The 56030-nt window shown below is 57.4% G+C and carries 65 protein-coding genes (1 of these 65 running past the window's edge); 15 read left to right on the top strand and 50 right to left on the bottom strand.

The window, feature by feature from the left end; translation table 11 throughout:
• The 3 genes in view from F6V25_RS11505 to F6V25_RS11495 are tightly spaced (at most 44 nt apart) and all read left to right on the top strand, a layout consistent with a single transcriptional unit that may run on beyond the window.
• Positions 1 to 562: the final stretch of a CTP synthase gene (locus tag F6V25_RS11505; RefSeq protein ID WP_151128711.1), read on the top strand. It extends 1043 nt beyond the left edge of the window; only the last 562 of its 1605 coding nucleotides appear in the window; the start codon falls outside the window, past its left edge; the stop codon is at positions 560 to 562.
• Between the two features lie 3 nt (positions 563 to 565).
• Positions 566 to 1384 carry a 3-deoxy-8-phosphooctulonate synthase gene (kdsA, locus tag F6V25_RS11500; protein WP_151128710.1) on the top strand — a complete coding sequence of 273 codons (819 nt, stop codon included), beginning with the start codon at positions 566 to 568 and terminating at the stop codon, positions 1382 to 1384.
• Positions 1385 to 1428: 44 nt separating this feature from the next.
• Positions 1429 to 2829, top strand: a complete 1401-nt coding sequence (locus tag F6V25_RS11495; protein WP_151128709.1) for a ParA family protein — start codon at positions 1429 to 1431, stop codon at positions 2827 to 2829.
• 188 nt (positions 2830 to 3017) lie between these two features.
• On the opposite strand, the gene recN is transcribed toward F6V25_RS11495, so the two are convergent.
• The 9 genes from recN to F6V25_RS11450 all read right to left on the bottom strand — a co-directional run bounded on the left by recN (position 3018) and on the right by F6V25_RS11450 (position 15002).
• Complete coding sequence (gene recN, locus F6V25_RS11490) at positions 3018 to 4679, bottom strand: DNA repair protein RecN (protein WP_151128708.1); 1662 nt, start codon at positions 4677 to 4679, stop codon at positions 3018 to 3020.
• A gap of 254 nt (positions 4680 to 4933) precedes the next feature.
• Positions 4934 to 5791 carry an NAD(+)/NADH kinase gene (locus tag F6V25_RS11485; protein ID WP_151128894.1) on the bottom strand — a complete coding sequence of 286 codons (858 nt, stop codon included), beginning with the start codon at positions 5789 to 5791 and terminating at the stop codon, positions 4934 to 4936.
• 9 nt (positions 5792 to 5800) lie between these two features.
• Entirely contained in the window at positions 5801 to 8461 is a 2661-nt protein-coding gene (locus F6V25_RS11480) for a valine--tRNA ligase (RefSeq protein ID WP_151128707.1), read from the bottom strand.
• Between the two features lie 784 nt (positions 8462 to 9245).
• The gene (locus tag F6V25_RS11475) at positions 9246 to 11966 is read right to left on the bottom strand and encodes a type IV pilus secretin PilQ (RefSeq protein ID WP_191966168.1); all 2721 of its coding nucleotides are present in this window, start codon (positions 11964 to 11966) and stop codon (positions 9246 to 9248) included.
• 10 nt (positions 11967 to 11976) lie between these two features.
• Positions 11977 to 12510, bottom strand: a complete 534-nt coding sequence (locus F6V25_RS11470; protein WP_246167032.1) for a pilus assembly protein PilP — start codon at positions 12508 to 12510, stop codon at positions 11977 to 11979.
• A 7-nt stretch (positions 12511 to 12517) separates the two neighbouring features.
• Positions 12518 to 13126, bottom strand: coding sequence for a type IV pilus inner membrane component PilO (locus F6V25_RS11465; protein ID WP_151128704.1), 609 nt, complete (start codon positions 13124 to 13126; stop codon positions 12518 to 12520).
• Positions 13127 to 13155: 29 nt separating this feature from the next.
• Complete coding sequence (locus tag F6V25_RS11460) at positions 13156 to 13731, bottom strand: PilN domain-containing protein (RefSeq protein WP_151128703.1); 576 nt, start codon at positions 13729 to 13731, stop codon at positions 13156 to 13158.
• On the bottom strand, positions 13728 to 14783 hold the full coding sequence (gene pilM, locus F6V25_RS11455) for a type IV pilus biogenesis protein PilM (RefSeq protein ID WP_151128702.1): 1056 nt from the start codon (positions 14781 to 14783) through the stop codon (positions 13728 to 13730). Before pilM ends, F6V25_RS11460 begins: the two co-directional genes overlap by 4 nt.
• 18 nt (positions 14784 to 14801) lie before the next feature.
• Entirely contained in the window at positions 14802 to 15002 is a 201-nt protein-coding gene (locus F6V25_RS11450; protein WP_151128701.1) for a helix-turn-helix transcriptional regulator, read from the bottom strand.
• 250 nt (positions 15003 to 15252) lie between these two features.
• Between F6V25_RS11450 and F6V25_RS11445 the strand changes: the two genes are divergently transcribed.
• Positions 15253 to 16083, top strand: coding sequence for a cytochrome C (locus F6V25_RS11445; protein WP_151128700.1), 831 nt, complete (start codon positions 15253 to 15255; stop codon positions 16081 to 16083).
• A gap of 156 nt (positions 16084 to 16239) precedes the next feature.
• On the opposite strand, the gene F6V25_RS11440 is transcribed toward F6V25_RS11445, so the two are convergent.
• The 4 genes from F6V25_RS11440 to F6V25_RS11425 form a co-directional block, all read right to left on the bottom strand.
• Positions 16240 to 17505 (bottom strand): putative nucleotidyltransferase substrate binding domain-containing protein, encoded by a 1266-nt coding sequence (locus tag F6V25_RS11440; RefSeq protein ID WP_246167031.1) that lies wholly within the window; start codon positions 17503 to 17505, stop codon positions 16240 to 16242.
• 77 nt (positions 17506 to 17582) lie between these two features.
• Positions 17583 to 19568, bottom strand: a complete 1986-nt coding sequence (locus F6V25_RS11435) for a solute symporter family protein (protein ID WP_151128699.1) — start codon at positions 19566 to 19568, stop codon at positions 17583 to 17585.
• Between the two features lie 13 nt (positions 19569 to 19581).
• Positions 19582 to 19890, bottom strand: a complete 309-nt coding sequence (locus F6V25_RS11430) for a DUF485 domain-containing protein (protein WP_151128698.1) — start codon at positions 19888 to 19890, stop codon at positions 19582 to 19584.
• A gap of 96 nt (positions 19891 to 19986) precedes the next feature.
• Positions 19987 to 20763, bottom strand: a complete 777-nt coding sequence (locus F6V25_RS11425; RefSeq protein ID WP_151128697.1) for an IclR family transcriptional regulator — start codon at positions 20761 to 20763, stop codon at positions 19987 to 19989.
• A gap of 464 nt (positions 20764 to 21227) precedes the next feature.
• Between F6V25_RS11425 and secA the strand changes: the two genes are divergently transcribed.
• From secA to F6V25_RS11390, 7 genes are all read left to right on the top strand, one after another.
• Entirely contained in the window at positions 21228 to 23918 is a 2691-nt protein-coding gene (secA, locus tag F6V25_RS11420) for a preprotein translocase subunit SecA (protein ID WP_151128696.1), read from the top strand.
• A gap of 86 nt (positions 23919 to 24004) precedes the next feature.
• Positions 24005 to 25186, top strand: coding sequence for a bifunctional glutamate N-acetyltransferase/amino-acid acetyltransferase ArgJ (argJ, locus tag F6V25_RS11415; protein ID WP_151128695.1), 1182 nt, complete (start codon positions 24005 to 24007; stop codon positions 25184 to 25186).
• 64 nt (positions 25187 to 25250) lie between these two features.
• Positions 25251 to 26456 (top strand): serine hydrolase domain-containing protein, encoded by a 1206-nt coding sequence (locus F6V25_RS11410; RefSeq protein WP_151128694.1) that lies wholly within the window; start codon positions 25251 to 25253, stop codon positions 26454 to 26456.
• 72 nt (positions 26457 to 26528) lie between these two features.
• Positions 26529 to 27671, top strand: coding sequence for a response regulator (locus tag F6V25_RS11405; RefSeq protein WP_151128693.1), 1143 nt, complete (start codon positions 26529 to 26531; stop codon positions 27669 to 27671).
• A gap of 114 nt (positions 27672 to 27785) precedes the next feature.
• Positions 27786 to 28844 (top strand): anthranilate phosphoribosyltransferase, encoded by a 1059-nt coding sequence (trpD, locus tag F6V25_RS11400; protein WP_151128692.1) that lies wholly within the window; start codon positions 27786 to 27788, stop codon positions 28842 to 28844.
• A 63-nt stretch (positions 28845 to 28907) separates the two neighbouring features.
• Entirely contained in the window at positions 28908 to 29714 is an 807-nt protein-coding gene (trpC, locus tag F6V25_RS11395) for an indole-3-glycerol phosphate synthase TrpC (RefSeq protein ID WP_151128691.1), read from the top strand.
• 45 nt (positions 29715 to 29759) lie between these two features.
• Complete coding sequence (locus tag F6V25_RS11390) at positions 29760 to 29990, top strand: hypothetical protein (RefSeq protein ID WP_151128690.1); 231 nt, start codon at positions 29760 to 29762, stop codon at positions 29988 to 29990.
• A 21-nt stretch (positions 29991 to 30011) separates the two neighbouring features.
• Here the strand turns inward: F6V25_RS11390 and F6V25_RS11385 are convergent, their stop codons facing one another.
• Positions 30012 to 31355 (bottom strand): S41 family peptidase, encoded by a 1344-nt coding sequence (locus tag F6V25_RS11385; RefSeq protein WP_151128689.1) that lies wholly within the window; start codon positions 31353 to 31355, stop codon positions 30012 to 30014.
• A gap of 146 nt (positions 31356 to 31501) precedes the next feature.
• Between F6V25_RS11385 and F6V25_RS11380 the strand changes: the two genes are divergently transcribed.
• Positions 31502 to 31936 carry a DUF4149 domain-containing protein gene (locus tag F6V25_RS11380; RefSeq protein WP_151128688.1) on the top strand — a complete coding sequence of 145 codons (435 nt, stop codon included), beginning with the start codon at positions 31502 to 31504 and terminating at the stop codon, positions 31934 to 31936.
• 33 nt (positions 31937 to 31969) lie between these two features.
• The gene (locus tag F6V25_RS11375) at positions 31970 to 32257 is read left to right on the top strand and encodes a hypothetical protein (RefSeq protein ID WP_151128687.1); all 288 of its coding nucleotides are present in this window, start codon (positions 31970 to 31972) and stop codon (positions 32255 to 32257) included.
• Positions 32258 to 32270: 13 nt separating this feature from the next.
• Here F6V25_RS11375 and F6V25_RS11370 read toward each other — a convergent pair whose 3' ends face one another.
• Positions 32271 to 32522 carry a hypothetical protein gene (locus F6V25_RS11370; protein WP_151128686.1) on the bottom strand — a complete coding sequence of 84 codons (252 nt, stop codon included), beginning with the start codon at positions 32520 to 32522 and terminating at the stop codon, positions 32271 to 32273.
• Positions 32523 to 32858: 336 nt separating this feature from the next.
• Between F6V25_RS11370 and F6V25_RS11365 the strand changes: the two genes are divergently transcribed.
• Positions 32859 to 34043, top strand: a complete 1185-nt coding sequence (locus F6V25_RS11365; protein WP_151128685.1) for an MFS transporter — start codon at positions 32859 to 32861, stop codon at positions 34041 to 34043.
• Between the two features lie 38 nt (positions 34044 to 34081).
• On the opposite strand, the gene F6V25_RS11360 is transcribed toward F6V25_RS11365, so the two are convergent.
• From F6V25_RS11360 to F6V25_RS11345, 4 genes are all read right to left on the bottom strand, one after another.
• Positions 34082 to 35455 (bottom strand): sigma-54-dependent transcriptional regulator, encoded by a 1374-nt coding sequence (locus tag F6V25_RS11360; RefSeq protein WP_151128684.1) that lies wholly within the window; start codon positions 35453 to 35455, stop codon positions 34082 to 34084.
• Between the two features lie 54 nt (positions 35456 to 35509).
• Positions 35510 to 37729 carry a sensor histidine kinase gene (locus tag F6V25_RS11355; RefSeq protein WP_151128683.1) on the bottom strand — a complete coding sequence of 740 codons (2220 nt, stop codon included), beginning with the start codon at positions 37727 to 37729 and terminating at the stop codon, positions 35510 to 35512.
• Positions 37730 to 37792: 63 nt separating this feature from the next.
• On the bottom strand, positions 37793 to 39478 hold the full coding sequence (locus F6V25_RS11350) for an ABC1 kinase family protein (RefSeq protein WP_151128682.1): 1686 nt from the start codon (positions 39476 to 39478) through the stop codon (positions 37793 to 37795).
• A 106-nt stretch (positions 39479 to 39584) separates the two neighbouring features.
• Positions 39585 to 39881, bottom strand: coding sequence for a phasin family protein (locus F6V25_RS11345; protein WP_151128681.1), 297 nt, complete (start codon positions 39879 to 39881; stop codon positions 39585 to 39587).
• Positions 39882 to 40167: 286 nt separating this feature from the next.
• On the opposite strand from F6V25_RS11345, the gene F6V25_RS11340 reads away from it, so the two are divergent.
• Positions 40168 to 40620: a YaaR family protein gene (locus tag F6V25_RS11340; RefSeq protein WP_151128680.1), complete on the top strand. Its 453-nt coding sequence runs from the start codon at positions 40168 to 40170 to the stop codon at positions 40618 to 40620.
• Positions 40621 to 40721: 101 nt separating this feature from the next.
• On the opposite strand, the gene rplQ is transcribed toward F6V25_RS11340, so the two are convergent.
• The 31 genes from rplQ to F6V25_RS11185 form a co-directional block, all read right to left on the bottom strand.
• Positions 40722 to 41252, bottom strand: a complete 531-nt coding sequence (rplQ, locus tag F6V25_RS11335) for a 50S ribosomal protein L17 (protein WP_151128679.1) — start codon at positions 41250 to 41252, stop codon at positions 40722 to 40724.
• Between the two features lie 39 nt (positions 41253 to 41291).
• Positions 41292 to 42314: a DNA-directed RNA polymerase subunit alpha gene (locus F6V25_RS11330; protein ID WP_151128678.1), complete on the bottom strand. Its 1023-nt coding sequence runs from the start codon at positions 42312 to 42314 to the stop codon at positions 41292 to 41294.
• A 75-nt stretch (positions 42315 to 42389) separates the two neighbouring features.
• Positions 42390 to 43016 carry a 30S ribosomal protein S4 gene (rpsD, locus tag F6V25_RS11325; RefSeq protein ID WP_151128677.1) on the bottom strand — a complete coding sequence of 209 codons (627 nt, stop codon included), beginning with the start codon at positions 43014 to 43016 and terminating at the stop codon, positions 42390 to 42392.
• Positions 43017 to 43046: 30 nt separating this feature from the next.
• Positions 43047 to 43442 (bottom strand): 30S ribosomal protein S11, encoded by a 396-nt coding sequence (gene rpsK / locus F6V25_RS11320; protein ID WP_149309284.1) that lies wholly within the window; start codon positions 43440 to 43442, stop codon positions 43047 to 43049.
• A gap of 25 nt (positions 43443 to 43467) precedes the next feature.
• Positions 43468 to 43836 (bottom strand): 30S ribosomal protein S13, encoded by a 369-nt coding sequence (gene rpsM / locus F6V25_RS11315; protein WP_149309286.1) that lies wholly within the window; start codon positions 43834 to 43836, stop codon positions 43468 to 43470.
• Positions 43837 to 43858: 22 nt separating this feature from the next.
• The gene (gene rpmJ / locus F6V25_RS11310; protein ID WP_149209915.1) at positions 43859 to 43972 is read right to left on the bottom strand and encodes a 50S ribosomal protein L36; all 114 of its coding nucleotides are present in this window, start codon (positions 43970 to 43972) and stop codon (positions 43859 to 43861) included.
• A 22-nt stretch (positions 43973 to 43994) separates the two neighbouring features.
• Positions 43995 to 44741 (bottom strand): type I methionyl aminopeptidase, encoded by a 747-nt coding sequence (gene map, locus F6V25_RS11305; RefSeq protein ID WP_151128676.1) that lies wholly within the window; start codon positions 44739 to 44741, stop codon positions 43995 to 43997.
• Positions 44728 to 45390, bottom strand: a complete 663-nt coding sequence (locus F6V25_RS11300; RefSeq protein WP_151128675.1) for an adenylate kinase — start codon at positions 45388 to 45390, stop codon at positions 44728 to 44730. The genes map and F6V25_RS11300 overlap by 14 nt, the downstream gene beginning before the upstream one ends.
• A 1-nt stretch (position 45391) precedes the next feature.
• On the bottom strand, positions 45392 to 46699 hold the full coding sequence (gene secY / locus F6V25_RS11295; RefSeq protein WP_151128674.1) for a preprotein translocase subunit SecY: 1308 nt from the start codon (positions 46697 to 46699) through the stop codon (positions 45392 to 45394).
• Positions 46699 to 47142: a 50S ribosomal protein L15 gene (rplO, locus tag F6V25_RS11290; RefSeq protein WP_151128673.1), complete on the bottom strand. Its 444-nt coding sequence runs from the start codon at positions 47140 to 47142 to the stop codon at positions 46699 to 46701. The genes secY and rplO overlap by 1 nt, the downstream gene beginning before the upstream one ends.
• Before the next feature lie 14 nt (positions 47143 to 47156).
• The gene (gene rpmD, locus F6V25_RS11285) at positions 47157 to 47336 is read right to left on the bottom strand and encodes a 50S ribosomal protein L30 (RefSeq protein WP_149209910.1); all 180 of its coding nucleotides are present in this window, start codon (positions 47334 to 47336) and stop codon (positions 47157 to 47159) included.
• Between the two features lie 20 nt (positions 47337 to 47356).
• On the bottom strand, positions 47357 to 47845 hold the full coding sequence (rpsE, locus tag F6V25_RS11280; protein ID WP_151128672.1) for a 30S ribosomal protein S5: 489 nt from the start codon (positions 47843 to 47845) through the stop codon (positions 47357 to 47359).
• 20 nt (positions 47846 to 47865) lie between these two features.
• Entirely contained in the window at positions 47866 to 48231 is a 366-nt protein-coding gene (gene rplR, locus F6V25_RS11275; protein ID WP_149309296.1) for a 50S ribosomal protein L18, read from the bottom strand.
• Positions 48232 to 48250: 19 nt separating this feature from the next.
• The gene (gene rplF / locus F6V25_RS11270) at positions 48251 to 48790 is read right to left on the bottom strand and encodes a 50S ribosomal protein L6 (protein WP_151128671.1); all 540 of its coding nucleotides are present in this window, start codon (positions 48788 to 48790) and stop codon (positions 48251 to 48253) included.
• A gap of 26 nt (positions 48791 to 48816) precedes the next feature.
• Positions 48817 to 49215 carry a 30S ribosomal protein S8 gene (gene rpsH, locus F6V25_RS11265; RefSeq protein WP_151128670.1) on the bottom strand — a complete coding sequence of 133 codons (399 nt, stop codon included), beginning with the start codon at positions 49213 to 49215 and terminating at the stop codon, positions 48817 to 48819.
• A 41-nt stretch (positions 49216 to 49256) separates the two neighbouring features.
• Complete coding sequence (locus tag F6V25_RS11260; protein ID WP_149309302.1) at positions 49257 to 49442, bottom strand: type Z 30S ribosomal protein S14; 186 nt, start codon at positions 49440 to 49442, stop codon at positions 49257 to 49259.
• 17 nt (positions 49443 to 49459) lie between these two features.
• A complete protein-coding gene (rplE, locus tag F6V25_RS11255; protein WP_149309304.1) occupies positions 49460 to 49999 on the bottom strand; it encodes a 50S ribosomal protein L5 in 540 nt (179 codons plus the stop codon).
• Between the two features lie 21 nt (positions 50000 to 50020).
• Positions 50021 to 50347, bottom strand: coding sequence for a 50S ribosomal protein L24 (rplX, locus tag F6V25_RS11250; RefSeq protein WP_149309306.1), 327 nt, complete (start codon positions 50345 to 50347; stop codon positions 50021 to 50023).
• Positions 50348 to 50366: 19 nt separating this feature from the next.
• Positions 50367 to 50735, bottom strand: coding sequence for a 50S ribosomal protein L14 (rplN, locus tag F6V25_RS11245; protein WP_149209902.1), 369 nt, complete (start codon positions 50733 to 50735; stop codon positions 50367 to 50369).
• Between the two features lie 17 nt (positions 50736 to 50752).
• A complete protein-coding gene (gene rpsQ / locus F6V25_RS11240; protein ID WP_149209901.1) occupies positions 50753 to 51010 on the bottom strand; it encodes a 30S ribosomal protein S17 in 258 nt (85 codons plus the stop codon).
• 10 nt (positions 51011 to 51020) lie between these two features.
• Positions 51021 to 51209: a 50S ribosomal protein L29 gene (gene rpmC / locus F6V25_RS11235; protein WP_149309308.1), complete on the bottom strand. Its 189-nt coding sequence runs from the start codon at positions 51207 to 51209 to the stop codon at positions 51021 to 51023.
• Positions 51199 to 51621 carry a 50S ribosomal protein L16 gene (gene rplP / locus F6V25_RS11230; protein WP_149309310.1) on the bottom strand — a complete coding sequence of 141 codons (423 nt, stop codon included), beginning with the start codon at positions 51619 to 51621 and terminating at the stop codon, positions 51199 to 51201. Before rplP ends, rpmC begins: the two co-directional genes overlap by 11 nt.
• A gap of 33 nt (positions 51622 to 51654) precedes the next feature.
• Positions 51655 to 52287 (bottom strand): 30S ribosomal protein S3, encoded by a 633-nt coding sequence (gene rpsC, locus F6V25_RS11225; protein WP_149209898.1) that lies wholly within the window; start codon positions 52285 to 52287, stop codon positions 51655 to 51657.
• A 19-nt stretch (positions 52288 to 52306) separates the two neighbouring features.
• Positions 52307 to 52642, bottom strand: coding sequence for a 50S ribosomal protein L22 (gene rplV, locus F6V25_RS11220; RefSeq protein ID WP_149309312.1), 336 nt, complete (start codon positions 52640 to 52642; stop codon positions 52307 to 52309).
• A gap of 15 nt (positions 52643 to 52657) precedes the next feature.
• Positions 52658 to 52936 (bottom strand): 30S ribosomal protein S19, encoded by a 279-nt coding sequence (rpsS, locus tag F6V25_RS11215; RefSeq protein ID WP_149309314.1) that lies wholly within the window; start codon positions 52934 to 52936, stop codon positions 52658 to 52660.
• Between the two features lie 22 nt (positions 52937 to 52958).
• Complete coding sequence (rplB, locus tag F6V25_RS11210; RefSeq protein WP_149309316.1) at positions 52959 to 53783, bottom strand: 50S ribosomal protein L2; 825 nt, start codon at positions 53781 to 53783, stop codon at positions 52959 to 52961.
• 22 nt (positions 53784 to 53805) lie between these two features.
• Positions 53806 to 54090, bottom strand: coding sequence for a 50S ribosomal protein L23 (locus tag F6V25_RS11205; protein WP_149209894.1), 285 nt, complete (start codon positions 54088 to 54090; stop codon positions 53806 to 53808).
• Positions 54087 to 54710, bottom strand: a complete 624-nt coding sequence (rplD, locus tag F6V25_RS11200) for a 50S ribosomal protein L4 (protein ID WP_149309318.1) — start codon at positions 54708 to 54710, stop codon at positions 54087 to 54089. Before rplD ends, F6V25_RS11205 begins: the two co-directional genes overlap by 4 nt.
• A gap of 21 nt (positions 54711 to 54731) precedes the next feature.
• Positions 54732 to 55361, bottom strand: coding sequence for a 50S ribosomal protein L3 (gene rplC, locus F6V25_RS11195; RefSeq protein ID WP_149309320.1), 630 nt, complete (start codon positions 55359 to 55361; stop codon positions 54732 to 54734).
• Positions 55362 to 55389: 28 nt separating this feature from the next.
• Positions 55390 to 55698, bottom strand: a complete 309-nt coding sequence (gene rpsJ, locus F6V25_RS11190) for a 30S ribosomal protein S10 (RefSeq protein WP_149209891.1) — start codon at positions 55696 to 55698, stop codon at positions 55390 to 55392.
• 18 nt (positions 55699 to 55716) lie between these two features.
• Positions 55717 to 56030 (bottom strand): EF-Tu C-terminal domain-related protein (locus F6V25_RS11185; protein ID WP_476739188.1); only part of this gene is annotated, 314 nt, incomplete at its 5' end.

The following is a 56030-nucleotide window of genomic DNA, read 5'->3' as shown; positions in this document are numbered from 1 at the left end:
CATCCTGGTGCCGGGCGGGTTCGGTGAGCGCGGGACCGAGGGGAAAATCATCGCAATCCAGTTCGCCCGCACCGCAAACATCCCCTTCTTCGGGATCTGCCTGGGGCTGCAGATGGCGGTCATCGAATTTTCCCGCAACGTCTGCGGCGTCAAGGATGCCTGTTCAAGCGAGTTCTCGGACTGCGGCTCCCCGCTCATCCATCTTATGGAGGACCAGAAATCCGTCAGCAAAAAGGGGGGGACCATGCGGCTCGGGGCATACCCCTGCGCCGTCACCAAGGGGACCCTCGCCCATGCGGCCTACAACGCCACCGAGATCTCCGAGCGGCATCGCCATCGCTACGAATTCAACAACAAATACCGTTCCGCCCTCACGGGAAAAGGGATGATCCTGTCCGGCATCTACAAGGACAAGGATCTGGTGGAGATTATCGAACTCCCCAACCACCCCTGGTTCCTGGGGTGCCAATTCCATCCCGAGTTCAAATCCAAACCGCTCCAGCCCCACCCGCTCTTCCGGGCCTTCGTCGGGGCGGCACTTGCGTACCGCAATAAGAGGTAAACCATGACCCGCGAGATCGCAATCAACGATGTCAAGATTGGCGGAGGCAGGCCGCTGGTGCTGGTGGCCGGCCCCTGCGTCATCGAGTCGGAGGCGGCAACCCTGCGCCACGCCGAGCGGCTGCTGACCATCTGCAACGGCCTGTCCATACCGCTCATCTTCAAGGCGTCCTACGACAAGGCCAACCGCACCTCTATCGGCGGTTTTCGGGGACCGGGCATCAAGGACGGCCTGAAGATCCTGGCCAAGGTGAAGGACTCCCTCGGCCTGTCGGTGCTCTCGGATATCCATTCCATCGAGCAGGTGGCGCCGGCGGCAGAGGTGCTGGACGTGCTGCAGATACCGGCCTTTCTCTGCCGGCAAACCGACCTCATTATAGCGGCGGCCCAGAGCGGCCGGGTCATCAACATCAAAAAAGGGCAATTCCTGGCCCCCTGGGACATGAAAAACGTGGCCGCCAAGGCGGTGGCCTCGGGCAACGAAAATATCATCCTCACCGAACGGGGCGCCTCCTTCGGCTACAACAACCTGGTGGTGGATATGCGCACCTTCCCGATCATGCGCGCCACCGGCTTCCCGGTCATCTTCGACGCCACCCACAGCGTGCAGCTTCCCGGAGGCCAGGGGGAGTGTTCCGGCGGCCAGCGGGAGTACGTGGAATACCTCTCCCGTGCCGCCGTTGCGGCGGGCATAGACGGGATCTTCATGGAGGTGCACGAAGACCCGGACAAGGCGCTGTGCGACGGCCCCAACTCCATTCCCCTGGACGATCTGCCGACGCTCCTGAAGCTGCTCAAGTCGATCGATGCCTTGGTCAAATAGGTTCGCCTTTCCTCCCGGTATCAACACTACTTTGAAGGATATGCATGCAGAACTATCCCTATATCATTACCATTTCTTCGGAAAAAGGCGGGGTCGGCAAAACCACCCTGGCTTCCAACCTGGCCATCTACCTGAAGGCCATGCGCGACGACCTGCCGGTCACGATCTTCTCCTTCGACAACCACTTCACCATTGACCGGATGTTCGAGCTGCCGGGCCAGAATCTGACGGGCACGGTCTTCGAGATGCTGAAGGGTGTCCCGGCACGGGAACTGGTACATGTCGGCCAGTACGGCGTCAGCTATATCCCTTCCTCGACCGAGTTGGGGGAGATGAACGAAAATTTCCGGGGCCCCATGAGCCTGACGCGCATGTTCGCCGAATGCGGCTTTGGCGGCATCGTCATCATCGATACCCGGCCGGATCTGAACATCCTGACCCAGAACGCCCTCTATGCCGCCGACCGGGTGCTGATCCCGGTCAAGGACATGCCCAGCCTGGAGAACTGCAAGAATATCTTCGCCCTGTTCGACCAGCGCGGCATCGACAAGAAATCGCTCTCGCTCATCCCCTGCCTGATCGACTCGCGCATCAAATTTGACGGGCTGTTCAAGGACCAGAAGACTCTGCTGCGGGCCTTTGCCATCAATCGTGGCTACCGCTGCATGGATACCTACATTTCCAAAAGCCCCAAGGTGGAGAGCCTCAATACCAACCCGGACGGCAAGATCTATCCGATCCTGACCCATGCCCGCGGTACCGATGTCCACGGCCAGTTCACCGAGATCGCCCGGGATATTCTGCGGAATTTCGATGCCACCCCGGAGCCCCGTTCCTGTCTGTATGCAGCCTGGCTGAGGGAAAAGGAAGGGAAAAAGAAGGAGTCCTACCTTGCCCGGCTGGAGGGGCTTGCCGAGCGCTGCCTGGTCTGCGGGGCGCTCCTGTCGGAGCAGCCGGAGCGCCGGGGATTCTATTACGAGACGTCCGACCGGGCCAGCCGAGGCTTCCTGCATAGCGACTGTTTCACCGACCTGCTCTGTGCGGCGCTCTATGGCATGACCGACCAATCCCAGGCCTACGGCGCAGCGCGCATGGTGATTGCCGACCGGGCGCAGAAAACCGTCTCCCTGTTCTTGCCCCAATCCCAGGGAGCGTCGGCCATGCTCGATTATCGGCAGTTCAGCCATGATGGGGATCAGCTTTTCAGGAAGGAATTGTCGATGCAGGGGTTCAGCGAGGGGGAATTCGACGGTATGAACGACCGGCTCTTCCTGCTCTTGAATGAATCCCTGGCAGGGTATGAGGGCTCGTTGCGTGAAAATACCTGGCTGGCGGTGCATCCCGTGGATGCCGACGCCCCGGAAACGGTGCTTCAGGATGAGCGTTATCGCGCCATACGGCAGGTTCATGCCAGGATCGCCGAGCAGCTTGGACAATCAGCCTAAAGACGGCAACCATTCACCACAAAGGCACAAAGAACACAAAGAGTTATCGGTAAACCGGCATTCACTCAAAAGGCGAGTTCGGCCCACTACAAGATTTCCACATAACTTGCTGAAATTATTTGTGCAACCTTGTGACCTTTGTGCCTTTGTGGTGAACAGCTTTTTTCTGAGTCAATGAGAGAGGCTGGTTAGCCGCCGGTCGCCGCCAGCATCTCCGCGGCATGGGTCAGGGCCGAATCGGTGATCTTGGCGCCGGCCAGCATCCGGGCTACCTCATGGGTGCGCTCTCCATCCACCAGCGGAACGACTCGGGTGGTCGTTCTGCCGTTTGCCACCTGTTTCTCCACCCGCAGATGCTGACCGGCGAAAACAGCCACCTGCGCCAAGTGGGTGATGCAGAGCACCTGTTGAACCGAAGCGACCTTTTTCAGTTTTTGTCCCACCATCTCCGAGGTTGCGCCGCCAATGCCGGTATCCACCTCGTCAAAGATCAATGTCGGCACATCCCCCTCGGGCAGCACCTGTTTGAATGCCAGCATAAGCCGCGACAACTCGCCGCCGGAGGCGACCCGGGCCAGGGGCCGGGGCGGCTCGCCCGGGTTGGGGGAAAAAAGGAGTTCAACCCGTTCGTACCCCGTGGAGCGCGGCTCCGCCAACGGCTCCAGGAGCGTTTCCACGACAGCGTTCTTCATGGCAAGCTGGTGGACCTCCGCGGCCAGCGCCTTGGAGAGGGCGCCCGCGGCAGTCGAACGCCGCTTTGTGAGGTCGTTCCCCCTCTTTTGCACGTCATGGGCAAGCCGCTCCCGCTCCTCTTCCAGGTTGTGCTTGTCCTGTTCCCGATTCAGTAACGTTTCTATCTCGCGATCGAGCCCCTGCTTGAATTCGAGAATAGCCTCAACAGTGGGGGCATATTTCCTTTTGAGTCGGTGTATCAGATCGAGGCGGTCGTCGGCCAGTTGCAACGCCAGGGGGTCGGCCTCGATGCGGGAGGCATAATCGCGCAGCATGATGGCGGCATCCTCCGCCTGCAGGTAGGCGTTTTCCAGGGAGGCCGCCAATCCCTCCAGGCTGTGGTCGATTTCAGAGATCTCGGCAATGGAGTTTTTGATGCGGCGCAATTGCCCGAGGATCGCCCCATCACCCTCATAGAGCCGTTCAAAGGCCTCTGCGCTGACGCTCCCCAGCTTTTCGGCACCGGCAAGCAGCTGGCGGCGTTCCTCCAACTCCTCCTCCTCCCCGACCCGCAACTCCGCCCGGCCGATCTCATCGGACTGATACGACAGGAGATCGAGCCGCCGTTCCGCCTCTCGTTCCTCTTCATCCAGGGTCGCAAGACGCTCCCGAAGGGCGCGGAAGCGTTCAAAGCTTCGGGCGAACTCCTCCCGCTGCGGGTTCAACCCGGCGTAGGCATCCAGGAGCAGGAGATGGTTTTCCGGGCGAAGCAGGGTCTGGGACTCATGTTGACCATAGATATTGATCAGGCGGGGGGCGATATCGGCCAGCAGCGCCAGGGTGGCCATGCTCGCATTGATGAAGATCCGGTTTTTCCCGGCCCGGGAGATGGAGCGTTTCACGAGCAGCTCGTTGTCGCAGTCAAACCCCGAATCCCGGAGTTTCCGGGCCACCTCGGGTTGACCCGATATGTCGAACAGCGCCTCCACGACCGCTTCGTCAGCCCCGGAGCGGATCAGGTCGGCCGAGGCGCGCCCCCCCATGATGAGGCCGACTGCATCGATGATGATCGACTTGCCGGCGCCGGTTTCGCCGGTCAGCACGGTAAGCCCCTGCTTGAAGGAGATATGCAGGGTGTCGATGATGGCGATGTTTTTGATGGTCAGGTCGGTCAACATGGGATTACGCTCCGCAACGCAGGCAAATAATAGGCTTTTGAAAAACTCAGATTGATCAAAGGTTGTTCAAAAATAGTCAGATCGTCGCACCCGCTAGACAAGCCCTGCGGAGGCGTAGCAGCGCTACGCCGCACAATTTCACTCGTGAAATTGGACCGCGAAGGCGCCCGGAGGGTGAGGCCACAGGCCGAAGTCACAAAGTGGCCTTCGAGGATGGCTGCGAGATGGCTGTTTTTCAACAACCTCCCATGGCCTCATTGCCCTCCCCACTTCAGTTTCGTCCGCAGGACCTCGTAATAATCCCGGCTGCGGGACATGACCAAGGCGGTGGTCTTGAGAGCGGCCCGCACATCCACCGAATCCTTTTCCATCAACTCGAAACCGACCTGGCCGTCCAGGGTCAGGTAGACCTTTTCGTCGTAGGACGACGCCACGGTAATGGACACATTGGACGCATCGGAAACCACGATGGGACGGTTCGTCAGGGTGTGGGGGCAGATGGGGGTAATGACAATGCAACTCATCTGGGGGTGGATGATGGGACCGCCCGCGGACAGGGAATAGCCGGTGGAACCGGTGGGCGTGGAGATGATCAGCCCGTCGGCCCGGTAGGTGGTCAGGGGATGGCCGTTGACCTTGGTTTCCAGGTCGATGATCCGGGCCAGAGCCCCCTTGTTGATGACGATATCGTTCAGCACATGGTGTTTCTCGATCTCCCTCCCCTCCCGGCGGACGCTCACCTCCAGCATCATCCGCTCCGAGACGTGGGGATGCCCCTTCAGGCACAGTTCCAGGACCGGGTAGAGTTCCTCCACCGTCACCTCGGTCAGAAAGCCGAGGCTTCCCAGATTGACCCCCACAATGGGGACCTCCCTGCCGCTGAAGAGCCGGGCCACCGAGATCAGCGTGCCGTCACCTCCCAGCACCACCACCAGTTCGGCCTGCTCGCGGATGTTCTCGGCCGTGGTCCCCTTGTGATAGCCGATGTGGCTGGCCAGGTGCACCTCCACCAGGGGCTGGCACTCCCGTTCCTCCAGCCAGTTGATGAGGTCGTCGGCAACCCCCTGGCAGCGCGGGTCATGCTTTTTGGCGAATATTGCGACCTTGTGTATCCCCATGTATCAGCCCTTCAGGTGTCTGATCTTTTCCAGGCTCGCTTCCAGCACCAGTTTTTTATCGGTCACCTCGGCCAGCTTTTCCCGCTCCTTGGCGACCACATCCGCCGGGGCACGCTCGACAAAGCTGGGGTTCTCCAGCTTCTTCGAAAACAGGTCGATCTCTTTTTCAATCTTGGCGATTTCCTTGAGTAGGCGCTTCTCTTCCTCCTCCACATCCACCAGCCCCTTGAGCGGCACGAAGATCTGCACGTCTCCCGCCACCTGGATGGAGGCGTCCTCCGGCTTCTCGATCCCCTGCCCCATGGCCAGGTCGGCGACCCGGGCCAGGCTGACGATGGCCCCTTCGTTGTGCTTCATCAGCCTGAGGCTCTCCTCAGTGCCGCAGGAGAGGATCACGCTAATCTCCCTGGATGGGGGTACCTCCATCTCGCCTCGGATATTGCGGATGCCGGAAATAACGGCCATGACCCGCTCCATGTTGGCGGCCGCTTCGGGGTGGGAACGCTCCGGGGCCGGTTCCGGGTACGGGGCCAGCATGATGGTTGCCCCCTTCGTACCGGGCAGGGCCTGCCAGATCTCCTCGGTGATAAAGGGCATGAAAGGGTGCAGCAGCCGCAACAGGTGTTCCAGGGTGTACCAGAGCACATACTGGGCCGTCTTCTTGCGCAGCGGGTCGTCGCCGTACAGGTCTTTCTTGGAGAGTTCCAGATACCAGTCGCAGAACTCACTCCAGGTAAACTGGTACAACCCCATGGCCGCCTCGTTGAAGCGGTACTCCGTCAGAGCCTTGCCGGTCTCCCGGGCGGTCTCGTTCAGGCGGTGCAGGACCCACCTATCCCCTTCGGAGAGTGGCAATTCCGTCAATTTCAGGGTGTCGGGATCGAACCCTTCCAGGTTCATCAGAGTGAACCGGGCGGCGTTCCACACCTTGTTGCAGAAATTGCGGTAGCCGGCGATACGCTCCTCGGCCAGCTTGATGTCCCGCCCCTGGGCGGCAAACGCGGCCAAGGTGAACCGGAAAGCATCGGTGCCGTACTGGTCGATGATCGTCAGCGGGTCGATCACGTTCCCCTTGGATTTGCTCATCTTCTGCCCGTGAGCATCCCGTACCAGGGCGTGGATGTACACATCCCCGAAGGGAACCTCGTCCATGAAGTGCAGCCCCATCATCATCATGCGGGCCACCCAGAAGAAGAGGATGTCAAAGCCGGTCACCAGGCAGGAGGTGGGATAAAAAGTGGCCAGTTCCGCCGTTTTTTCGGGCCACCCCATGGTGGAGAAGGGCCACAGTGCCGAGGAAAACCAGGTATCCAGGACATCGGTCTCCTGGCGGAGCTCATCGCTCCCGCACTTGCAGCAGGTCGCCGGGGCCTCCATGGCCACAGTCACCTCGCCGCAGTGGTCGCAGAACCAGGCAGGGATGCGGTGCCCCCACCAGATCTGGCGCGAGATGCACCAGTCGCGGATGTTTTCCATCCAGTCGTAGTAGGTATTTTCCCACTGTTTGGGGAGGATGCGGGTTTTGCCCTCCTTCACCGCCGCCAGAGCCCGCTCCGCCAGGGGGGCGACCTTTACGTACCACTGCAGGGAGAGGTAGGGCTCCACCACGGTCTTGCAGCGGTAGCAGCCCCCCACCGCCATGGCGTGGTCCTCGATTTTTTCCAGCAGCCCGGCCGCTTCCAGTTCCTCGACGATCCGCTTGCGGGCCTCGAAGCGGTCCATCCCCTCATACTGGCGCCCTTCGGCGTTGATGATGCCGGATTCGTCTAATACGTTGATCTTATCCAGACCATGACGCTGGCCCACCTCGAAGTCATTGAAATCGTGGGCCGGGGTGATCTTCACTACCCCGGTGCCGAATTCCCGGTCCACGTAGTCGTCGGCAATCACCGGGATCTCGCGGTTGACCAAGGGCAGGATCACCTTCTTGCCGACCAGGGCCTGATAGCGTTCATCCTCGGGGTGCACAGCCACAGCCGTATCGCCCAGCATGGTCTCGGGACGGGTGGTGGCCACCACCACGTATTTGCCCGGTTCACCGGCCACCGGATAGCGGATGTGCCACAGGTGCCCCTTCTTGTCCTCGTGCTCCACCTCGATATCCGACAGGGCCGTATGGCAGCGGGGGCACCAGTTGATCAGGCGATTGTCACGGTAGATGAGGCCGTCCTGGTACAACTTGACGAACACGGTGCGCACCGCCTTGGACAACCCTTCGTCCATGGTGAAGCGTTCCCGCTCCCAATCGCAAGAAGCGCCCAAGCGCTTCAACTGGCCGATGATTTGGCCGCCCGACTCGGCCTTCCACTTCCAGACCCGCTTGATGAATGCCTCGCGCCCCAGTTCGTGGCGATCCTTCTTCTCGGCGGCAAGCTGGCGCTCCACCACGTTTTGCGTGGCAATGCCGGCATGGTCGGTGCCCGGCATCCAGAGTACGTTGTACCCCTGCATCCGTTTCCAGCGGCAGAGGATATCCTGCAGGGTATTGTTGAGGGCGTGCCCCATGTGCAGGGCGCCGGTAACGTTGGGAGGGGGGATGACGATGCTGAAGGGCTTCTTATCCGACGTAGCGGCGGCACGGAAGTATCCCTTGGCCTCCCATTCCGCGTACCATCTTTTTTCCACGTCGTGCGGCTCGTAGCCTTTTGCCAGTTCTTTGCTCATGGTTGCATGACACCTTTAACGTAATAAATTTCAAGCTGTTCAGGAGTGTTGACCGGCAGCGCCTCGCGGCACCGCTGTCAATTGTCACACCCGAACAGCCACTATAAAAAAAACAGGGGGATTATGCAACATCCCCCTGCGATAAAATGTTTTTCATTTCCCAATGTGATGGCTTATGAATTTTTAGCCGCTAAAAAAATCATGATAAATTCATTACTTGATGGTGCAACCGCTAAAGGTGCTAAACGTTGCAGCAGGGACAACAGCTTGTACGGATGCATTCATACTTCCAATTGATGCACTGATGACTACTCTTATAGGTGTACCGATTTGCTGCGTGACTGAATACGAATGTACAACACTGGGGCTATCGGTAAGTGTATCCGTAGAACTACTCATCAGGACACTATTTTCCCATTCAGATATGGCAATCTTTACCCCATTTGGCACAGATCCCGTTACCAAAGTGGGGGGAGTGTAGGTGACAGTAGCACTAACTGTTTGTAATCCACAAGAATTGGTATTGGTTGTAACGGACGGCGTGCTAATAGTAAGACTCCCACTGGTATCAGTGTTACTGCCACAGGACTGTAATACCAAAATGGCAAACAACGTCAATACAAATTCGTAATAGCGAAACAATTTCATGTAGCCTCCAAATATTTATGTCAAAGTATAAATTGTATTTTTCAAAATATTAATTCATCAACAGGCTAATTTTGAAAAAATAATAACAATAGTTGTGATTAGATATCTACTGATACTGAATAAAGGTATTTTGTTATCAAATCGTATTCAAAATTCTCGGCGTAATAAATATCAGCAACTCGGTCTTTGTCTTCTGCTTTGAATTCGATTTAAAGAATTTCCCCAGGAAAGGGATGTCCATCAAGAAGGGGACGCCTTCATCGGACTCAGTATCGTTGTCGACGTAGATCCCGCCGATAACCGTGGTTTCTCCGTCACGCAGCAGCATCTCGGTCGTGGCCTGTTTCTTATTGATCGATGGTGCGGTGCTGCCGCTCGGGACCGCGCCGGGAGAGTCGTTTTTGGCGTCGATTTTCATGCTGATCGTCCCATTGGCGTTGATATGCGGGGTCACCTCCAGCGCCAGGGCCGCCTCGACGAACTTGGTTTCAACCTTGTCGGAGGTGGATGACGTGTAGGGGATCTGCTGTCCCTGGGTGATCTTGGCGGTCTTGTTGTTCAATGTCGCGACCTTCGGCGTTGAGACGATTTTAACAAGCCCTGCGGTTGCCGCGGCATTCAGACGCATATCAAGCTGAATATTGCTGGTGAGGGAGCCAAAGGAAATGCCGGTCGCCGTCCCGGAGTTGCTGCTGGCACCGGACGTGGACGGGACCGTCGAGACCGCGCCGCCAAACGTGGTGTCCAGGGAGTTGATCCCGAGAAACGATGCAGAACCGTCCCGGTAATGGATACCCCAGTTTACGCCAAGGGAGCGGGTGAAGGTCGAGGTTGCCTCCACAATCCGGGCTTCGATCATGACCTGCTTTTCCGGCACATCGAGTTGCTGCAACAGCTTGCGCATGTCGTCAAGAGCCTGGGGGATATCCTTGACGATCACCTTGTTGGTGCGCGTATCCGGGGAAATCACGCCGCGTTCGCTTTTCAGCCCGTTGAACTGACCGGCAATGGTCCCAATATCGGCATAATTGATGCTATAGGTTTCGGTTTTGAGCTCGATGGATTTCGTCAAAGCCTTTTTGATCTCTTGTTCTTCTTCAGCCTGGGACTTGAATTTCCCCTTGCCCTTGATGATGATGATGTTGCCCTCTTCGCGCTTGTCGAGACCCTTGGTGTCGAGGATGATATCCAGGGCCTGATCCCACGGCACGTTGACCAGCTTGATGCTGATCGTCCCGGTGACATCGTCTCCAAGCACGAAGTTCTTGCCGCTGACCTCGGAGAGGAGTTGGAAGATCTTGCGCACTTCGGCATCGGCAAATTCGAGGGTGACCTTCCGCCCCTTGTAGTGTTTCACCAGTTCACCTGATTTGGCCGAAGAATCCGGTGCCGGTGCCAGTTCAGAGGTTATATCCGCATCTTTTGCGACAGGATGCCGGGGATGGAAATGTGCTTCCGGGGTCCCCAGATCCAAAGTCCCTGCCGTGAGTCCTTCGGGATTTTTGAAATCGATATAGAACATATCGCCTTCATGGCGGAATTCATACGATGCGGCGACGCGCAACGCGATACGCACTTTGGTGTCGGTGCCTTTGCGGGTCTTGACCATGAAGGGGGTAACCCGAAGAACCGGCGTCGCGAAGGCCTGGGCATCCAGGGAGCGTTGCAGCCGCTTCGCAAGTGTGGCGTTCCGCAGTGTCAGGGTAACATACCCCGGTGTCTTCACCGGCTGCTCGGCGTCAACATTGCCCCTTACCTTGACAGCAACGCGGGACACACTGTCGATCACCTGAAAGTCGATCATCTCTATGGTGGCGGGGCCGGTTACCGTGCGCGTCTCAGCCTTGGGCTGTGCGACGGGAGCGGGTGCCGATGGCTCTGCCGTCTTTTGAGGTGCCTTGGCGGGCATTTTTTGCGGGACAGCCGCGTTATCTGTTGTTGCCGCTGCGGACGCGCCGGCAAGGACAACCCTCACCCCTTCATCAGCTTTCGTGGTTGTGGCTTCTGGGAAACTGCCGTTGATCGCATCGAGTACGACGCGGGTCTTGTCGGGATAAAGGCCGATACGGGCCGAGGCGACCCCAATGGCGTTCAGGGGAATAAAACGGTTGGGCAGGATACTCGTGACGCCGAACAGGTCGATGACATAACGCTCGGGTTTATTGAGCCTGAACGTCTTGAATTCTTCCACGCCGCCATCGACGGCAAGGATTATGGCGCCATCTTTTGCCGTAACGGCGTTCAAGGCACGCCTCGTGACCGCCACGGGCACGGCCGGCTGCAGGTTGGCGCCAGCTTGGGCGGGTTCTGGGGTCTTTGCCCCACCGGAAACGGGCATGACCGCCGGAGCAGGATTATTTCCAGGGATGCCGGTCGTTTTCTCGGTCGTTACCGTTCCCGCAGTCGAAGCATGTTGAACCGGAAAGGCGATATGCAACTCGCCGGGTTGGGCCGGGGAGGCGGAGATAATCGCGTCGATATCATTGACCAGTTCCACGCTGATACGTGTCAGTGTGCCGGCAGCGGTGTCAAAACGGCTGACGTTGACGCTTTTGATATTACCCTTATTGATGGCAACCGGAGCCGTAATGGCGCCTTGAGTCGTTTGAGACAGATCTATCACCAGGCGAAGCGGGGCGGTGGTCTTATAACTTGTATAGGTGGCAGGCGAGGAAAGCCTGACGACAAGCTCCGCAGCTTCGCCTTCACCGGATGCGTTTATCGATTCGATGGCGGCAAGCTTGACTTTAGCGGGCTCCGGGGCGGATTCCGCACTGCCTGCCCCACCCGCAAGAAAGACTGCCGACACAGTCAAGACAAAGGCTAGAACAATAGATTGTCTCATAAACCACTTCATGCGGAACTCCTTATTGTTTCCTGGGAAGGGTGATTTTGATGGTTTCCTTGCGCACCCGACCGTTGTCGTCTCTGAATTGCTCCAGCACATCCACACCGCTATTGCTGATCGAGGTGATGCGGCCGTTGTTCTTGCCGATCGTCATGCCCACCTTGAGAACATATCCCTTGCCGCTGGGGTCAACAACCATTGCCTTGTTTTGCCGGTCACCCGTCACCACGCCGATCAGCTTGAACTGGCCGACATCGAAGCTATGGATAGGGAGGCCGCCACTTTGGGCGGCTCTGCTCACATTGCCCGCCGCCGGCGCCGGATGCAGCTTAACGACCAAAAAGGGCTTAAAAGGATCTTTTTTGTTGCTGAAGTCGAATTGATTTACCGGCGGCGGCTGTAGCTTAAGCGCCGAACTTACCGCTTTTTGCACCGGTTTGGGCTGTTGCGGCGCAGCGGTTTTGGGCGGCTGGGCAACCGTTGCGGGCGGCTCTTTTTTCTTGCAGCCCGGCAGTGTGGCAACCACGATGCCCATGACAACAATGATCGCCACGAAACGGCTATTTGGGAGCAGGCTTCTTCTTATCATCCTTAATCTCTTTCTTATCAAGGAAGCGGAATGTGGTCGCGAGACAGGTAACCTTTGTCATCATCCTGTTGTTGACATTCTTGATATCGGCAAAAGCCACGTTGGTTATGTTGACGATGCGGGGGAGGTTGGCAACAGCGGCAAAAAAGTTGGCAACGCTGTAATACGACCCGGACACGGTAATGTCAACCGGCACTTCGGCATAGAAATCCTTGGGAGCTTCCGCTTTGGGCTTGAATACGAGGAAATCGAGTCCCGCCCCCTTGCCCAGGGTGGTGATACTTGTCAAGAGCGACGGAATTTCCTTGGAGTTGGGGAGTTCGGTCAGCGCCTGGGCGAGTTCCCGGTTGAGTTGATCATATTCCCGTTGGAGCCGGGGAAGATTGTTGGCAACCCTGGTCTTCTCATCGATCTCGTTCTGGAGCCGCGACAAGTCCGCTTCCAGGCTGTTCAGCTCTTTATACTTGGGCAGGTACAACACATAGAGCAGCGCAGCGGCTTCCACGATCACCACAAGCACAAGTATGAGGATCTTTTGTTTTGTCGGCAGTTTTAGAATTTTTTCGACTTGCGGATCCATAGCCAGTCCATCCTAGTTCAAATAAAATGCTATTTCTTAGGGGCGGCCGCGGGCTGCGGCGGGGCAGCTGACTTCAACTTGCACGTCAATTCAAACTTTTTCAATTTGGTCCCCCCCAACTCCATCTGCTCGGACACGACCAGTTCGACCCCCATGAAATCACGGGATGCCTCGAGGCTGCGCATGAAAGAGGCTATCAACTCTTCCGTATAAGCGATGCCCGACAACTTGATGTCGGCGCCGTTTTCCGTGTAGCTGGTAAGCCAAAGCTGCTCGGGGGTAATGTCGCTTAACGTGGCCAACCGCTCGGCCGGGCCGGTTTTATTTTTGCGCAACTGTGCCAGGACATCCAGCTTTTTCTTCACCTGGTCCTTCAGGGTTTTGAGCTCTTCAAGCTTGCCGATCCTCTTCTTCAACGCCCCGATTTTTTCATTGGCTGCCGTAATGTCCGTCTGTGCGGAAGCAATTTGCATCCGCTTAACGATATATAAGGACACCACAACCACAGCCACCAGCAGCAGACTAACGCAGAAGATGGAGATCTGCTGGACGGCCGTCTCTTTCTTTTTCGCGGCACGAACCGGCAATAAGTTGATCTTGATCATTTGTCCCCTGCCCTCCTTATGGCAAGCCCAACGCTTACCGCCATGAGCGGGCCGATTTCCTGAAGGTATTCAGGGTCAAAATCCTTTTCATTATACTTGAGCTTTGCAAACGGGTTAATGATCTCAACCGGCAAGCTCAGTTTTTCACTCACCGTTTCATTCAAACGATAGACCTTGGAACATCCCCCGCTCACGAATATCTTGGTGATACGGTCCTCGTTTGCCGTAGAGTTGTAAAAATCGAGCGAACGGCGTATCTCCTGGGTAAGGGTGTCGTTCACCTTGCCCAGGACATCCAGCAGGGCGCTGTTCTGCGCTTCATGGGCCAGGAGCTTTGCCGATTCCGCTTCAGCGCTGCCCAGGCCCATCTGTTTCTGAATCTCTTCGGTATAGAGATTGCCACCCATCTGGACATCGCGGGTCAAAAGCGTGATGCCGTCTTTGACTATGTTGATATTCATGATGTTGGCGCCAATATTGATGAGCGCCACGACCTCGTCCGGGCCGGCATCATGATTGATTTCAAAGGCATTCTGTACGGCGAATGAATCCACATCAACCACGGACAACTGCATGGCCGCTTCGTTGAAAACAGCCACATAGTCGTTGATTATGTCCTTTTTGCTGGCAACGAGCAGCACATTCATCTTGGTAGAATCGATACTGTCGGGCGAAAGTATCTGGAAATCCATATTGACGTCATTGATGTCAAACGGGATGTATTGCTCCGCTTCCCATGTAATTTGGTCTTCCAGCTCCTCGACCGGCATCGCGGCAAGGGTGATCTTGCGGATGATGACGGAGTTGCCCGAGATCGAGCAGGCGACGTCCCTGACCTTGACCCCCAGACTTGCCGTCAGGCTTTTTAGCGCTGCAACAATAGAGGCGCTATCGATAAGCGTGTTGTCCACGATAGCTTCCGGCGGAAGCGGCACAATACCCACATTAAGAAGCTGAAAAGCATCTTTGAGGCATTTGATCTGCACCAGCTTTACCGAACTGGAGCCAATGTCTATTCCGATGACGTCTTTTTGCTTTCTAAAAAGAAACATATCAGGTTCCCGTTGTCGTTAATCCTGAAAAACCTTATTTTTGTCATCTAGCGAGTAGCCCAATGCAAGGATAATCTTCCGTTTGGTTTCAAGGCGGCAGCTTTCCCCCCGCTCGATCCGATCCACCGTGAGCGCAGACACCCCGGCTTTGCGGGCAAGTTCCGACTTGCTCATAAGCTTTGATTCGCGGATTGTCTTCACCTGATTTGTGCATTTCATAGTAATACCGTACCACCTCTTTTTTTAGCTTGATCATCTATTTACAACAATTTGAAAAACTGTCAACTACTTTTTATATAATTAATACATAAAAAACCAATTAATTGCATAATATCCCATAAAATAAAGACACCCACATAATCGCGACAACAGCCAAACACCACGGCCCGCCAAAATGTCTGTTGCAAAATTCGCCTTATTTTGTCTATAATTAGCCCCGTTTTTATTCAATTGAGATGAAGGAGGAAAAATGAAAATTGCAGCTCGCTTTTTGGCAGCACTCTCCTTGGCCGTCAGCCTCGCTGGTGGCGCATGGGCAGCAGACTCCGCCACGTCGCTTGTCAACCTTGACTGCGTCAAGTGCCATGCCCAGCCCCCGGCAGACATTGCGGCTGCTGGGGGAGCTCACAAAACAAGCGTATCCTGTCTGGACTGCCACATCGGCCACCCCCCCGCAGTCAAAAAACCGATTCCCAAGTGCAGCATGTGCCACTCCGACAAGCCGCACTACAAGCTTGCGGGATGCCTCTCCTGTCACAAAAATCCGCATAGGCCCAAGGACATCTCCTTCGGCCGCAACGTGACCGACCCCTGTCTTTCCTGCCACAGCGGCCAGATCAAGCAACTCAGGGAAAACAAGAGCAAACACACCGCCCTGAACTGTTCCTTCTGTCACGACGTGCATGGCAAGATCCCCCTGTGCACCCAATGTCACAAGCCCCACTCCAGCGACATGACCGCTGCCGATTGCAAGAACTGCCATAAGGCCCACATGCCGAAGGTGGTCACCTATGGCTCGTCTCTCCCCAACAAGAACTGCGCCGCCTGCCACAAGAACGCCATGTCGTTCCTGTCGGCCAGCAAAACAAAGCATGGCAAGCTCCTGTGCGTAACGTGCCACCAGAACAAGCACAAGATGCTGCCCAAGTGCCAGGATTGCCACGGCACTCCGCATCCGGCAGGTATCCTGACCAAGTTCCCCAGATGCCAGGATTGCCACAACATCGCCCACGACCTGAATAACTGGACGAGCAAGGCGCCGGTAGTAAAAGCCAAAAAGGCTGCTGGCAAAAAACGTTAGCAGTTTCGGCACCAACAAAGTCTGCACCATCAAAAAGGGAGTGTCACAAGACACTCCCTTTTACTATTCAGGCTCTGTTTCACTTGTAGCGGCGAACTGATGTTCGCCCAATCCGGCGCGTATGCGATACGCATCTGCCGGAATCGCCACGGAGCTCTACATGATCGAAAAATTCGTGTGGATGATCTTCTGCAACTCCTCGATCCCGACAATCGCATGACGGATCTTTTCGTGCTCTTCGGCAGGCAACCGGTAGGGGTTCAGATAGTGGGAATCGCTCTGGATCCCCTTGATCACGTTGATCTGCATGAGGATGCGGTATTTGGTCAGGATGTAATACGCCTCGCGTAAACCTTGGGCCATCTCCGCCGAAAAGCTCCCTTCCTTTTCGAGAAAAGCGATACGCTCCACGGTATTTGTCGCGGGCACCCCCTGGTTAATGGCGAGAATACGTATATTCATCACCAAGGGAGCCCAGGCCAACAGTTTCAGATTGAATTCCCCCTTGTGCTCGCCGCTCCCCTCGGTCCAGAGCCGCTTCATGAATCCCAGCGCCAGCCTCATCTCCGTTGCCGCCCGGGCCATCCCCCACAAGACCTGAAAGTAATCCCGCTCCATCCCCCTGATCAACCCGATGAGTTCTTGGGCTATGGAGCGGTCTCCGGCAACGCAACGCGCATCGGAGAGAACGATCAAATCCATCATATTCTTGCCGTAATCATCCACCTCATACCTGACAATGGCCAAAAGGCGCTTGCGCCACTGGGCAAGAGAACCTCGCCAGGTCAGGTTTGTCGGCATGATGCCGCCGGTGCAACGCTTGAAGCCGGCCTCCTCCAACCGGTCCACCAACAGCGTGGAGTAATCCAGGAAATAGCTGTCCGCCTCCTCGCCGCCACCGTCGCCGTAGACGATCAGGTAATCCTGGTCCGTAATCAGGGTCTGTTCCTCGCGCCCATCGCTGCCCATACTGACCAGGGCAAACGGGACCGGTGGCACGGGGCAGCCCCTGCTTTCAAGCTCTTCGGCCACCACCGTCATGGCGCGCTTGGCCAATTCGTCCCGGTAATGGGTACAGTTGTGATGAAGGGATGCGACGGAAAAAAGCAGGAGGAAACGCTCGACCTCTATCCGGTTCAGGGCCTCATGGATGTCTTTTAGCTCACGGTGCCCGGCGTCGGCAATAGATCGTATGAGTCGGTCGCATTCGGCGTGCCACCCCGCCATACGTTGTCGATCTTCATCCAAAACAGCGGAGATGCTCCGCAGGAAACGACTGATATCGGCCGCCGTACAATAACGGCTGATACGGCGCAGATCGGGCAACGACCCCAGAATATCGTGATGGGGCGCCTCGACAGGGGAGTGAAGGGCCGCCACCGTTTCCCCGGTTGCCGGCATATCCCGTGACGTTCGCATCATGATGGCTCCCTGAAAAGTAAAAAATGGGGAAAGCCGCAGCTTTCCCCATTATACACATGCTATCGAATATTACACCATCAGTGGTCGATGGCCTTGGCCATGCCGATGCCGGTGTTCTGACGGACATAGATCTCGTCGAACATCTCTTCGGAACGCCTGCTCGGGAATGCCAGGGCTCCAAAGATAGCTGCCAGGAAACCGAGCGGGATGGAGATGATGCCCGGGTTTTTCAAGGTCAGGATCGGTTTGTCCAGCCCCATAATGGACTTGCCGTCCTTGTTCTTCACATAATCGACCTTCGCCTTGGCGAGGGCCTTGGCGTCCTTCTCGTCAAGCTGGGCGCCCATAGGCAGAGCGGCCTGTTTCTTCTCCAGGGCGGTGATGACCTTCTGCGCCCCGGCTGCAACCACCTTGGGATAGGTCATGTTGGGGGAGACCATCACCAGGCCGATGGAGGCGACCGTGCCGACCACCAGGCCGGAGATGACGCCGGCGGTGTTGAATTTTTTCCAGAAGAGCGACAGGATGACCACCGGCAGGTTGCCGGAGGAAGCCACGGCGAAGGCCAGGGCCACCAGGTGGGCGACGTTGGCTTTTTCCGCCATGAGACCGATGATGATCCCGACTGCGCCGACGACCAACGAGGTGATGCGGGCAGCCATGACCTGCTCGTGCTGGTCGGCATGGCCGTCCTTGATCACGTTGACGTAGATGTCGTGGGCGATGGCGGCAGAGGCGGCCAGGACCAGACCGGAGACGACCGCCAGGATGGTGGCGAAGGCGACCGAGCAGAGGAAGGCCAGGAAGAGGTCACCGACGATGGGGGCGATGTCCGCGCCCAACTGCTGAGCCAGGAGCAGGGTGGCCATGTTGCCGCCCGGGTCAACCTGTGTGATGCCCTGGGGGGTTACGTGGATGGCGGCGCCGAAACCGAGCAGGGTGGTAAGGACGTAGAACAGGCCGATGAGCCACATGGCAACGATGACCGACTTGCGGGCCGCCTGGGCCGTGGGCACGGTGAAGAAGCGCATCAGGATGTGAGGCATGCCGGCGGTTCCGAATACCAGGGCCATACCGAGGGAGATCTGGTCCAGCGGCGCCTTCATGAACAGGCCCGGTTCAAGGAAGCGTTGGCCCGCCTCCGTACCGGTCAGGGTAATCCCATCCTTTAACACCAGTTTGGAAACGTGGTCTTGGACGTCGGGGCTGTTGACGATGTCGTTGAAGAAACCGATCGGATTGAAGCCGGCCTTGGCCAAAACCAGGACCGACAGCAGAAAGGCGCCGGACATGAGCAGGCCGGCCTTGATGATCTGGACCCAGGTGGTGGCGGTCATGCCGCCGAACACGACGTAGCCGACCATCAGGATACCGACGCCGATGATGGCGGTCTTGTAGGGAACGCCGACCAGGAGCGCCATCAGCTTGCCGGCGCCGACCATCTGAGCGGTCAGGTAGAAGGTCGAGACGGCCACGGTCGAGATGGCGGCCACGGCTCGTACCGGCTTGGGCTCGGTGCGGAAGGAGAGGATATCCCCCAGGGTGTACTTGCCGGCGTTGCGGCACGGCTCGGCCACGATCAGGAGCACGGTGATGTAGGCCACCAGCCAGCCGACCGAATACATGAACCCGTCATAACCGTAGAGCGATATCAGGCCGGAAATCCCCAGGAAGGAGGCTGCCGACATGTAGTCGCCGGCAATGGCCCAGCCGTTCTGGGTGCCGGTGATGCCACCGCCGGCGGCGTAGAAGTCGGCGGCGGTCTTGGTGTGCCGGGCGGCCCAGACGACAACGCCCAAGGTGATGCCGATGATGACGGCAAACATGGTGAGGGTGATGGTTTTGTCTGCCTTGAGCTCTCTCTTCTTGGCCGGGGCGGGCGCGGCGGCCGGGGCCTGAGCCTGGGCTGCCGGTGCGGCTACCGCGGGCGCGCCGGCACTCGGAGCGGTCGCTGCGGGGGCTGCGTTCGGGCCGGCCGAAGCCTTGGAGGGCTCCTCAGCAAAGGCGGCCGCTGCGACGGAAAGAACCAGACCGGTGGCAATGATGATATTCTTGATAGTCATGTCGTATCCTCCTTTACTGGATTTCTTCGACCAGTTCCCTGGTCAGCCGGTCAAAGTCCTTGTTGGCCACGTGAGCGTAGTAATGAGCCAGACCCCACGACACGAAGAATTGGGAAAGTGCAAAGATATAGCCGAAGTTGATGACGCCGATGATCTTGATCTTGAACAGGCCCGGCGCATACGCTGCCCCGATTGGAAGCAGGAAGTAATACACACAGGAGAATATCCACCAACCGAAGAGGAAAGCGGATTTTTTGTGATGCAGTTCGATAAACTTGGGATTCTTCGCAATTGCTGACCAGTCATACTGTCTCTCTGCCATGGGTTGCTCCTTTCTCTTTATAAACGCGGTCGGCTCACACATCCTTCACGGTATCCGCCTTCAAGCCCCTCCTTTCACATTTCATGTATTATGTCTCTATGAGGCCGGCATCCTGGCATAGCCGAATTTCATCGAAATAACCTCTGCGCCTTCACGCATTGAAGGCACGATTTCCTGCTCAAGACGTTCATGAAGCATGCGGAACGAGGGGGCCAGCATGGTGAGCGCCCCCACGACCTTGCCGGCATAGTCGCGGATAGCCACCGCCACGGCGCAGATGCCATCCCCTACCCCTCCGAAATCGATGGCCACGCCGTTTTTGCGTATTTCATGCAGCTCCTTCTCAAGCTGCTTCAGGTCGGGTGCCCCTGCTTTCCCGACACGGCGCCGCCCCATATGCCTGATAATGTCGGGGGAACTCATGGCCTTGATGGCCTTGCCAGCGGCGTTGGTAAAGAAAGGGAAGCGCTGCCCCACCATGTCCATGGCCTTTATCTGCTGGAACGAGTCCACCATATCGAGAAACAGCACCTCGTCGTTGTTCATCACGGTGATGTATACCGCTTCGTCGTGCTTGCGGGCCAACGCCTCCATCACCGGGTGGGCCAGCCTGATAAGGCTCGCGCTCTTCAGGATGTGTTGCGCCATCTCGAAGGCGTGCAGACCGAGCCGGTAAACCCCGTCACCATCCCGCTCGATGAACCCGCTGTCCTCGAGCGTCGCAAGCAGCCGAAAGACCTTATTCCTGCTCAAGTCGAGCTTTTGGGCCAGCAGGGGAACGGTTACGTGCGCCCCCTCGGCCGCCAGGGCCTCCAGGAGATCGAACGCCTTGAGAACCGACTGAACCGAGTATGTTCCCCTTGCCCTGTCCATAGCATCTCCGCGGCATTCCGCAACAAATGATAACTATCGTTTTAAAATATTTAATGTCACCGTTTTATTTATTATCTAATACAACGTTTTATAAATGTCAACGCATTTTTATACAAAACCATATCTAACACATATTATAAAATAATTTAGAGAAGTTGCAAACAAACCTCCATACAATTGCAGCGACATGAACCGGGTATACCATTATAATAACCATTGTTTTATTAAGCGTTTTTTCGACACTAATAAACGCCATTGTTTTACGATACAACACACCCCAAGGCAACGAAACCAGCCTGGCAACCGCCGGGCATACGTCCCCCCAAAGCAGACCGCCTCCCCGCCGCAAGCGGTAACCAGAGCCGTCCACAGTCAGCCGGGCCTGATTTTTATTGAAGTGCCATGCCGACTTATGTTAGTTTTGAAAGCTATTTTGTCGTTACTAAATTTCGTGGGAGATTGTAATGCTTGGGTCCCTTATCAAAAAGATCGTCGGCAGCAAGAACGAACGAGAGCTCAAGAAGCTCTGGCCGATCGTTACCAAAATCAACGAAATGGAATCCTCCGTCGCCACACTTACGGATGAACAGCTGCGCGGCAAAACAGCTGAATTCAAGGAGCGCCACGCCAAGGGAGAATCCCTCGACGCCTTGCTGCCCGAGGCGTTTGCCGTCTGCCGCGAGGCGGGCAAGCGGGTGTTGGGGATGCGCCATTTCGACGTGCAATTGATCGGCGGCATGGTGCTGCACTCCGGCAAGATTGCCGAGATGAAGACCGGTGAAGGGAAGACCCTGGTGGCCACCCTGCCCGCCTATCTGAACGCCATATCCGGCAAGGGCGTGCACGTCGTCACCGTCAACGACTACCTGGCAAAGCGCGACGCCGAATGGATGGGCCAGTTGTACGGCTTCCTGGGGCTCACGGTCGGCGTGATCGTGCATGGCCTGGAAGACGAAGAACGCCGCGACAACTACGCCGCCGACATCACCTATGGAACCAACAACGAATTCGGCTTCGATTACCTGCGGGACAACATGAAGTTCGACCTGGATGACTACGTCCAGCGGGGTTTCAACTACGCCATCGTTGACGAGGTCGACTCGATCCTGATCGACGAGGCGAGGACACCGCTGATCATCTCCGGCCCGACGGAGGAATCCACCGACAAGTATTACATCATCGACCGCATCATCCCGATGCTGCAACAGGGCGAGGCGAAGGATGTCGAGGCCAACACCCTCTCGGGCAAGCGCAAACAGTACACCGGCGATTTCACCATCGACGAGAAGGCCAAGAGTGCCACCCTCACCGAGCAGGGCGTCCTGAAGGTCGAAAAGCTGCTTAAAATCGACAACCTGTACGACCCGCGCAACATCGAGTCGCTGCATCACGTCCAGCAGGCCTTGCGGGCCCACGCCATGTACAAGCGCGATGTGGATTACGTGGTCAAGGACGGCGAGGTGATGATCGTGGACGAGTTCACCGGCCGCCTCATGCCGGGCCGCCGCTGGTCCGACGGCCTGCACCAGGCCATCGAGGCCAAGGAAGGGGTCAAGATCGAAAACGAGAACCAGACCCTGGCCACCATCACCTTCCAGAACTATTTCCGCATGTACAAAAAGCTCTCCGGCATGACCGGCACCGCCGACACCGAGGCCGAGGAGTTCAACAAGATCTACAAGCTGGAAGTAATGGTCATCCCGACCAACCGGCCGCTCCTGCGCCCGGACTTCCCGGACGTGATCTACAAGACGGAAATGGAGAAGTTCACGGCGGTCATCGAGGACATCAAGGAGCATTACGCCGGCGGTCAGCCCTGCCTGGTGGGTACCATCTCCATCGAAAAGTCCGAGGTGCTCTCGGAATTGCTCAAACGCCAGGGCATCCCCCACAACGTTTTGAACGCCAAACAGCACGAACGCGAGGCCGAGATCGTGGCCCAGGCCGGCCGCAAGAACGCCATCACCATCGCCACCAACATGGCCGGCCGCGGTACCGACATCCTCTTGGGGGGCAATCCGGACTCCCTGGCAAAACAGTGGCGCCGGGCCAACCCCGAGGCCACCGACGAGCAGTACGCGGCAGAGTTGGAAAAATACAGGGCCCAGTGCGCCGCCGAGCACGACGAGGTAGTCAAGCTGGGCGGCCTGCACATCCTGGGCACCGAGCGCCACGAGTCACGCCGTATCGACAATCAGTTGCGCGGCCGTTCCGGGCGCCAGGGCGACCCCGGTTCGTCCAAATTCTACCTTTCGCTGCAGGACGACCTGCTCCGCATCTTCGGCTCCGAGCGGGTGGCCAAGATCATGGACCTGCTCAAGATCGAAGAGGGCGAGGCCATCACCCACACCATGATCACCAAGTCCATAGAAAACGCCCAGAAAAAGGTGGAGGCCCATAACTTCGAAATCCGCAAGAACCTGATCGAGTACGACGACGTCATGAACAAACAGCGCGAGGTGATCTACACCCAGCGCCGCGAGATTCTGGCGGGCCAGGATATCCGCGACAGCTTCCTGGATATGCTGGACGAAACCATAGAAGATATCGCCGCCACCTATTGCATCGAAAAGATGCCGGCCAACGAATGGGATTGGCAGGCCATCGGCGAGTTGGTATTCAAATGCTTCAATCTCCACCTGGATCTGCCCGAGGAAACGCTGCCCCGCCTGAATCCGGCCAATTTTCAGGAGACACTCAGGGAACAGGCCCATGCCATCTTCCAGGCCAAGGTTGGCGAATTGGGAGACGAATTGATCGATCACCTGATCAAGGTCATGATGCTCCAGGCCATCGACAACCACTGGAAGGACCACCTGCTCAACATCGATCATCTCAAGGAAGGCATCGGCCTGCGCGGCTATGGCCAGAAGGACCCCAAGCAGGAGTACAAGAGAGAGGCCTACAACCTGTTCATGGAGATGATCGTCCGCATCCGCGAAGAGGTTGTGGAACGCATCTATTGGGTTCAGGTCAACCACGAGGACGATGTCCAGGAGATCGCCGAGGAACAGCGCACCCAAAAGCTGGTCTTCAACATCTCAGGCGATGATGATCGCCATCAGGAACCGGCCAAGAGCGCCAAGGTGGCGGGCAGGAACGACCCCTGCCCCTGCGGCAGCGGCAAAAAATACAAGAAGTGCTGTGGAAAATAGCAGCCCACACCCATGACCGGCACCGGCGGGATCGTCCCCGGCCCGGTGCGGTTTCCAAACTACGAGATGTTTTTCGAGGTTACGTCATGGACATAAAAGGCTTTCAATTCTCGGCCGTCGAAGCGGCCATCAAGAAGCAGGGCAGAAAAGACCTGGCCCTGATTTTTTCCGAGGTGCCGGCCCAGGCGGCGGCGGTGTTCACCACCAATGCCGTCAAAGCGGCACCGGTACTGCTCTCCGCAGAGCGGATCGCAGGCGGTCGGGCCCAGGCCCTGGTGGTCAACAGCGGCAACGCCAATGCCTGCACCGGCGAACAGGGGATGCGGGCGGCCCGGGAGACCTCGCGCCTGGTTGCCGAGGGGCTGGGGCTCCCGGACGAGGCGGTTCAGGTTTCTTCCACCGGGGTAATCGGCGTACAACTCCCCATGGACAGGATGCGGGCGGCAATCCCGGCCCTGGTTGAGGGACTGACCTCCGGCACCCTGGATGACGTTGCCGAAGCCATCATGACCACCGACACCTTCCCCAAGATGGAGGCCAGGAGCGGTCAGGCGGGCGGAGTCAGCTACACGGTGGCAGGTATTGCCAAGGGCTCCGGCATGATCATGCCCAACATGGCGACCATGCTCTCCTTCATCATCACCGACGCTGCCGTGGAAGCCCAAACCCTGGACAGATGCTTCCGACGCGCGGTGGCGACATCCTTCAACGCCATCACTGTGGACGGCGACACCTCCACGAACGATACCTGCCTGGTGCTGGCCAACGGCATGGCGGGAAACCAGGCCATTGCGGGGGAAACACCTGAAGCCCTGGCGTTCGAGGCCCTGTTGCGGGACGTGCTGCTCTCCCTGGCCAAACAGATCGTGAAGGATGGGGAAGGCGCCACCAAATTCGTGGAAATCCGGGTCACCGGGGCCAAAAGCGATGCCGACGCCAAGCGGGCGGCCATGGCCGTCGCCAACTCCAGCCTGGTAAAGACCGCCTTCTTCGGCCAGGACGCCAACTGGGGCCGTATCTTTGCCGCTGTGGGCTACTCGGGGGCAGAGGTTGACCAATCGCTCCTTTCCCTCTGTTTCGACACGGTCTGCATGGCAAAACACGGCGTCTTCGCCGGCGGCGACGCCGAAGCGCTCGGCACCGAGGTACTCAGGAAGAAGGAATTCACCGTCAGCGTCGATCTCGGCCTGGGGGCCGGGGCCGCAACGGTCTACACCTCGGACCTGTCCCACGAGTATGTGAACATCAACGCCGATTACCGCTCCTGATGCGCCGAGACCGGTAAAGTTCCCTTGGAAAGCCCCCTGACGGGGGCTTTTTCACGTTCGAACCATGGAAAGGTTCACCGTGCGCATACTCAGCACACTTCTCATAATCTTCTCCCTCATCTCATGCTCCCCGTTGCTGCACGCCTCCGATGACCCGATGGACGCCGGTCGGACCGCCACCATCGATTTTCTCCTGGAACAAGCCATTTCCCGCGGCCTGATCGCCGGAGGCGTGGTGGTGGTGGGGAACCACGACGGCGTCCTGTACCGGTCGGCACGGGGCGGACGGTTTCCGACTGCAGACTCGGCACCGCTCACCGAACGGACCATGTTCGACATAGCCTCCCTGACCAAGGTATTCGCAACCACTCCGGCGGTGATGAAACTGCTGGAAACAGGGGCCATCAATCTGACCGACCCGCTCACCCGCTGGTTCCCGGAATTCGAAGGGAGTGGACGCGAGGACATCACCATCCTCAACCTGCTGACCCATACCTCGGGCCTGGACGACAGCGCCATCTCCGGCGGCGCTCCCCTGAACGAGGTCATTCGGATGGCTGCCTCCGAAAAGCAGTGGCGGCTGCCGGGTAACCGCTTTCGCTATGCCGACACCAACTTCATCCTGCTGGGCGAACTGGTGCGGCGCGTTACCGGGGCCTCCCTGGACCGTTACTGCCATGACAACCTCTACGGCCCCCTGGCCATGACCGATACCATGTTCCTGCCACCGGCGGAACGCATCCCCTCCATCGCGCCGACCCTCGGTTCGGCCCGCGAATACCTCACCGGCATCGTCCAGGACGAAGTCGCCCGCCGCCTGGGCGGCGTGGCGGGGCATGCGGGCCTGTTCAGCTCGGCCCAAGACCTGGCCCGTTTTGCCCGCATGCTGCTGGGGGGCGGGCAACTTGACGGCAAACGCATCTTTTCGGAGCGGGTCGTGCGCCAGATGACGGCCCCCTATTTTTACAGCAACGGCGCCGTGGTGCGCGGCCTCGGCTGGGACATGGAATCCCCCTACTCGGCGCCCCGGGGGGACTTCTTTTCCGAGATGTCCTTCGGCCATACCGGCTACAGCGGTTCATCCGTCTGGATCGACCCCCAACGAGACCTGTTCGTCATCCTCCTGACCAACCGTCTCGATTATCGGGATATCCGATTATTCAACCAGTTACGGAGCGACATCTCCACCATCTCCGTTGCGGTGTTCTCGTCCCATGCCAAAACCGTTCCACCGAATCGGTCCAAAGTCATTGAACTGCTTAAACCTTGACACCTTAACAGCCGTATGGTAGCTTTCTTCGCGCTTCCACACACATCGTACGCGCGCACAAGGGAGGGAACGATGGGCATCAAAATTCTCCTTGCCGATGACAGCATCACCATCCAGAAAGTGATTGGCATCATTTTCGGCGGCGATGACTATTCCCTCACGGTAGTTGACAACGGCAAGGACGCTCTCGACAAGGCTCGGGAGATTCTGCCCGACGTTTTGCTTATCGATGCGGTCATGCCGGGCATGACCGGCTACGAGGTCTGCGAAGCCGTACGCGCCACCCCTGCCCTGGCCGCAAAACCGATCCTGCTCCTGACCGGTTCCTTTGAACCGTTTGATGAGAACAAGGCCAAAAGCTGCGGGGCCGACGACTTCCTTGCCAAGCCCTTTGAATCCCAACAGATCGTCACCAAAGTAAAAGCGCTCTTTGACCAGGGGGCATCCCGCGTCTCAGCCGCCGCGTTGTCCCAACCGGTTCAGGAAGCTCCCGCGTTCGAGGCCCCTCCCCTGGCGGCCTCCGCCCCGGTTTCGGCTGCAGCTGCGCCCACGGAGAGTGCCAAACCGGGTGACATCTGGGGCGCCTTCACCCCCGTCGAAGAACCCGCGGCGGCGGTCGCTGCCGCGACACATGCTTTCGAACCACCACCGGCTGCGGCATTCGAACCGCCTCCGGCTCCTGTTTTCGAGCCGCCCGCACCAGCAACGTTCGCCCCCCCCGCAGCGGCGGCGTTTGAAACGGTTGAAGAACAGGGCGACGTTTTCTCCAGGGCCCACGAAGAGCCCGAATTTGAGGCCATCCAGCCTCCGGTTGCGCCCGCGAGCACCGGTTCCCAATGGATTCCCGTCGAGGAGCAGACCTTCGAATTCCACTCGGAAGCCGCCGCCTTTTCCGAACCTGAGCCTCCGGCACATGAGGCCGCTTTCGGCGATATCTCCTTCGGGGAGACCGTCCCACAGCCTCCCCCCTTCGAACCGGTCCCCAGTGCCGCGCCGGTCCATGAATCTTTCGAAGTATCCCCCCCTGCCGCTGTTGTCGAAGCGAGCGCGCCGGCTCCTCTCCCCCAAGCCGCCGCCATAAGCGAAGAACAGCTCAGAGCCGCCATTGCCGGCGCTTCGAAAGAGGTGATCGAGCGGATCGTGTGGGAGATCGTGCCGGATCTGGCCGAGGTCATGATCAGGGAAGCCATCCTCAAGATCAAGGAAGGCCGCTAGGCTTCGTACCGCCGTAACCACATATCACAACGATGGGGATGATTCTACATCCCCATTTTTTATTGTCATCACAACCGTTCTCCCTTCAGCGGAACGGAGGAGAAGAGTAAGACCATGATCAGAAAAGCCATAGCAAAGATCGTCGAGAGGCAGGACCTCTCCGAAGGTGAGATGATCGAGGTAATGAACCAGATCATGTCGGGCGAATGCACCCAGGCCCAGATCGGCTCGTTTATCACCGCCCTGCGCATGAAGGGCGAGACGGTGGAGGAGATCGCCGGCGCCGCCCGGGTCATGCGCGAACGGGCCACACAGATCAGGGTCGGCCGCAATGTGTTGGGGATCGATCGGGACGACATCAACATCGACCGGGAGACCATCTTGGACGTGGTGGGCACCGGCGGTGACGGCACCAACACCTTCAACATATCCACCACCGTGTCGTTCGTGGTCTCGGCCTGCGGCGTCAAGGTTGCCAAGCACGGCAACCGTTCGGTTTCCTCGGCCTGCGGCAGCGCCGACGTGCTTGAAAATCTGGGCATCAACCTGGACGTCACCCCGGAAACAGTGGAGAAATGCATCGCCGATATCGGCATCGGTTTCCTGTTCGCCCCGGCGCTGCACGGCGCCATGAAGTACGCCATCGGTCCGCGCCGCGAGATCGGCATCCGCACCATCTTCAACATTCTGGGGCCCCTCACCAACCCGGCCGGGGCCGATTGCCAGGTCATGGGGGTCTACCGGGCCGACTTGGTGGAAAAACTGGCCGGGGTCCTGAAACGTTTGGGCTGCAAGCACGGCTTCGTGGTGTACGGCAGCGACGGCATGGACGAGATGACCCTGACCGGCGAGACCCTGGTGGGCGAGGTCACTCCGGCAGGGGTGCGCCTGATGACGGTTACCCCGGAGCAGGTGGGGCTTACCCGCTGCTCCATGGATATCCTCAGGGGGGGCGACGCCACCGCCAACGCCGCCATCGTGCGTTCGGTCCTGTCAGGGGAAAAAGGGGCCCGGCGGGATATCGTCCTGTTGAACGCCGCCTATGCCCTTATGGCTGCCGGCAAGGCCGCCACACCGGCCGAGGGGCTCGCCCTGGCCGCCGAGGCCATTGATTCGGGCCGCGCCATGGGACAGCTCGAGAAGCTGGTGGCGTTGACGAACCAGGGAGAATGATTCTTTTATCCCGTTCCGTCCCGAACGCCGGGAGTAAAACCAAGGAAAGACGCAGGGCCGCGCATGAATAACGACACAGCCGATGTGCTGAAAAAGATCAACGGACACAAACGGGAAGAGGTGGCGGCGGCCCGGGCGGCCACACCGCTGGCCGAACTCCAGGCCCGCATCGCCGATCTGGAGGATACGCCGCGCGGCTTCGAACGGGCCCTGCGGAGTGCCGTGGCCTCGGATTGGACCGCCATCATCGCCGAGGTAAAGAAGGGCTCCCCCAGCAAAGGGCTCATCCGGGAGGCGTTCGACCCTCTGGAGATAGCCGAGGTGTACCAGGCAAACGGCGCAACCTGCCTGTCGGTGCTGACCGACGAGCAGTTCTTCATGGGGCACCTGCGCCTGCTGGCCCTGATCCGCGAGACGGTCAGCCTGCCGCTCTTGCGCAAGGACTTCATCGTCGATCCGTACCAGATCTACGAGGCCCGCGCCGCCGGGGCCGATGCCATCCTCCTGATCGCCGCCTCCCTCGACCTGGGGCAATTGCAGGAGTTCCACGCCATCGCGAAGGGGCTGTACCTGGATGTGTTGTTGGAGGTCCACGACGAGGCGGAGATGGAAGCGGCGCTCCGGACCGATTGCACCCTCATCGGCGTCAATAACCGCAACCTGCGCACCTTTGCCATCGATCTAGGCACAACGGCCCGCCTGGCCAGTATGCTCCCCCCCGACCGGCTGCTGGTGGCCGAGAGCGGCATCAACTCCCGCTCGGACATTGAGCGCCTGGCCGCCGACGGCGCACGCGCTTTTCTGGTCGGCGAGTCGCTGATGCGCGAAACGGATATGGGCGCAAAACTCCGGGAGTTGGGAGGGCTCTAAGCCCCCCGTGCCCCAGCAGACGAAGAAGCAAGGGAGGAACAGTACATGGCGGGTTCACGCGGGATCGGTTTGGCCATAGTGGCCTTTGCGGTATATATTATCGGCGGTATCGGCACCTTCGCCGGCGTCGCGTTGATCATGTTCATGAGAGGGCGCGACCTGTGGGGATGGGGCGAGGGGCGCGCCATCGGATACCTGTTTCTCTGCGCCGGGCTCTGCCTCTCCGTACTGGGGGTGCTGTTGATGCGGATATTCCGCAACCGGGGCCTTTCGTGACCCTCGCTTCCCGGACAATCGTCACGGCATAGCGGCAACACCCTTTTCCCGCATCAAATCCAAGGAGCGCAGGAGTTCCAGTGCGCGGCTCAGCTGATAATCCCTGGCCGTATCGGCAGCCCCCTTCTTCGCACCACGGGGAGTTGTCGGCTCCACTTCCGCGTCCCTTTCCTCGCCACTCGGTTCCAACCTGTTTTCCAGATCCTTTTCCCTGAGCTCCGCCCCCTTGCCGGCATCCTTGTCGGCCATCGGCCCTCTGGTGCCGACCTCGATATCCGGCGTGATCCCCTTTGCCTGGATGGAACGGCCGCTGGGGGTATAGTACCGCGCCGTGGTCAGCTTGAGCGCCCCCTTGTCCCGCAGCGGGAAGATGCTCTGCACCGACCCTTTGCCAAAGCTCTGTTTCCCCATGATGATGGCCCGGTGGTGATCCTGGAGCGCGCCGGCCACGATCTCGGAAGCGCTGGCGCTGCCGCCGTTGATCAGCACGACGATCGGATAGTGGGGTTCCTTGGGGCCCAGGGAGGCTTGAAAATTCTGGGTGGCATCCGGAGAGCGTCCCCTGATGGATACGATCAGCGTCTTTGCGGCATCGTCGCCGATAAAGTTATTGACCACCTGCACCGAAGACTCCAGCAAACCGCCCGGGTTGTAGCGCAGGTCGATGACCAGCCCCTTGAGTTTGCCGCCGGAAGCGGCGCGGAGCCCCTGCAGCGCCTGGCTGAATTCATCGCCGGTACGCTCCTGGAACTGGGTGATCCGTATCAGGCCGTACCCCGGCTCCAGCAGTCGCGATTTGAGGCTCTTGACCCTGATGATGGCGCGGATCAGCCGGAAGGTCCGGGGCTGGGGAGAATCCCCCCGCAGGATGGTCAGCACGACCGGCGTACCCGGTTCGCCGCGCATGAGCTTGACGGCCGCCGAGATATTCATCCGCTCCGTGGGGGTGCCGTCGATCTTGTAGATGTGGTCGTTCCCCTGGATGCCGGCCCGGAAGGCGGGGGTGTCCTCGATCGGGGCGATGACGGTCAGCCTGCCGTCCTTCGTGCCCAATTCCAGCCCGATACCGCCGAAGCTCCCCGCCATCTGGACCTCCATCTCATGGTACGGTTCCGGGGGCAGATAGGCGCTATGGGGGTCAAGAGCGGACAGCATGCCGTCCACCATGCTCTGGACGAGCTTCTTGGCATCGGGCTTTTCCACGTAGTTTTGGACCACCGCGGCATAGGCCTCGTTCAGAAGCGCCACATAGGCGGCGTCGGAATGCCTGCCGGGTGAAGACCAACGGCCGGCGAAGATCAAGGCCAGGCACAGGGCGATGCCGGCGACAAGAAGGGACAACAGCAGTTTTGAACGTAGTTTCATGCCTTGGCATCCCGTAAACGTGAGTTTGGCCTAGTTCTACATCATTCTGAGCCGTTTTCCCACGATTAATTTACATCCTCCCCCTACTTGGTGTATCGTTGCATTGAAATCGCGAATAAAACCGGCATAACGCCGAAGGAGTTGCCATGCAGATCGCAGCCATACTCTACCGCCTATCGATCACCTTCTGGACCGGCGGGATCGCCCTGTTCACCTTCATCCTGACGCCGATGCTCTTCAAGGCGCTCTCCCGGGACCAGGCGGGGCAGATCGTCGGCATACTCTTTCCGGGATATTTTCGCTGGGGCCTGGCCTGCGGCGCCATCGCCCTCGCCTGCCGGCTCGTCATGCGCAACAACGCGCTCGTGCCGGCCTGTCTGCTGGTCGTCATGCTGGCCCTCACCTCGGTGCAGGCCTTTTCCATCGAGCCGCGGGCCGCTGCCCTCAAACGGCAGATACCGTCCTTCGACACAACCCCCAAGGAACATCCGCTCCGAAGGGAGTTTGCAAAACTGCACGGCATCTCGGCCGTGTGCAATCTGACGGTTGTGGCCGGCGGCATCGTTCTGGTGTTGTTGTAATTTCAAAACGTGACTGAAAAGGAGTAATAGGGAATGGGCATCGTCGTCAAAGCGTCGGACCTGAAGTTCAAATATCCGAAGGACCTGCAAAACCGCGAGGAGCCGAAGTTCAGCGGCATACCGGACCCGACCCCCTTCAACCGGGACGACCTCTACGATATCCTCCCCATGATGGAGGCGGTCATGGATGCCCTGGAGAGCAGTGACGGCCAGGTGCTGCATCTCTTAGAGGATATCCTCAACGAGATGCCGCGCTTCTTCGTCACGCGTGAAGAGGTGTACGCCTGTCTTCTGGAAACGGCTCGGGAACGCCACACCTAGCCGCCCTCCTTCGTCACGAGCAGGAGGCGCAACCGGATGCGGTACACGACGATGCGCACCCCTTCTGTTTGACCGGCGGCACCCCTCCCTGCTCTTTGAGGCGTTCCAGGGACGCCCTGGCGATCAGCCAGGAGCCGTCTTCCCTCTCGACCCCTTCCAGGGTTCCCTCCCGCAGCAGCATCAGCAGCCTGAGGCCGGTAGTGCCAAGCTCTTCCGCCGCTTCTTCGAACGCCATCATCGTGGTCTGCTCTTCTGTTCCGTTCATGCCGCCTCCCCGCAACTTCCGTTCTGGTCCGAATGTGGTCCACTCGAAACAGATTCACAGGGCGTGCCAGCGGACAACACTACCGTAACCATCAGGTATAATTAACTTTAACCACAACGTCAGCCGCTAGTGATGCGAAACGGTCCCGAAACTGCCGCTTGTTCAGGCAGCATGCCCTGTTTCCGGGCGGAAGCCGGACCGGTTTCCGTATTGAATCAATATCGTTAAAGCGCTACCATCCAAACGGACGTAGCTTGGTAAGCGTTTGGGCAGTCCCCTCCCGGCAAGGGAGGGGGGACGATTCGAGCCCACGCCAGAACCCATCGGGGGCCTTTCATGTTCAGCGGTATCAGCGGCAATGTCCTTATGCTCGGCCTAGTCAGTTTCCTGACCGATGTTTCCAGCGAGATGATCTATCCCTTGCTCCCCCTGTTCATCACCGGGGTGTTGGGCGCCGGGCCGGCCTTTCTGGGGATGATCGAGGGAATCGCGGAATCCACGGCAGCACTTTTGAAACTGGTGTCGGGCATCGCCTGCGACCGTATCCGGGGCCGCAAGGGGCTCGTCCTGGCCGGCTACACCCTGTCGTCCTTGTCGCGCCCCCTGATCGCCCTGGCCGCCACCCCCCTCGCCGTTCTCGTCGTACGCTTTTCCGACCGGGTCGGCAAGGGTATCCGCACCTCCCCCCGGGATGCGCTGATCGCCGACTCCACCGACGCCGCCATGCGCGGCAAGGCCTTCGGCTTTCACCGTTCCCTCGACCACGCCGGCGCCATTGTCGGCCCTCTGCTGGCAACCGCCCTCATGGCGTGGTTCGTCAGCGACCTGCGCACGGTCTTCTGGCTAGCCGCCATTCCCGGCATCCTGGCCGTGGCCCTGATCGTCTTCAAGGTGCGGGACGTGGCGCACCCGGTCTCCGCCGGAAGCCTTTCATCGGTAAAGATGGCTCCGCCCCGGCGCATCAGGGGCTACCTGCTGATCCTGTTGCTCTTTACCCTGGGCAACTCCTCCGATGTTTTCCTGCTCCTGCGGGCAGGTCACTTGGGCGTCACGCCGGCCCGCATACCGCTTCTGTGGACCTTTTTCCATGTCGTCAAGATGTTCTCGGCCATGCCTTTCGGCACCCTGTCCGACCGGATCGGCCGGCGCGGGATGATCATCGCCGGCTGGGCGGTCTATACGACAGCCTATGCCGGCTTTGCCCTGGCTGCATCGGAGTTGCACATCTGGCTCTTGTTTGCCTGGTATGGGCTGTTCTACGGTATGACCGAGGGGGCGGAAAAGGCCTATCTGACGGACCTGGCGGCCCCGGCCGAGCGGGGGAACGCCTTCGGGTGGTACAACTTTGCCGTGGGGGTCGGCGCCCTCCCCGCCAGTCTCCTGTTCGGCATGATCTGGCAAAAGGCCTCGCCCCAGGCGGCGTTCTACTTCGGGGCGGGCCTGGCGTGCTTGGCGGCCCTGTGCCTGCTCGCCTGGGCGCCCCCCTCCCCTGCCCCTAAAACAACAGCGCCAGAGCTGTGATGGGCTCTGGCGCGATATGTCCGTGTCGTGTTCCGAAACTATTTCCTGACGTCGATCCCGTAGTTCTTGATCTTCCGGTGCAGGTTGCTCCGCTCCAACTCGATGACCTCGGCGGTGCGGGAGATGTTCCAGTCGTTTTCCTCCAGCCTGTGAATGATAAACTCCCGCTCGAATCCCTCCCGGGCCTCCCGCAGGGTTGCCATGGGCTGTCCTCCGTCCGGCCGGTGGTCGGGAACGTCGGGCAGGGGTTGGGCTCCGCGCAGCTCGGGGACATCGGCTCCGGTAATGGTACGGCCCGGGGTCATGATCAGGATGCGCTCCACGATATTCTTCAACTCCCGCACATTGCCAGGCCAGTCGTACCGGGCGAGCAGGCCGAGGGCCTCGGGCTGGAAGGTCTTGGGCTCGCGCCCCTCCCGCCGGTAGAACTGGGCGACAAAGTACTGCACGAGCAACGGGATATCCTCACGCCGCTCCCGCAAGGCGGGGACCCGGAACGGCACCACATTCAGGCGGTAATAGAGATCCTCCCGGAACCTGCCCTGGCTGATCTCCTCGTCCAGCGCCTTGTTGGTGGCGGCAATGATCCGCACATCCACCGTCACCAGCCTGGTGCCGCCGACCCGTTCGAAACAGCGTTCCTGGATGATCCGCAGCACTTTTGCCTGGGTCCTGAGCGACATGTCGCCGATCTCGTCCAGAAACAGCGTGCCGCCGTCGGCCAGGTCGAATTTGCCCTTCTTCTGGGCGGTTGCGCCGGTGAAGGCGCCCTTTTCGTGGCCGAAAAGTTCGCTCTCGATCAACTCTTCCGGTATGGCGGCGCAATTGATGGCGACAAAGGGCCGGTCGTGGCGCGGGCTGTAATAATGGATCGAGCGCGCCGCCAACTCCTTGCCGGTGCCGTTCTCCCCGGTCACCAGTACCGACGCGGTCGTGGGGGCGACCCGCACGATCTGTTCGCGCAGCCGGGCCATCACCGGGGCGGAACCGATCATCTCGTACTCATTGGCCACCACCCGCTTGAGCTCCTCGTTCTCCACGCTCAGATCCTTCATGCGCAGGGCGTTCACCACGCTGATGAGCACCTTGTCCAGGGACAGCGGCTTCTCGATGAAATCGAACGCGCCGAGCTTGGTGGCGCGAACCGCCGTTTCGATGGTGCCGTGTCCCGAGATCATGATTACCGTTATCTGGGGGAAGAGGGCCTTGAGCCTCTCCAGCGTCTCCAGGCCATCCATGCCCGGCATCCATATATCCAGGAGCACCAGGTCGGGCAACTCCTGCTGGGCGCACTCCAGGGCCTCGACGCCGCCCTCTGCCGTAAGCACCGTATACCCCTCGTCCTCCAGGATACCGGTCAGGGATGTTCTGATATCCTTTTCATCATCGACAATGAGAATTGTTTTCGACATGCATTACTCCTCAACATTCAGTAAGGTATTGATCCTGCCGCGGCGGTACTCCCGTTATGCCGCCGGCAGTTCCACGACAAAGCAGGCGCCCCGCGGATGGTTGTCCTTGATCCGCACGAAGCCGCTGTGATCGGTGACGACACTGCTGACAATGGCCAGCCCGAGGCCGGTGCCCGATTTTTTGGTGGAAAAATAGGGTTCGAACAGGCGCGGCTTGTCCTCGGGCGCTATGCCGGGGCCGGTGTCGGCAACGGAGAATGACGCCATCTTCAGTTCGGTGTCATAGCTGCTGCTGATCGCCACCGTCCCCTGCTCTTCCATGGCAGCCACGGCGTTCTCCAGCAGGTTGATGATCACCCGCTTGATCTGGTCCCGGTCGATCTTGAGCAGGGGCAGCTGCCCGTCCGGCTCGAACTGGAACGCCACCCCCCGGTGGGCCTCCTGGTAGAGGGTCAGGGTCTCGCGAATCAGGGCATTGAGATCGTTGGGCTCCGGCTGGATCGCCGGCATGCGGGCGAAATTGGAGAACTCGTTGACCAGGTTCTTCAACTCATCCACGGATTTGATGATCATTTCGGTGCACTCGTCAAAGACCGTCTCATCGCCGCTGAAACGGGACAGATAGCGTTTGCGCAGGCGCTGGGCCGAGAGTTGGATCGGGGTCAGGGGGTTCTTGATCTCATGGGCGATGCGCCGGGCCACCTCGCGCCAGGCCGCCATGCGCTGGACCTTCATCATCTGGGTCAGGTCGTCCAGCACCAGCACCGTCCCCAGGATGACCCCCGCCTCGTCCCGCAGCATGGTGAGGTGCAGGTGCAGGGCCAGGCGGGAACCCTGGATATCCAGAAAGATCTGCCGGCTGACGGTATCCTGCTTCGAGAGCGCCAGGTCCCGCACCACCTCCTTGACGATCTCCAGATGTTTCTCCCGCAGCACGTCCCGGAAATTCCGTCCCAGCACCTTGCCGGTGTTGATGTTCAGGAGGCGCTCGGCGGACTTGTTGATGGTGGTCACCACGCCGGCCTTGTCAACCGAGATCACCCCGGCTGCCACGTTGCGCAGCACAATCTCCATGTACTGCCGGCGCTCTTCGATCTCCTGGTTGATGCGGGACAACTCCTGGTTGGAGGTATTGAGCGCCCGCTGCTTGCCGCGCAGGTCCTCGGTCATGCGGTTGAAGGACTGAATGAGCATGCCGATCTCGTCGGCCGAATAGGATTCGATGTGGATGTCCAGATTGCCGTCCGCCACGGCGCGCGTGGCGTCCACCAGGTCCTGGAGCGGCTTGGTCATGCTGTTGGCCAGATAGACCCCCATCCAGTAGGCGAAGAACACGATGACCGCGGTAATGAGGAACAGGGTGGCGATATAGCCGGTCCGGATCGGGTTCTTCATGATCTTGAGCTGGCGGAACTCGTGATAGGAGTCGGTGATCTCCTTCATCTTGTTGACCAGCGAATAGGGAACATAGTAGTTGACCACCACGACCCCCACCACGTCCTTCTGGTTCCAGGTGGAGTAGACCGGAACGATACCCCTGATCAGATCGGCCTTGCCAGCCTGATTGATGCGCGTCAACTCCTCCCCCACCAGGCCGCGTTTGATATCTTCGGAGGCGGGGTTGGTAAACTCGCTCAGGGGCACATTGGGATTGGAGGAGCGGACCAGCTCTTCCCGCTGGGCCGAATAAACCTCCACCACCCCCAGGTTGTACTCCTTTTGCTTTTGCCGGATCAACTCCTTGAGCCGGGGCAGGTTGTCCTCGTTGAGCAACTTCTGAGACTTGATGAAGGAGCTGATCTGGCGGCCGTAATAGAGCGAGTTGGAGGCCGAATTCTTGTAGTAGGTCTGGGCAACCTCCAGGGATTCGCTGAGGGAGGTCTCGACCTGGGCGTTGAACCAGTTGTGGACCGTATTGTTGATGAACCCGGCCGCGGCGAAAAAGAGCAGCATGGTGGGCACCAGGGACAAGCCGACGAACGAGAGGACCAGTTTGGTGCGCAACCGCTTGGCAAACGGGTTGGTGCGGCTCTCCACAAAGAGTTTCACCACGTTGCGGCAGACCAAGTAGACCAGCAGGATGACCAGCATGACGACGACGTTGATGACCCCGAAGATGGCGATGTTGCTCCCCATGGGGGCATCGGCGCTCAACTGGGTCAGGTGCATCTCCGTCCTGGTGAGAAAGATAATCAGGATGATCGCCAGGACAATGACGACCGCCTCGCGTATCCGTTTTCGCCGTTCATAGGTTGTCAGTTTTTGGGATTCCATTCCAGACGATTCCACCTTGGGGGCCATGTCGGCGCATGGCTTGTTTCTTCTGCGTGCTGTCTGCTACAACCTTCCCGAACGGATGATGCCGTAGACCCACCAGAGCCCGATCAACCCTGCTGCCGTGTACCCCAGAAATGCAAGTGCCGGCAAGCCGAACAGTTGCGGCCCCCGCTCGATCTGCATGATGATCGACGAGCCGATGATCAGGGCCGCCAGGATGAGGCTGGACGAGAGGCGGTTGATGGAGCGGTCGAAATCGGCGGTAAACTTATCCAGCCCCCGGTGTTCAAGGTCGATCTTGAACTTGTTGCGATTGACCCGGTTGATGAGTTCCTTGAGATCGCGGGGGAGATTGCGGGCCAGACTGAGATACGACGCCACAACCGCGTTGATGTCGTGGGCGACCCGCCGGGGTGACATGCGCCGGCGGATGGCCTTTTCCATGAAGGGACGCAGGTGCTCCACCATATTGAAGGCCGGGTCGAGGGAGCGCCCCATCCCCTCGATGATAATCAGCGATTTTGCCAAAAGCATCAGGTCGGGCTGGATGCGGATGCTGTACAGGGTGATGATCTCGATGAACTCCATCAGCATCCGCCCGACCTCGATCTCTTTGAGCGGAATCTCATAGTAGCTGTCGATGAAGTTCGAAAGATCCCGTTTCAGGGCGCGCACGTCGAGGCTGTCGGAGATATCGCCGGCAAACAGCAGCAGGGAGGCGACCTGATCCATGTCCCGGTTGACGATCGCCAGCAGGATATCGCTCAGGAAGGTTCGGAGCTCTTCATCCAGCCGTCCTACGATGCCGTAGTCCAGCAGGCAGATGATGTTGCCCGGCAGGATCATGACGTTGCCGGGATGGGGGTCCCCATGGAAAAAGCCGTGCTTGAGCACCATCTCCAGAAAGGCGTCGGCGCCCCGTTGGGCGATAATCCTCCGGTCGAGCCCGCTCCGTTCCAGCCTGCCGAGATCTGAGACCTTGATCCCGTCCACATACTCGAGGGTCAGCACCCCCCGGGCGCTCTGTTCCCAATAGACATGGGGGAAGTGCAGCCACCCGGTCTGGGCGAAATTGTCCCGGATCTTCTCGATGGTGTGCCCCTCGCGGGTGAAGTCCATCTCCCGGCGGATCGTGCGGGCGAATTCGCGCACCACGCCCACCGGGTCGTAGATCTCGCTGCCGGATATGTGGCGCTCGGCCAGTTGGGCCAACGACATCAGGGCGCCGATATCCGCCTCGACCAATTCGACCACGCCGGGACGGCGGACCTTGATCACCACCTGCTCCCCCGTCAGCAGGCGGGCGCGATGCACCTGGGCGATGGACGCTGCCGCCAGCGGTTCCGGGTCGATCTCGGCAAAAAAGTCGTGTATCGGGCCATGCAGTTCACGCTCGACCTGGGCCGTCAGTTCAACAAACGAGAAGCTGGGGACTTGATCCTGGAGCTTTTCAAACTCCCGCACAAAGGGGGCGGGAATGATATCGGGCCGCGTGGAGAGCAGTTGCCCCAGCTTGACGAAGGTCGGCCCCAACTCCTCCAGGGCCAGGCGCATCCGTTCGGCGGCCGAGAGACGGGCGATATCCACGACGTCATGACGCAGGAACCGCCTGCCCCGGGCCGCAATATCGCTCAAACCGATCGCCTCCAGGGCGTGGTCGAAGCCATAGGCGGAAAGGACGCGGGCGATATTCCAGTAGCGGCGGATGCTGCGGATATTCCGGTTGATTTTGAAAAAAGAGAGCATGGGCCATTCCCATCGACAGATTTCGGCTATCGTTCAGCATGCCGCCATGCTCCCCAGCTGTACTTGGTACGCACGGGTCCGGCATCGCGGAATTCGAGCGGCAAGCTCAGCCGTTGTTGCGGGCTTCCAGCTCCTGCACCCTGGCGACCAGACGTTCATACTCATCGCGCGAGACCAGGCCGAGCTTGTCCACCACCTTACGGACCTCGGTCTCCGCCATCTCCCTGATCTTGTCCTTGCTCTCCTGGGCGATGCCTTGAACCCGGTCAACAAAACTCCGCCCCTCATCCTCGCTGACCTTGTATTTTTCTTTCATCTCGCTTACCAGCTCTTCGGCCTTTTTCTGGGTGATGGCAGCGGCCCCGATAGCGGTCATAACCGTCTTTTCCAATAAGTCCAGCATGCTCAGCCCTCCTTGTCTCCAGACGTGTAAAGCGCGGCAACGGCTGCAAGCATATCACAAGCAGCAAACGATGCAAATGTGATTGTTGCATTTTTGCCGCAATTGCCTCTGAGGCGGAGAGTATGGTATGGTAGCGGAAAAGCGCGACAGACGCCGAGTTGCAAGCGAAACAAGTATGGGGCGGCGAGGAGAAGGCGACGGGGGCGTGCCTGACAGCGCGCTGAGGAGCCGACGACGAAAGCCGACAACGTAATCGTTTGATGACGATTTGGCAGGAGAGGTGTGAATGCGGATCAGGGATGCTGTGGCAACGCCGGGGCTCGGGAAACAGAGCAAGAATTCACCCACCGTGAAGAGTGGCGCCGGCACCAGTTCGCTCTTCGCAGCCGAGTTGACCAACCAACAGTTCGATATGACATCGTATGAGCAGGAGGTGGAGAACCTGCGCCAGGAAATAGGGATGGTGGGAGACAAGCTGGCCGATGAACCGACTCTGCCCAACTTCAAGCGTTTCCGCGACCTTCTGAGCCAACTGGCCAAAAGGATTTCCAATGAAGCCTATCGCCTGGAAAAGATCGGAGGGACGCCGCAGAACCCGCGCACTTTCGAGATCATCACGGTCATCAACGCCGAGGCGGACAAACTCTACAATCTCATCATTAAGGACAACCGGGACAATATGGCCATAACCGCCAAGGTCATCGGCATCAAGGGGCTGGTGGTCGACTTGATAACCTGATCCCGCAGCGGGCCGAAATGGTTGGCGCGACAAACAAAAAAAGGCAAGGGAAAACCCTTGCCTCTTTCGCATAAATATAGCGTACGGGGAGCAGCAGGCGCTTAGTCGGCCTTGGCCTCGCACACCTCTTCCGGCTCCACAATCGTGGTCTGAACGGCAGCCGGTTCGGTTGCAGCTTCCGCGGCAGCGGCAGGGGCTGCCTTCTTGGCCGCAGGCTTACGGGCAGGTGCCTTGGTCGCCTTCGGAGCAGTCGCCGGAGCCTTCGCGGTCTTCATCTCTTCCTCCACCAACTCGATCAAAGAGATCGGAGCGGTGTCTCCCTGGCGAATACCCAGTTTTATGATGCGCGTATAGCCACCGGGGCGGTCCTTGTAACGCGGAGCAATAGCCGAAAACAGCTTCGTCACGACGGACTTTTCACGGATATATGATGCAGCCTGCCGCTGGGCATGCAGATCGCCACGTTTGCCAAGAGTGATCATCTTTTCGGCAACGGAGCGTATTTCCTTTGCCTTGGCATCGGTTGTCGTGATCTTTTCATGGTTCAAGAGCGAGGTGACCATATTCCGGAACATCGCTTCGCGATGGCTCGTTTTCCTGCCAAGTCTCCTGCCCGCTTTGTTATGACGCATAACGCATTCCTTTCTGAAACGAGTGGCTAATCCTGGGTATTACTCTTCTTCCTTCTTTTCGCCACGCAGGCGGCGCATGATCTCCGGATCGGGGAATTCATCCAGCTTCATGCCGAACGTCAGCCCCATATCGCTGAGAATGTCTTTGATCTCATTCAGGGATTTGCGGCCGAAGTTCTGGGTCTTCAGCATCTCTGCCTCGGACTTGGAAACCAGCTCGCCGATCAACTTGATACCTGCGTTTTTAAGGCAGTTGGCCGACCGCACCGAAAGTTCCAGTTCATCCACCGTGCGGTACAGGTTTTCGTTGATCTTATCCTTCTCTTCCTGGGACTCTTCAACCTGGTCCGGTTCCGACTCTTCGTCGAAATTGATGAAGATGCTCAGCTGTTCCTTCATGATCTTGGCGGCATAGGCCACCGCGTCTTCGGGATTCGCACTGCCGTCGGTCCAGACTTCGAGGGTCAGCTTATCGTAATCCGTCATCTGGCCGACACGGGCGTTGGATACGTTGAAGTTAACCTTCTTGATGGGCGAATAGATGGCATCGATGGGGATGGTGCCCACCGGGGCCTTTTCATCGCGGTTACGATCGGCCGGGACGTAGCCCTTGCCCATCTTGACCGTCATCTCGACCTCGAGATTGGCATCCTTGCCACAGGTCAGGATGTGGTGTTCGGGATTCATTACTTCTACGGAATGACCGACGAGGATATCGCCCGCCGTAATGATTCCTTCACCTTTATGTACGATTCGTATAGTCGCCTGGTCAGCGGTATGCAGCTTGAGCCGCACGCCTTTGAGATTCAGGATGATATCGGTAACGTCCTCGGTCACGCCTTGAATAGTGGAAAATTCGTGTAAAACGCCCTTGATGCGAACCGAAGTTATGGCCGCACCCTGGAGGGTTGACAGGAGAATCCTTCGCAAGGAGTTACCGAGTGTGGTGCCAAACCCGCGTTCAAAAGGTTCAGCGTAAAACTTACCATATGTATTTGAAAGAGATTCTTTTTCGACTTGAAGCTGTTTTGGCCTGATCAGATCTCGCCAATTTTTATACATTACAACCTCCTCCGGAGGATTAGTGTCCGGTCATGGACATCAGACGCGAGACGCGCCGCGCAGGTCTCCCGGGAATTACTTCGAGTAAAGCTCGACGATCAGCTGTTCCTGGATCGGGGTCGTAACATCTTCACGAACCGGCAGGGTTTTGATGAGGCCCTTGAAGGCATCGCGATCAAGTTCGACCCACTGGGGAACACCACGCCGCACGACCGCTTCCAAAGAATCGGTGACAGCAACGATCTTCCTGCTCTTCTCACGGAGTTCGATGACATCGCCCACCTTGAGCTGAATGGAGGGGATATTCACCTTGCGGCCGTTGATGGTGAAGTGACCGTGACGGACAAGCTGACGCGACTCAGTGCGGGAAGAGGCAAATCCCAGACGATAAATCACATTATCAAGACGCCGCTCAAGCAGGGACAGCAGGTTTTCACCGGTAACCCCTTTCATGCGGTCAGCTTCCTGAAAGTATGCACGGAACTGTTTTTCCAAAAGGCCGTAGATACGACGGACCTTCTGCTTCTCACGAAGCTGCACGCCGTAATCAGAGGTTTTTGAACGGCCTTGGCCATGCTGCCCCGGGGGATAATTGCGGCGCTTGATGGCGCACTTATCCGTGTAGCAGCGTTCCCCTTTCAGAAACAATTCCATGTTTTCTCTTCTGCACAGACGGCATGAAGGTCCTGTATAACGAGCCAATGAAAACCTCCTTGATATGAATGACGCGAGTTAAACTCTTCTACGTTTGGGGGGGCGACAACCGTTATGGGGAATCGGTGTCACGTCCTTGATGAAACTGATCGCAAAGCCTGCGGCCTGAAGGGCGCGAAGGGCGGACTCACGGCCGGAACCGGGACCCTTGACATACACCTCAACACTGCGCATGCCGTGCTCCTGGGCTTTTTTCACGCAATCCTCGGCAGCGATCTGAGCGGCGAAGGGCGTACTCTTGCGGGAGCCCTTGAAGCCTTTGGCGCCGGCAGTGGACCAGGCCACGACGTTGCCGACCGGATCGGTGATCGTGATGATCGTATTGTTGAATGTCGCCTGGATATGGGCAACACCGTTGGATATATTTTTACGTTCCTTCTTCTTGCGTACGACTTTCTTCGCAGGACTTGCCATTCGAATTCTCCAGAGCTAAATGGGATTATTTCTTTTTGCCGGCCACGGTGCGGGCAGGACCTTTACGCGTACGGGCATTGGTCTTGGTGCGCTGGCCACGGACAGGGAGGCCTTTTCTGTGACGAAGGCCGCGATAACAGCCAAGATCCATGAGCCGCTTGATATTCATCGAAATATCACGACGAAGATCCCCTTCGACCTTACAGTTGCGGTCGATTTCGTCACGAATACGGGAGACTTCGGCTTCAGTCAACTTGTCCGTGCGGGTGTCGGGATCTATCTGTGTGGAGGCAAGGATCCGTTCTGCTGCCGAGTTACCGATACCATAGATATAGGTCAGAGCAATAACGATCCGCTTGTTTTTTGGTAAGTCAATACCTGCAATGCGTGCCAATTGAAAATCCTCCTTTAGTTACTCACCCTTGACGCTGAGAATGCTTAGGGATGTCACAGATAACACGAACCACACCCTTGCGTTTGACGATCTTGCATTTGTCACAAATTTTCTTAACCGATGCTCGTACTTTCATATTACTCCCCTTCACGTGCTTGCTAAATGCGTGTCAGAATATCAGGACCCTTATCGGTTATAGCAACCGTGTGTTCAAAATGCGCTGAAAATCCGCCGTCGCGTGTGATGGTCGTCCAGCCGTCTTCAAGCACCTCGACCTCATACGACTTTTCGTTGACCATGGGCTCTATCGCCAGCACCATGCCCGGCTTGAGTCTTACGCCGGTGCCCGCGGCGCCGAAGTTGGCCACCTGCGGTTCCTCGTGGAGTTTCCTACCGATGCCGTGTCCGACAAAATCACGTACGACAGAAAATCCTTGTGCCTCAACGTGCGCCTGAACCGCATGGGAAACGTCGCCCAACCTGCCGCCGGCCACCGCCTTGTCTATGCCGGCATAGAGAGACTCTTCCGTCGCCTTAAGCAGCGTATTGATACGGGCCGGCACCGTTCCCACCGGAATGGTCAGGGCGGAGTCGCCATAAAACTCGTTGTACAGGACACCAAAATCAAGGCTGATAATATCCCCCTCTTTCAAGGGCGTTTTCGTTGGCATCCCGTGCACGACCACATCGTTGGGGGAGCAGCATAACGCGTTGGGATACTTGCAGTACCCCTTGAAAGCGGGCTTTGCCTTGCGGCGTCTGGTTTCGGAATCGGCAAACTCATCAAGTTCTGCGGTTGTTACCCCCGGTTTTACCCGTTCGCGGAGCAGGAGGAGTATTTCTGCAACTATCTTGCAGGCGTCTCGCATTTTCTCAATCTCACGAGGAGATTTAAGGACGATCACCGGCGCTGCCTTTCAATAGAGAACATATCTGCCCCTGAATGTCTTGGATCGTACCGTTGCCGTCAATATGACGCATCAAGCCCCGCTGCTCAAAATACTCTTTAAGCGGTGAGGTCTGCTGACGATACACATCCAGACGATTCTGAACCGTTTCCACACGGTCGTCATTACGCTGAACCAGCGCGGAACCGCAGACATCGCAGATTCCGGCGACCTTCGGCGCATCATAGGCTACATGATACCCCTTGCCGCACGAAGGACAGGTACGCCTGCCGGAAAGCCGCTGAACGATCTCGGCGCTGTCCACATCGAGCGAAATAACGTGATCGATGTGCTTGCCCAACCCATCAAGCAACGAGGCAAGGGCATCGGCCTGGGGCGTCGTACGCGGGAAACCGTCGAGAATAAAACCATCACGGCAGTCCGGTTCGGAAATCCGCTCCTTGACCAGCCCAAGAACAATCTCATCGGAAACGAGCCCACCAGCATCCATGATCGACTTGGCGGCTACGCCGAGCGGCGACTGCGCCTTGACGGCGGCACGAAGCATGTCGCCGGTCGAAATCTGGGGAATGCCGAAGTGCTCAACAATAAATTGCGCCTGGGTACCTTTACCGGCCCCCGGAGGGCCAAACAGGATGACATTCATCCTATTTTCTCCCTCTGATCCTGACACCCTTCAAGAACCCTTCGTAATTGCGGGTAATGAGGTGCGACTCGATCTGGGCGACCGTATCCATGCCAACGCCAACCGCAATCAACAGGGCGGTCCCTCCAAAGTAGAACGGAAGATTGAACTTCCCGATCAAAATCGAGGGCAACACACACACCAGTGATATATAGATGGCACCGGCAAACGTGAGTCGCGTCAAGACGCTGTCCATAAAGTCAGACGTCTCTTTCCCCGGCCTGATGCCTGGGATATAGCCGCCATGCTTTTTGACATTCTCGGCAACATCTACCGGGTTGAATGTTACAGCCGTGTAGAAATAACAGAAGAAGACGATGAAAGCAACAAAAAAGAGATCATATACAAAATTGCCCGGCGTTAAACTTTTGGCCGCCTTCTGCACCCAGGGTACATTGATGAAGTTGGCTACCGTTGCCGGAAACATGATGATCGACGATGCGAAGATCGGCGGTATGACGCCCGCCATATTCACCTTCAACGGGAGATGGGAGGTTTGTGCGTTGAATGTCTTCAGCCCCACCACCCGTTTGGCGTAGTGGATGGGAAGACGGCGCTGCCCGCGCTCCACAAAGACGATGGCGGCAATGACAACGAACATCAGAGCAAGCACGAAGATGAGCACGAACAGGGACAGCTGTCCGGCGTTCAGCAGCCTGGCGGTGTTGCTCAGTGCCGTCGGAATCCTGACGACAATCCCGGCAAAGATGATCAGAGAGATACCGTTGCCGATCCCTTTTTCGGTCATCTGCTCACCAAGCCACATGATGAATGCCGTACCGGCCGTGAGGGTGATGACCGTCATCAGGCGGAAGCTCCAGCCCGGGTTGGGGACAACCAGTTCGCCGGCAGGGCCGCGCATGCTCTCCAGACCGATGGCAATGCCGAGACCTTGCACAAAACTGAGCACGATGGTGCCGTAGCGCGTATACTGGATGATCTTCTTGCGGCCGGACTCCCCTTCCTTCGAGAGTTTCTCAATGGCCGGAACTACAACCGTCAGCAGTTGGAAGATGATCGACGAAGAGATGTACGGCATGATGCCCAGGGCAAATACCGTCAAACGTTCAAGTGCACCACCAGAAAACATATCGAACATGCCGAGGAGCGTCCCCTGGGCCTGCTTGAAAAAATGCGCCAGCGCAAGTCTATCGATACCGGGTGTGGGTATGTGACAACCGACACGATAGACAGCCAACATCCCCAAGGAAAAAAACACACGTTTCTTCAACTCGGGGATCTTGAAAATATTCTGGAGTGCGTCGAACACTAGGCCTTCTCCTCGACAGATCCGCCTGCGGCAACAATTTTCTCTTTGGCGGATTGGCTGAATTTATTGGCAGTGACCTTAAGAGATTTCGTAATATCGCCGTTACCAAGGATCTTGACCAGACCGTTGGTGCCCTTTATCAGGCCCTTAGCCGCAAGTGCAGCGGCATCCACTTCAGCGCCAGCCTCGAATATGTCGAGTTGGCTGAGGTTCACCACAGCATACTCAACACGCTCAAGAGGCGTAAAACCACGCTTCGGCAACCTGCGCTGCAAAGGCATCTGGCCGCCTTCGAAACCGGCTTTAATGCTGCCGCCGGAACGCGCTTTCTGTCCCTTGTGGCCCTTTGTGGCGGTCTTGCCATGCCCGGAACCGGTGCCGCGACCGATGCGTTTTCTATCTTTTGTCGATCCCAGTGCGGGTCTCAGTGTGTTCAAATCCATATATTCCACCCCTTTTACTTCGTCACTTTCAGCATGTGGCCGACTTTATTGATCATACCCTGTACTTCCGGGGAGTCGGGCCGGGTAACTGTCTGGTTGAGACGGGAAAGGCCGAGGCCGGCGACGATATCGCGATGCTTCTTGGTTTTCCCGATAGTGCTCTTAATGAGTGTGATTTGCAACGTGCTGCTCATGGTATCCTCACTTCAATCGATTATTCGGTTAGTCCACGGCGTGCGGCGATCTCTTCAGGGGTCTTCAACCGCTCAAGGCCAGCGAAAGCGGCCTTCACCACATTGTGGGGGTTGTTGGAGCCAAGGCATTTGGAAAGGATGTTATTGATGCCGGCAGCCTCAAAAATGGCGCGCGCTGCACCGCCGGCGATAACGCCCGTACCAGCGGATGCAGGCTTCATCAGAAGCCGGCCGGCTCCGAACCTACCTTCAATTTCAAAAGGTATGGTCTGATGCTGGTTGACCGGTACCTTGATAAGGTTTTTCTTTGCCTGCTCGACACCCTTCCGGATTGCCTCGGGTACTTCGTTCGCCTTGCCAAGGCCATAACCGACATGGCCATTACCGTCACCTACCACGATCAGGGCAGAAAAGCTGAAACGACGACCACCTTTAACAACTTTGGCAACGCGGCTGATGTGAACAACACGGTCCGTGAGATTCAGTTCCGCTGGATTGATTCTGCTCAATGAAAGCCTCCTCGTATGCTTTAGAAACGAAGCCCGGCTTCGCGGGCTCCGTCAGCAAGTGCCTTGATTCTGCCGTGGTACAGAAAACCGTTACGGTCGAATACCACTGATGAAATACCTTTTTCGATGGCCAAGCGGGCGACTTCCTTACCAACATGGGTAGCCGCAGCAACGTTGCCCGTATAAGCAAGCTCTGCAGAGTCGGAAGTAAGGGTTGAACAGGCAACCAAGGTTACACCCTTTGTATCGTCAATCAGCTGGGCATAGATATGGCGTGCGCTCTTGAAGACGTTCAGACGGGGGCGCTCGCTGGTGCCACGAACCTTTTTACGGACACGGACTTGGCGTTTGAGACGGATGATGGTTTTAAGTGCGGTCTTTGCCACAGAAATCTCCTTATAAAGACTATTTCTTACCGGTCTTGCCGGCTTTTCTCAAGATAGTCTCGTCAGCATACTTAACGCCTTTACCCTTATAGGGCTCGGGAGCGCGGAATGATCTGATCTTGGCGGCGGTCTGCCCCACCAGTTCTTTGTCTGCCCCCTTGACGGAAACCTTGGTCATCTTGTCAACATCGATGACAATGCCTTCCGGGATCGGGAAATTTATCGGATGGGAGTAGCCGAGAGCCATAACAAGCTCTTTCCCCTTAACCTCGGCACGATAGCCGACGCCGTTGATCTCAAGATCGGTCTGAAAGCCCTTGGTCACACCAACGACCATGTTGTTGATCAGGGTGCGGGTCAGGCCGTGAGCTGCGCGTGCAGCGGTGCTCTCGTCATTTCTGGTGACTTCTATCGAGCTGTCACCGACATTGATCGTGACGCAGGACATTACCTGGCGAGCCAGCTTACCATTGGGCCCCTGTACGGAAACCAGCGTATCATCCAGAACGACCTTTACCCCTTTGGGTATCTCTATGGGGAGTTTCCCTATTCTCGACATCTCTGCATACTCCTTGATCGCAATGTTTACCAAATGGTACAGATAAGCTCACCGCCGATGCCGGCCTGACGGGCGGCATTGTCGGTAATAATCCCCTTGGATGTTGACAGGATGGCAACACCGATACCGTTCTTGACGACAGGGATATCCTCAGACTTCGAGTAAACGCGGCCACCCGGCTTACTGACGCGTTTGATCTCGTTGATCACGCTATCCTTCTCGTCAATATACTTCAAATAAATCCTCAGAACACCCTGAAGATTATCGGAAATAACCTTGTAATTTTTAATAAAACCTTCCTGCTTCAATACATTGGCTATATTGACCTTCAGGTTAGAGGAAGGGATATCGACCTTCTGCAGCTTGACCATATTTGCATTGCGTATTCTGGTCAGCATATCTGCGACTGGATCTGTCATGGACATCGTGCGTGCACTCCTATCTAGTGTACTTCAAGTTCGATTGCTTACCAGCTGGACTTGATTACGCCGGGGATCTGGCCTATAGACGCATACTTGCGAAGACAAATCCTGCACATCTGGAACTTGCGATAATATGCTTTGGGTCTCCCGCAGACCGGGCAGCGGTTATGCTGGCGGACCTTGAATTTAGGCTTACGCTGCGACTTAATGATCATTGAGGTTTTTGCCACGGAATCCTCCAGTTATCTTAGTTCCTGAACGGCATGCCCAGGTACTTGAGAAGCGCTTTGCCTTCCTCGTCGGTTTTGGCGCTTGTTACGATCGTTATATTCATACCCTTGATCTTGTCAATGGTGTCATAACTGATTTCAGGAAAAATAAGCTGTTCCTTGATGCCAAGAGTGTAATTGCCCTTGCCGTCGAATGCTTTGCCGGAAACGCCTTTGAAGTCGCGTACCCGGGGGAGCGCCACGTTCATGAGGCGGTCCAGGAATTCATACATGCGATCCCGGCGCAAAGTCACCATGCAGCCAATCGGCATGCCCTGGCGCAACTTGAAGGTCGCGATGGACTTCTTGGCTTTGGTGATAACCGACTTCTGACCGGTAATGGCGTTCAACTCAACGGTGGCGGAGTCAAGGATCTTGACGTTCTGGATAGCTTCACCAAGGCCCATATTGACAACGACCTTCTCGATGTGCGGAACTTCCATTATGTTCTTATAATTGAAATCCTTGCGCAGCTTCGCAATGATTTCGTTATCATATAATTCCTTTATACGGGCCATGGTAATGGTATCTCCTTCGAACTATTTCTCAATGGAAGCGCCGCATTTAACGCAGTTCCGTTGTTTCTCGCCATTTTCCAGCACCGTGGTTTTGGTCCTGACAGGCTTGGCGCACTTGGGACAATAGGGCATGACATTGGAGATGTGGATCGCGGCTTCTTTCTCCTTGATGGTGCCCGCCTCGTTGCCGCGTGCCTTCACATGGCGCTTGACAAGGTTGAGCCCCTCAACGATCACACCATTCTTTTTGGGCAGCAATTTAAGAACTTTGCCGGTCTTGTTCTTTTCTTTGCCGGCAACAACCATTACCGTATCGCCCTTGCTGACATGAGATTTCATGGCTTGCATCTACGTTCTCCGATTCAGATTAAAGTACTTCCGGTGCGAGGGAAATGATCTTCATGAATTTCTTGGCGCGCAGCTCTCTGGCAACAGGGCCGAAGATACGCGTTCCCACAGGCTCTTTTTGGTTATTGATAACGACGCCGGAATTATCGTCGAAACGAATATACGAACCATCGGGACGACCGAGCGCTTTGGCGGTCCTGACGATAACCGCCTTGACGACATCACCCTTCTTCACCTTCGAGTTCGGCAAAGCTTCGCGGACAGAGGCCACGATGATGTCGCCTACCCCGGCATATTTACGTTTCGAACCGCCAAGCACCTTTATGCAAAAGAGCTTCTTGGCACCTGAATTATCGGCTACATCCAGTATTGATTGCATCTGTATCATTACTCGGTACCCCTGTCCTAAGAGATGCTTTCGATGATCTGCTTCAGGCTCCAGCGCTTATCCTTGCTCAGGGGGCGACATTCGATGATCTGAACGCGGTCGCCGACCTTGCAGACATTCTGCTCGTCATGGACTTTGTATTTCACGCTGCGCTTGATATATTTGTTATAAAGTTGGTGCTTTACAAGACGGTCAACCTTGACGACAACCGTTTTTTCCATCTTGTCGCTCACCACGACACCTAACTGTGTTTTCCTGTGGCCACGTTCACTCATCAGTTGCTCCCTATGCCTTGCTCTCGGTAATAATGGTGCTGATCCGGGCAATATCTTTGCGGATAGTCTTCAGCTTGGCGGTATTCTCGAGCCTGCCGGTGTGCAGTTGGAACGTGAGGTTGAACAGTTCCTGGGTGAGCTCACCATGTTTTTTCGACAGCTCGTCGGCCGACAGATTGCGCAACTCATTAGGCTTCATGGTCGCCTCCCCTTTGTATGAACTTGGTGGAAACGGGCAGTTTATGAGCGGCGAGTCGAAGCGCCTCGCGGGCAATCTCCTCAGTGACACCTTCCATTTCATAAAGAACGGTCCCTGGTTTGACAACGCATACCCAGGAATCGGGCGATCCTTTGCCCTTGCCCATCCTGGTCTCGGCAGGTTTCGCGGTCAACGGTTTGTCCGGAAACACGCGGATCCAGATCTTGCCACCCCTTTTGACATAACGGGTCATGGCGATACGGGCTGCCTCAATCTGACGGGAGTCCACCCAGCCGCATTCGGTTGCCTGCAGACCGAACTCACCGAAGGAGAGTTCGATGCCGCGACACGGCTTGCCGGTCATACGGCCCTTCATCTGTTTTCTATGTTTTACCCTTTTAGGCATTAACATTGATGCATACTCCTGTAGCGCAAAATAAGGATGTTACTGACCGGGGAGAATTTCACCCTTAAAGATCAGAACTTTGATTCCAATGATGCCGTAGGTCGTCTTGGCTTCTGCGAACCCATAATCAATATCTGCACGCAGAGTATGCAGGGGAACGCGGCCTTCACGATACCATTCGGTGCGGGACATTTCAGCGCCGCCGAGTCGCCCGGAACAGGTGATCCTGATTCCCTTGGCCCCGAATTTGAGTGCGGATGTCACACTCTTCTTCATGGCGCGGCGGAAAGCGATCCGGCGCTCAAGCTGGAGAGCCACGTTCTCGGCGACCAGTTGGGCATCCAGTTCGGGCTTGCGGACTTCGTGGATATTGATAAACACTTCCTTGGAAGTCAGTTTAGCCAAGTCCTTTTTGATCGTCTCGACCTCGGAGCCCTTCTTACCGATGATCAGGCCCGGCCGTGCGGTATGAATGTTGATCTTGGTCTTATTGGCCGCACGTTCGATTTCAATCTTGGAAACGCCGGAATTGTACAGGCGTTTTTTCAGAAATTTCCGAATTGCCAGGTCTTCATGCAGATGCTTCGCATAATCAGCTTCCGCATACCACTTGGAGTCCCACGTTTTAACGACACCAAGCCTGAAACCTATCGGATTAACTTTTTGTCCCAAACTACACCTCCAGGAAAAACTATTTCGTATCGGAAAGAGTAACCGCTATGTGGCTGGTCGGTTTGCGAATCTTGCTGGCGCGCCCCATGGCACGCGGCGTAAAACGCTTCAACACGGCACCGCCATCTACGTATATGGTCTTCACAAACAACTTATCAACGTCGGAGACACCCTTTTGCTCTGCATTGGCAACCGCAGACGTCAGCAGCTTGGAGATAAGCTTTGCCGAAGGTTGCGGAAGAAACCGCAACGTATTGAGTGCATCCTGTATTGCCTTACCCCTGACAAGATCCACCACCAGGCGAGTCTTACGAGGCGAAAGTCGTGCAAGTGTCAATTTTGCGCTGGATTCCATTTCAAACTCCCCTGATTACTTCTTGACTTTACTCTTCTTGTCGGCGGCATGGCCGTGAAACGTTCTCGTTGGTGAAAACTCGCCCAGTTTATGGCCAACCATATTCTCGGTCACAAAGACCGGAATGAACTTGCGGCCATTGTGGACGGCAAGACTGAGGCCGATAAAATCAGGCGTAATGGTTGAGCGACGCGACCATGTCTTGATGATTTTTTTCGAGTTGGGCCCTTCAGTTTGCACCTTTTTGATCAGGTGCCCATCAACGAAAGGTCCTTTTTTTATTGAACGTGCCATGATGTATCAGCCTCTCAACGTATTATTTGGTACGCTTCTTCACAATGAAGCGATCGGAAGACTTGTTGGTCCTGGTCTTGTAACCCTTGGTGGGGATACCCCAAGGAGTTACCGGGTGACGGCCACCGGAGGTGCGCCCTTCACCACCACCATGAGGATGGTCAACCGGGTTCATGGCAACACCACGGACCTTGGGACGCTTGCCGAGCCAGCGTGAACGACCTGCCTTGCCCACGTTGACGTTCTCATGGTCGATGTTGCCGACCTGGCCGATGGTGGCGTAGCAATCCTGGAGGATCAAGCGCACTTCGCCTGACGGCAGCTTGATCTGGGAGTACTTGCCTTCCTTGGACATAAGCTGGGCAAAGGTGCCGGCGCTTCTGGCCAACTGAGCCCCCTTGCCGATCTTGAGCTCGATATTGTGGATGATCGTACCCAGCGGTATCGAACGGAGCGGCAGCGAGTTACCCGGCTTGATATCGGCCTCGGGACCGCTGATGACCGTATCGCCGACCTTGAGGTGGAGCGGCGCAAGGATGTAGCGCTTCTCCCCGTCAACGTAGTTCAACAGTGCGATGCGTGCACTACGGTTCGGGTCATACTCGATACTTGCCACTGTGGCCGGTATATTGCGTTTATCACGACGGAAGTCAATGATACGGTATTTCTGTTTGTGGCCGCCACCGATGTGACGTGCGGTAACACGGCCCAACGCGTTTCTGCCACCCGACTTCGTAAGTGAAACAAGAAGGGACTTCTCAGCCGTTGTCGTTGTAATCTCTTCAAAAGTCGAGCAGGTCTGGTGTCTGCGTCCTGCCGATGTTGGTTTATAACTCTTGATTCCCATTGTGAACCCCGAATACTAGTAATTAAACCTCAAAAAAATCTATGGACTGACCCTTCTGGAGGGTCACATAGGCCTTTTTCCAGTTGGAACGCTTGCCGAAATTCTTGCCGACGCGCTTTACCTTACCGGCCACGTTGACGGTGCGGACATCGTCTACCTTGACCTTGAAGAGCGTTTCGACAGCCTGCTTGATCTCAATCTTGTTGGCATCCCTGTCAACGACGATGGAGACCGTGTTGGAGGTGTCGCTGCCAAGCGAAGTCTTCTCCGTGACGTGAGGCTTTTTTATAATGGAATAAATGTTCATTTCTGCAACGCTCCTTCAACGGTCTGAACCGCATCCTGCGTGAAGATAATGTTCTTGTACTTCAGCATGTCGTGAACGTTCAGGGCGCTCACTTTCAGAAGCTTGACATGCGGTACGTTCCGCGCAGAAAGGTAGAGATTATTGCTTGGGCTATCGGTAACGATCAGGAACTTCTCAAGTTCGAACCGCTTCATGAAGCCGGCAAAATCCTTGGAAGAGATCTTGTCGAAATCGAGCTTGTCGAGCACCGTGATGCTTTCACTCTTGTACTGGAACGAAAGGAGCGAACAGAGTGCGGCGGCACGGGCCTTCTTGTTCATGCTCAGGCTGTAGGTCTTGGGTTGCGGACCGAATGCAACACCACCGCCCGGGTACTGGGGAGCACGACTACAACCCTGACGGGCGTTGCCGGTTCCTTTCTGCTTGAAAGGCTTCTTGCCGCCGCCGGAAACGGCAGCACGGTTTTTCACCGCCACGGTCCCGGCTCTTCTGTTGGCAAGCTGGATCCGAAGTGCCTGGTGAATGAGATACTCTTTCACCTCGGTGCCGAAGACAGTGTCCGGCAATTGCACCTCGCCAACCTGCTGTTTGTTCATGTTATAAACCGCTATCGAAGGCATACTGTTACTCCCGATTAATTACTAAGCTTTGACACTCTGTTTGATGAGGACGATATTGTTGGCATGGCCAGGGATCGCCCCTTTGATCAACAGCAGGTTATCGGCAGAGACCACACGTACCACCTGGAGCCTCTGCACGGTTACACGTTCATTGCCCAACTGCCCCGGCATCTTCTTGTTCTTGAAGACATGGGACGGGGTGGCTGAAGCGCCGATGGAGCCGGGCGCCCGGTGGAAGCGCGAACCGTGGGAAGCACGTCCGCCCTTGAAGTTCCAGCGCTTGATGACACCCTGGAACCCTTTACCGATGCTTGTCCCGGTAACATCGACGTAGTCGCCGGGCTGGAACTGGTCGAGGGTGAGGGTATCGCCAACATTCAGCTCGGCAGCGTTCGCAAGTTTGAACTCACGCAGGTACTTGAAGACACCCTGGCCGGCTTTCGTACAATGCCCCAGGAGAGGCTTCGTGGTCTTGGTGGCGTTCACCGGCTCGAATCCAACCTGAACCGCCGTATAGCCATCGCTATCGGTGTTCTTTTTCTGAACGACGACGCAGGGGCCAGCCTGAACAACCGTAACCGGAACCTTGGTGCCGTCTTCCAGGAATATCTGGGTCATGCCCAGTTTTTTTGCGATGATACCTTTCTTCATAGCCATTCCTATTCAGTCGTATTAGCCGTTACAGTTTAATTTCAACGTCCACACCGGCGGACAGGTCCAGTTTCATCAGGGCATCCACGGTCTGCTGCGTAGGATCGAGAATGTCGATCAGACGTTTGTGGGTCCGAATTTCAAACTGATCCCGGGACTTTTTGTCAACGTGCGGTCCACGGAGAACGCAGTACTTATTGATGGTCGTCGGCAGCGGGATCGGTCCGGCCACGCGGGCTCCGGTCCTTTTCGCCGTTTCAACGATTTCGCCTACCGAAACGTCCAGCAACTTGTGGTCATATGCCTTAAGGCGGATTCTGATCTTCTGGCTCTGCATTGATATCCTCGTAACGTTTTATTCGATGATCGAGCTGACGACGCCGGCGCCAACGGTACGGCCACCTTCGCGGATGGCGAAACGCAAACCTTCGTCCATGGCGATCGGGGTGATCAGTTTCACGGTCATGGCAACGTTGTCGCCAGGCATGACCATCTCAATACCAGCGGGAAGTTCGGCTACGCCGGTCACGTCCGTGGTACGGAAGTAGAACTGGGGACGGTACCCGTTGAAGAACGGGGTATGACGACCACCCTCTTCCTTGGTCAGAACGTAGGCTTCGGCCTTGAACTTGGTGTGCGGAGTGATGCTGCCCGGCTTGGCAAGTACCT

It is taken from the genome of Oryzomonas japonica (assembly GCF_008802365.1).
Lineage (GTDB): Bacteria > Desulfobacterota > Desulfuromonadia > Geobacterales > Pseudopelobacteraceae > Oryzomonas > Oryzomonas japonica.
Note: the sequence above shows the minus strand (reverse complement) of the source record. Positions and strands in the feature narration are given on the sequence as shown.

Bases quoted from the DNA above. Each gene is read 5' to 3' on its own strand.
- F6V25_RS11345 (WP_151128681.1), bottom strand. From the start codon at position 39,881: ATGCTGGACTTATTGGAAAAGACGGTTATGACCGCTATCGGGGCCGCT.
- F6V25_RS11340 (WP_151128680.1), top strand. From the start codon at position 40,168: ATGCGGATCAGGGATGCTGTGGCAACGCCGGGGCTCGGGAAACAGAGC.
- rplO (WP_151128673.1), bottom strand. From the start codon at position 47,142: ATGGATTTGAACACACTGAGACCCGCACTGGGATCGACAAAAGATAGA.
- rplQ (WP_151128679.1), bottom strand. From the start codon at position 41,252: ATGCGTCATAACAAAGCGGGCAGGAGACTTGGCAGGAAAACGAGCCAT.
- trpD (WP_151128692.1), top strand. From the start codon at position 27,786: ATGATCAGAAAAGCCATAGCAAAGATCGTCGAGAGGCAGGACCTCTCC.
- rpmC (WP_149309308.1), bottom strand. From the start codon at position 51,209: ATGAAGCCTAATGAGTTGCGCAATCTGTCGGCCGACGAGCTGTCGAAA.
- F6V25_RS11350 (WP_151128682.1), bottom strand. From the start codon at position 39,478: ATGCTCTCTTTTTTCAAAATCAACCGGAATATCCGCAGCATCCGCCGC.
- rplV (WP_149309312.1), bottom strand. From the start codon at position 52,642: ATGGAATCCAGCGCAAAATTGACACTTGCACGACTTTCGCCTCGTAAG.
- F6V25_RS11460 (WP_151128703.1), bottom strand. From the start codon at position 13,731: ATGATCAAGATCAACTTATTGCCGGTTCGTGCCGCGAAAAAGAAAGAG.
- rplC (WP_149309320.1), bottom strand. From the start codon at position 55,361: ATGAAGAAAGGTATCATCGCAAAAAAACTGGGCATGACCCAGATATTC.
- F6V25_RS11430 (WP_151128698.1), bottom strand. From the start codon at position 19,890: ATGGCAGAGAGACAGTATGACTGGTCAGCAATTGCGAAGAATCCCAAG.
- F6V25_RS11445 (WP_151128700.1), top strand. From the start codon at position 15,253: ATGAAAATTGCAGCTCGCTTTTTGGCAGCACTCTCCTTGGCCGTCAGC.
- recN (WP_151128708.1), bottom strand. From the start codon at position 4,679: ATGTTGACCGACCTGACCATCAAAAACATCGCCATCATCGACACCCTG.
- F6V25_RS11375 (WP_151128687.1), top strand. From the start codon at position 31,970: ATGGGCATCGTCGTCAAAGCGTCGGACCTGAAGTTCAAATATCCGAAG.
- F6V25_RS11390 (WP_151128690.1), top strand. From the start codon at position 29,760: ATGGCGGGTTCACGCGGGATCGGTTTGGCCATAGTGGCCTTTGCGGTA.
- F6V25_RS11465 (WP_151128704.1), bottom strand. From the start codon at position 13,126: ATGGATCCGCAAGTCGAAAAAATTCTAAAACTGCCGACAAAACAAAAG.
- rplP (WP_149309310.1), bottom strand. From the start codon at position 51,621: ATGTTAATGCCTAAAAGGGTAAAACATAGAAAACAGATGAAGGGCCGT.
- rplF (WP_151128671.1), bottom strand. From the start codon at position 48,790: ATGTCGAGAATAGGGAAACTCCCCATAGAGATACCCAAAGGGGTAAAG.
- trpC (WP_151128691.1), top strand. From the start codon at position 28,908: ATGAATAACGACACAGCCGATGTGCTGAAAAAGATCAACGGACACAAA.
- pilM (WP_151128702.1), bottom strand. From the start codon at position 14,783: ATGTTTCTTTTTAGAAAGCAAAAAGACGTCATCGGAATAGACATTGGC.
- rpsJ (WP_149209891.1), bottom strand. From the start codon at position 55,698: ATGCAGAGCCAGAAGATCAGAATCCGCCTTAAGGCATATGACCACAAG.
- rplE (WP_149309304.1), bottom strand. From the start codon at position 49,999: ATGGCCCGTATAAAGGAATTATATGATAACGAAATCATTGCGAAGCTG.
- F6V25_RS11380 (WP_151128688.1), top strand. From the start codon at position 31,502: ATGCAGATCGCAGCCATACTCTACCGCCTATCGATCACCTTCTGGACC.
- F6V25_RS11355 (WP_151128683.1), bottom strand. From the start codon at position 37,729: ATGGAATCCCAAAAACTGACAACCTATGAACGGCGAAAACGGATACGC.
- argJ (WP_151128695.1), top strand. From the start codon at position 24,005: ATGGACATAAAAGGCTTTCAATTCTCGGCCGTCGAAGCGGCCATCAAG.
- F6V25_RS11205 (WP_149209894.1), bottom strand. From the start codon at position 54,090: ATGAACATTTATTCCATTATAAAAAAGCCTCACGTCACGGAGAAGACT.
- F6V25_RS11370 (WP_151128686.1), bottom strand. From the start codon at position 32,522: ATGAACGGAACAGAAGAGCAGACCACGATGATGGCGTTCGAAGAAGCG.
- F6V25_RS11440 (WP_246167031.1), bottom strand. From the start codon at position 17,505: ATGATGCGAACGTCACGGGATATGCCGGCAACCGGGGAAACGGTGGCG.
- F6V25_RS11495 (WP_151128709.1), top strand. From the start codon at position 1,429: ATGCAGAACTATCCCTATATCATTACCATTTCTTCGGAAAAAGGCGGG.
- F6V25_RS11405 (WP_151128693.1), top strand. From the start codon at position 26,529: ATGGGCATCAAAATTCTCCTTGCCGATGACAGCATCACCATCCAGAAA.
- F6V25_RS11300 (WP_151128675.1), bottom strand. From the start codon at position 45,390: ATGAATGTCATCCTGTTTGGCCCTCCGGGGGCCGGTAAAGGTACCCAG.
- rpsS (WP_149309314.1), bottom strand. From the start codon at position 52,936: ATGGCACGTTCAATAAAAAAAGGACCTTTCGTTGATGGGCACCTGATC.
- rplD (WP_149309318.1), bottom strand. From the start codon at position 54,710: ATGCCTTCGATAGCGGTTTATAACATGAACAAACAGCAGGTTGGCGAG.
- F6V25_RS11385 (WP_151128689.1), bottom strand. From the start codon at position 31,355: ATGAAACTACGTTCAAAACTGCTGTTGTCCCTTCTTGTCGCCGGCATC.
- F6V25_RS11425 (WP_151128697.1), bottom strand. From the start codon at position 20,763: ATGGACAGGGCAAGGGGAACATACTCGGTTCAGTCGGTTCTCAAGGCG.
- rpsK (WP_149309284.1), bottom strand. From the start codon at position 43,442: ATGGCAAGTCCTGCGAAGAAAGTCGTACGCAAGAAGAAGGAACGTAAA.
- F6V25_RS11410 (WP_151128694.1), top strand. From the start codon at position 25,251: ATGGAAAGGTTCACCGTGCGCATACTCAGCACACTTCTCATAATCTTC.
- rpsQ (WP_149209901.1), bottom strand. From the start codon at position 51,010: ATGAGTGAACGTGGCCACAGGAAAACACAGTTAGGTGTCGTGGTGAGC.
- rpmD (WP_149209910.1), bottom strand. From the start codon at position 47,336: ATGAGCAGCACGTTGCAAATCACACTCATTAAGAGCACTATCGGGAAA.
- F6V25_RS11480 (WP_151128707.1), bottom strand. From the start codon at position 8,461: ATGAGCAAAGAACTGGCAAAAGGCTACGAGCCGCACGACGTGGAAAAA.
- kdsA (WP_151128710.1), top strand. From the start codon at position 566: ATGACCCGCGAGATCGCAATCAACGATGTCAAGATTGGCGGAGGCAGG.
- rpmJ (WP_149209915.1), bottom strand. From the start codon at position 43,972: ATGAAAGTACGAGCATCGGTTAAGAAAATTTGTGACAAATGCAAGATC.
- rplB (WP_149309316.1), bottom strand. From the start codon at position 53,783: ATGGGAATCAAGAGTTATAAACCAACATCGGCAGGACGCAGACACCAG.
- F6V25_RS11435 (WP_151128699.1), bottom strand. From the start codon at position 19,568: ATGACTATCAAGAATATCATCATTGCCACCGGTCTGGTTCTTTCCGTC.
- F6V25_RS11475 (WP_191966168.1), bottom strand. From the start codon at position 11,966: ATGAAGTGGTTTATGAGACAATCTATTGTTCTAGCCTTTGTCTTGACT.
- F6V25_RS11365 (WP_151128685.1), top strand. From the start codon at position 32,859: ATGTTCAGCGGTATCAGCGGCAATGTCCTTATGCTCGGCCTAGTCAGT.
- rplN (WP_149209902.1), bottom strand. From the start codon at position 50,735: ATGATACAGATGCAATCAATACTGGATGTAGCCGATAATTCAGGTGCC.
- F6V25_RS11450 (WP_151128701.1), bottom strand. From the start codon at position 15,002: ATGAAATGCACAAATCAGGTGAAGACAATCCGCGAATCAAAGCTTATG.
- rpsH (WP_151128670.1), bottom strand. From the start codon at position 49,215: ATGTCCATGACAGATCCAGTCGCAGATATGCTGACCAGAATACGCAAT.
- F6V25_RS11330 (WP_151128678.1), bottom strand. From the start codon at position 42,314: ATGTATAAAAATTGGCGAGATCTGATCAGGCCAAAACAGCTTCAAGTC.
- secA (WP_151128696.1), top strand. From the start codon at position 21,228: ATGCTTGGGTCCCTTATCAAAAAGATCGTCGGCAGCAAGAACGAACGA.
- F6V25_RS11360 (WP_151128684.1), bottom strand. From the start codon at position 35,455: ATGTCGAAAACAATTCTCATTGTCGATGATGAAAAGGATATCAGAACA.
- rplX (WP_149309306.1), bottom strand. From the start codon at position 50,347: ATGCAAGCCATGAAATCTCATGTCAGCAAGGGCGATACGGTAATGGTT.